This is a genomic window from Dolichospermum sp. UHCC 0406 (assembly GCF_009712025.1).
Taxonomy (GTDB): domain Bacteria; phylum Cyanobacteriota; class Cyanobacteriia; order Cyanobacteriales; family Nostocaceae; genus Dolichospermum; species Dolichospermum lemmermannii.
The window spans coordinates 49839-107509 of record NZ_VILA01000006.1 but is presented as its reverse complement, the minus strand read 5'-3'; the positions used below and the strand labels follow the sequence as shown (position 1 = coordinate 107509).

General features: G+C 39.1%; 53 protein-coding genes, 1 tRNA gene and 2 pseudogenes (1 of these 56 only partly in view). 29 read left to right on the top strand and 27 right to left on the bottom strand.

What is annotated here, in order from left to right:
- A protein-coding gene (locus FJR09_RS06575; protein WP_015081381.1) for a hypothetical protein crosses the window boundary here: on the top strand, positions 1-513 show its 3' portion. It extends 420 nt beyond the left edge of the window; only the last 513 of its 933 coding nucleotides appear in the window; its start codon lies off the left edge, out of view; its stop codon occupies positions 511-513.
- 58 nt (positions 514-571) lie between these two features.
- Here the strand turns inward: FJR09_RS06575 and FJR09_RS06570 are convergent, their stop codons facing one another.
- The 4 genes from FJR09_RS06570 to FJR09_RS06555 all read right to left on the bottom strand — a co-directional run bounded on the left by FJR09_RS06570 (position 572) and on the right by FJR09_RS06555 (position 5185).
- Positions 572-1525: a PhoH family protein gene (locus tag FJR09_RS06570; protein WP_015081382.1), complete on the bottom strand. Its 954-nt coding sequence runs from the start codon at positions 1523-1525 to the stop codon at positions 572-574.
- Between the two features lie 355 nt (positions 1526-1880).
- A complete protein-coding gene (locus FJR09_RS06565) occupies positions 1881-2267 on the bottom strand; it encodes a KH domain-containing protein (protein ID WP_015081383.1) in 387 nt (128 codons plus the stop codon).
- A 7-nt stretch (positions 2268-2274) separates the two neighbouring features.
- Positions 2275-2535, bottom strand: coding sequence for a 30S ribosomal protein S16 (gene rpsP, locus FJR09_RS06560; RefSeq protein WP_015081384.1), 261 nt, complete (start codon positions 2533-2535; stop codon positions 2275-2277).
- Positions 2536-3052: 517 nt separating this feature from the next.
- Positions 3053-5185 (bottom strand): PatA/PatG family cyanobactin maturation protease, encoded by a 2133-nt coding sequence (locus FJR09_RS06555; RefSeq protein ID WP_168653111.1) that lies wholly within the window; start codon positions 5183-5185, stop codon positions 3053-3055.
- Positions 5186-5253: 68 nt separating this feature from the next.
- Between FJR09_RS06555 and FJR09_RS06550 the strand changes: the two are divergent.
- The 3 genes and pseudogenes from FJR09_RS06550 (at position 5254) to FJR09_RS06540 (ending at position 6624) form a co-directional block, all read left to right on the top strand.
- Positions 5254-5653: pseudogene (locus FJR09_RS06550) on the top strand (XisH family protein).
- The gene (locus tag FJR09_RS06545) at positions 5641-5976 is read left to right on the top strand and encodes a XisI protein (protein ID WP_015081386.1); all 336 of its coding nucleotides are present in this window, start codon (positions 5641-5643) and stop codon (positions 5974-5976) included. Before FJR09_RS06550 ends, FJR09_RS06545 begins: the two are co-directional and overlap by 13 nt.
- A gap of 42 nt (positions 5977-6018) precedes the next feature.
- Positions 6019-6624 carry a hypothetical protein gene (locus FJR09_RS06540; RefSeq protein ID WP_148760943.1) on the top strand — a complete coding sequence of 202 codons (606 nt, stop codon included), beginning with the start codon at positions 6019-6021 and terminating at the stop codon, positions 6622-6624.
- 645 nt (positions 6625-7269) lie between these two features.
- On the opposite strand, the gene FJR09_RS06535 is transcribed toward FJR09_RS06540, so the two are convergent.
- The 3 genes from FJR09_RS06535 to FJR09_RS06525 all read right to left on the bottom strand — a co-directional run bounded on the left by FJR09_RS06535 (position 7270) and on the right by FJR09_RS06525 (position 9538).
- Positions 7270-7953, bottom strand: coding sequence for a Uma2 family endonuclease (locus FJR09_RS06535; protein WP_174782891.1), 684 nt, complete (start codon positions 7951-7953; stop codon positions 7270-7272).
- Positions 7954-8046: 93 nt separating this feature from the next.
- A complete protein-coding gene (locus FJR09_RS06530; RefSeq protein ID WP_015081389.1) occupies positions 8047-8442 on the bottom strand; it encodes a hypothetical protein in 396 nt (131 codons plus the stop codon).
- Positions 8443-8647: 205 nt separating this feature from the next.
- Positions 8648-9538, bottom strand: a complete 891-nt coding sequence (locus FJR09_RS06525) for a DUF5838 family protein (protein WP_168653112.1) — start codon at positions 9536-9538, stop codon at positions 8648-8650.
- A 33-nt stretch (positions 9539-9571) separates the two neighbouring features.
- Between FJR09_RS06525 and FJR09_RS06520 the strand changes: the two genes are divergently transcribed.
- Positions 9572-10336, top strand: coding sequence for a transposase (locus tag FJR09_RS06520; RefSeq protein WP_015081391.1), 765 nt, complete (start codon positions 9572-9574; stop codon positions 10334-10336).
- A gap of 33 nt (positions 10337-10369) precedes the next feature.
- On the opposite strand, the gene FJR09_RS06515 is transcribed toward FJR09_RS06520, so the two are convergent.
- Together FJR09_RS06515 and FJR09_RS06510 are read right to left on the bottom strand one after the other, a co-directional pair.
- Entirely contained in the window at positions 10370-10519 is a 150-nt protein-coding gene (locus FJR09_RS06515; RefSeq protein WP_168653113.1) for an anacyclamide/piricyclamide family prenylated cyclic peptide, read from the bottom strand.
- 403 nt (positions 10520-10922) lie between these two features.
- On the bottom strand, positions 10923-11060 hold the full coding sequence (locus tag FJR09_RS06510) for a hypothetical protein (protein ID WP_168653114.1): 138 nt from the start codon (positions 11058-11060) through the stop codon (positions 10923-10925).
- Between the two features lie 163 nt (positions 11061-11223).
- Between FJR09_RS06510 and FJR09_RS06505 the strand changes: the two genes are divergently transcribed.
- The 3 genes from FJR09_RS06505 (at position 11224) to FJR09_RS06495 (ending at position 13964) form a co-directional block, all read left to right on the top strand.
- Positions 11224-13200 carry a PatA/PatG family cyanobactin maturation protease gene (locus tag FJR09_RS06505; RefSeq protein ID WP_168653115.1) on the top strand — a complete coding sequence of 659 codons (1977 nt, stop codon included), beginning with the start codon at positions 11224-11226 and terminating at the stop codon, positions 13198-13200.
- A 357-nt stretch (positions 13201-13557) separates the two neighbouring features.
- A complete protein-coding gene (locus FJR09_RS06500; protein ID WP_015081394.1) occupies positions 13558-13761 on the top strand; it encodes a cyanobactin biosynthesis system PatB/AcyB/McaB family protein in 204 nt (67 codons plus the stop codon).
- 14 nt (positions 13762-13775) lie between these two features.
- Entirely contained in the window at positions 13776-13964 is a 189-nt protein-coding gene (locus FJR09_RS06495; RefSeq protein WP_015081395.1) for a cyanobactin biosynthesis PatC/TenC/TruC family protein, read from the top strand.
- A gap of 49 nt (positions 13965-14013) precedes the next feature.
- Here the strand turns inward: FJR09_RS06495 and ffh are convergent, their stop codons facing one another.
- Complete coding sequence (gene ffh / locus FJR09_RS06490) at positions 14014-15462, bottom strand: signal recognition particle protein (protein ID WP_015081396.1); 1449 nt, start codon at positions 15460-15462, stop codon at positions 14014-14016.
- Between the two features lie 185 nt (positions 15463-15647).
- On the opposite strand from ffh, the gene FJR09_RS06485 reads away from it, so the two are divergent.
- On the top strand, positions 15648-15878 hold the full coding sequence (locus FJR09_RS06485; protein WP_254433049.1) for a hypothetical protein: 231 nt from the start codon (positions 15648-15650) through the stop codon (positions 15876-15878).
- A 7-nt stretch (positions 15879-15885) separates the two neighbouring features.
- Here FJR09_RS06485 and FJR09_RS06480 read toward each other — a convergent pair whose 3' ends face one another.
- Together FJR09_RS06480 and FJR09_RS06475 are read right to left on the bottom strand one after the other, a co-directional pair.
- Positions 15886-17163, bottom strand: coding sequence for a pitrilysin family protein (locus tag FJR09_RS06480; RefSeq protein WP_168653616.1), 1278 nt, complete (start codon positions 17161-17163; stop codon positions 15886-15888).
- A gap of 406 nt (positions 17164-17569) precedes the next feature.
- On the bottom strand, positions 17570-18292 hold the full coding sequence (locus tag FJR09_RS06475) for a hypothetical protein (protein WP_168650822.1): 723 nt from the start codon (positions 18290-18292) through the stop codon (positions 17570-17572).
- Positions 18293-18525: 233 nt separating this feature from the next.
- Between FJR09_RS06475 and crtD the strand changes: the two genes are divergently transcribed.
- Complete coding sequence (crtD, locus tag FJR09_RS06470) at positions 18526-20040, top strand: C-3',4' desaturase CrtD (RefSeq protein ID WP_015081399.1); 1515 nt, start codon at positions 18526-18528, stop codon at positions 20038-20040.
- Positions 20041-20457: 417 nt separating this feature from the next.
- Here the strand turns inward: crtD and FJR09_RS06465 are convergent, their stop codons facing one another.
- Together FJR09_RS06465 and hslO are read right to left on the bottom strand one after the other, a co-directional pair.
- Positions 20458-22533 carry a hypothetical protein gene (locus tag FJR09_RS06465; protein ID WP_015081400.1) on the bottom strand — a complete coding sequence of 692 codons (2076 nt, stop codon included), beginning with the start codon at positions 22531-22533 and terminating at the stop codon, positions 20458-20460.
- Between the two features lie 164 nt (positions 22534-22697).
- Complete coding sequence (gene hslO / locus FJR09_RS06460; protein ID WP_015081401.1) at positions 22698-23603, bottom strand: Hsp33 family molecular chaperone HslO; 906 nt, start codon at positions 23601-23603, stop codon at positions 22698-22700.
- A 44-nt stretch (positions 23604-23647) separates the two neighbouring features.
- On the opposite strand from hslO, the gene FJR09_RS06455 reads away from it, so the two are divergent.
- Both FJR09_RS06455 and FJR09_RS06450 read left to right on the top strand, forming a co-directional pair.
- On the top strand, positions 23648-23872 hold the full coding sequence (locus FJR09_RS06455; RefSeq protein WP_168654045.1) for a hypothetical protein: 225 nt from the start codon (positions 23648-23650) through the stop codon (positions 23870-23872).
- Complete coding sequence (locus FJR09_RS06450; RefSeq protein WP_168652819.1) at positions 23866-24249, top strand: hypothetical protein; 384 nt, start codon at positions 23866-23868, stop codon at positions 24247-24249. Before FJR09_RS06455 ends, FJR09_RS06450 begins: the two co-directional genes overlap by 7 nt.
- Before the next feature lie 50 nt (positions 24250-24299).
- On the opposite strand, the gene FJR09_RS06445 is transcribed toward FJR09_RS06450, so the two are convergent.
- On the bottom strand, positions 24300-25169 hold the full coding sequence (locus tag FJR09_RS06445) for a CPBP family intramembrane glutamic endopeptidase (RefSeq protein ID WP_174782877.1): 870 nt from the start codon (positions 25167-25169) through the stop codon (positions 24300-24302).
- Positions 25170-25366: 197 nt separating this feature from the next.
- A complete protein-coding gene (locus FJR09_RS06440) occupies positions 25367-25792 on the bottom strand; it encodes an AbrB family transcriptional regulator (RefSeq protein ID WP_015081404.1) in 426 nt (141 codons plus the stop codon).
- A 1234-nt stretch (positions 25793-27026) separates the two neighbouring features.
- Here FJR09_RS06440 and FJR09_RS06435 point away from each other — a divergent pair.
- Positions 27027-28022 (top strand): succinate dehydrogenase/fumarate reductase iron-sulfur subunit, encoded by a 996-nt coding sequence (locus FJR09_RS06435; RefSeq protein WP_174782876.1) that lies wholly within the window; start codon positions 27027-27029, stop codon positions 28020-28022.
- Positions 28023-28174: 152 nt separating this feature from the next.
- Here the strand turns inward: FJR09_RS06435 and FJR09_RS06430 are convergent, their stop codons facing one another.
- From FJR09_RS06430 to psbX, 4 genes are all read right to left on the bottom strand, one after another.
- The gene (locus tag FJR09_RS06430) at positions 28175-28699 is read right to left on the bottom strand and encodes a TolB family protein (protein WP_015081407.1); all 525 of its coding nucleotides are present in this window, start codon (positions 28697-28699) and stop codon (positions 28175-28177) included.
- Between the two features lie 109 nt (positions 28700-28808).
- Positions 28809-29366 (bottom strand): TolB family protein, encoded by a 558-nt coding sequence (locus FJR09_RS06425; RefSeq protein WP_015081408.1) that lies wholly within the window; start codon positions 29364-29366, stop codon positions 28809-28811.
- Positions 29367-29398: 32 nt separating this feature from the next.
- Positions 29399-30346, bottom strand: a complete 948-nt coding sequence (locus FJR09_RS06420) for a Ycf66 family protein (protein ID WP_168634360.1) — start codon at positions 30344-30346, stop codon at positions 29399-29401.
- Positions 30347-30497: 151 nt separating this feature from the next.
- Positions 30498-30617, bottom strand: coding sequence for a photosystem II reaction center X protein (gene psbX, locus FJR09_RS06415; RefSeq protein WP_015081410.1), 120 nt, complete (start codon positions 30615-30617; stop codon positions 30498-30500).
- A 252-nt stretch (positions 30618-30869) separates the two neighbouring features.
- Here psbX and FJR09_RS06410 point away from each other — a divergent pair, with 252 nt between their 5' ends.
- The gene (locus FJR09_RS06410; RefSeq protein WP_015081411.1) at positions 30870-31157 is read left to right on the top strand and encodes a YggT family protein; all 288 of its coding nucleotides are present in this window, start codon (positions 30870-30872) and stop codon (positions 31155-31157) included.
- A 165-nt stretch (positions 31158-31322) separates the two neighbouring features.
- Here FJR09_RS06410 and accC read toward each other — a convergent pair whose 3' ends face one another.
- Positions 31323-32669 (bottom strand): acetyl-CoA carboxylase biotin carboxylase subunit, encoded by a 1347-nt coding sequence (gene accC / locus FJR09_RS06405; protein WP_015081412.1) that lies wholly within the window; start codon positions 32667-32669, stop codon positions 31323-31325.
- Positions 32670-32950: 281 nt separating this feature from the next.
- On the opposite strand from accC, the gene FJR09_RS06400 reads away from it, so the two are divergent.
- Together FJR09_RS06400 and FJR09_RS06395 are read left to right on the top strand one after the other, a co-directional pair.
- A tRNA-Leu gene (locus FJR09_RS06400) sits at positions 32951-33033 on the top strand.
- A 201-nt stretch (positions 33034-33234) separates the two neighbouring features.
- On the top strand, positions 33235-33849 hold the full coding sequence (locus FJR09_RS06395; RefSeq protein WP_168652817.1) for a chorismate lyase: 615 nt from the start codon (positions 33235-33237) through the stop codon (positions 33847-33849).
- Positions 33850-34256: 407 nt separating this feature from the next.
- On the opposite strand, the gene FJR09_RS06390 is transcribed toward FJR09_RS06395, so the two are convergent.
- Complete coding sequence (locus FJR09_RS06390) at positions 34257-35306, bottom strand: tetratricopeptide repeat protein (RefSeq protein WP_168654044.1); 1050 nt, start codon at positions 35304-35306, stop codon at positions 34257-34259.
- A 454-nt stretch (positions 35307-35760) separates the two neighbouring features.
- Between FJR09_RS06390 and ccsB the strand changes: the two genes are divergently transcribed.
- Both ccsB and FJR09_RS06380 read left to right on the top strand, forming a co-directional pair.
- Positions 35761-36798: a c-type cytochrome biogenesis protein CcsB gene (gene ccsB / locus FJR09_RS06385; RefSeq protein WP_168634670.1), complete on the top strand. Its 1038-nt coding sequence runs from the start codon at positions 35761-35763 to the stop codon at positions 36796-36798.
- Positions 36799-36992: 194 nt separating this feature from the next.
- On the top strand, positions 36993-37691 hold the full coding sequence (locus FJR09_RS06380; protein ID WP_371416361.1) for a sterol desaturase family protein: 699 nt from the start codon (positions 36993-36995) through the stop codon (positions 37689-37691).
- 287 nt (positions 37692-37978) lie between these two features.
- Here FJR09_RS06380 and FJR09_RS06375 read toward each other — a convergent pair whose 3' ends face one another.
- Positions 37979-38827: an acyloxyacyl hydrolase gene (locus tag FJR09_RS06375; RefSeq protein ID WP_168652429.1), complete on the bottom strand. Its 849-nt coding sequence runs from the start codon at positions 38825-38827 to the stop codon at positions 37979-37981.
- Positions 38828-39174: 347 nt separating this feature from the next.
- Here FJR09_RS06375 and FJR09_RS06370 point away from each other — a divergent pair, with 347 nt between their 5' ends.
- Positions 39175-40209, top strand: coding sequence for a LuxR C-terminal-related transcriptional regulator (locus FJR09_RS06370; protein WP_254433047.1), 1035 nt, complete (start codon positions 39175-39177; stop codon positions 40207-40209).
- A gap of 11 nt (positions 40210-40220) precedes the next feature.
- Here FJR09_RS06370 and FJR09_RS06365 read toward each other — a convergent pair whose 3' ends face one another.
- Positions 40221-40391: a hypothetical protein gene (locus tag FJR09_RS06365; protein WP_158310553.1), complete on the bottom strand. Its 171-nt coding sequence runs from the start codon at positions 40389-40391 to the stop codon at positions 40221-40223.
- A gap of 164 nt (positions 40392-40555) precedes the next feature.
- Here FJR09_RS06365 and FJR09_RS06360 point away from each other — a divergent pair, with 164 nt between their 5' ends.
- The 4 genes from FJR09_RS06360 to tilS are packed head-to-tail and all read left to right on the top strand — an operon-like array spanning position 40556 to position 45402.
- Positions 40556-41875: an NB-ARC domain-containing protein gene (locus tag FJR09_RS06360; protein WP_168652431.1), complete on the top strand. Its 1320-nt coding sequence runs from the start codon at positions 40556-40558 to the stop codon at positions 41873-41875.
- Positions 41868-43337, top strand: coding sequence for an ABC transporter substrate-binding protein (locus tag FJR09_RS06355; RefSeq protein ID WP_168654043.1), 1470 nt, complete (start codon positions 41868-41870; stop codon positions 43335-43337). Before FJR09_RS06360 ends, FJR09_RS06355 begins: the two co-directional genes overlap by 8 nt.
- Positions 43338-43393: 56 nt before the next feature.
- The gene (locus tag FJR09_RS06350; RefSeq protein ID WP_168652433.1) at positions 43394-44404 is read left to right on the top strand and encodes a serine/threonine-protein kinase; all 1011 of its coding nucleotides are present in this window, start codon (positions 43394-43396) and stop codon (positions 44402-44404) included.
- Positions 44401-45402 carry a tRNA lysidine(34) synthetase TilS gene (gene tilS / locus FJR09_RS06345; protein ID WP_168652434.1) on the top strand — a complete coding sequence of 334 codons (1002 nt, stop codon included), beginning with the start codon at positions 44401-44403 and terminating at the stop codon, positions 45400-45402. Before FJR09_RS06350 ends, tilS begins: the two co-directional genes overlap by 4 nt.
- 266 nt (positions 45403-45668) lie before the next feature.
- Here the strand turns inward: tilS and hmpF are convergent, their stop codons facing one another.
- Positions 45669-47417: a pilus motility taxis protein HmpF gene (gene hmpF / locus FJR09_RS06340; RefSeq protein ID WP_168652435.1), complete on the bottom strand. Its 1749-nt coding sequence runs from the start codon at positions 47415-47417 to the stop codon at positions 45669-45671.
- Between the two features lie 122 nt (positions 47418-47539).
- Here hmpF and FJR09_RS06335 point away from each other — a divergent pair.
- From FJR09_RS06335 to FJR09_RS06320, 4 genes and pseudogenes are all read left to right on the top strand, one after another.
- A pseudogene (locus FJR09_RS06335) lies at positions 47540-47763 on the top strand (response regulator); the annotation flags it as partial.
- Between the two features lie 187 nt (positions 47764-47950).
- Positions 47951-48322, top strand: coding sequence for a response regulator transcription factor (locus FJR09_RS06330; RefSeq protein WP_015081426.1), 372 nt, complete (start codon positions 47951-47953; stop codon positions 48320-48322).
- Positions 48323-48329: 7 nt separating this feature from the next.
- Entirely contained in the window at positions 48330-48863 is a 534-nt protein-coding gene (locus FJR09_RS06325; RefSeq protein ID WP_015081427.1) for a chemotaxis protein CheW, read from the top strand.
- Between the two features lie 16 nt (positions 48864-48879).
- Entirely contained in the window at positions 48880-51669 is a 2790-nt protein-coding gene (locus FJR09_RS06320; protein ID WP_015081428.1) for a methyl-accepting chemotaxis protein, read from the top strand.
- Here FJR09_RS06320 and FJR09_RS06315 read toward each other — a convergent pair.
- Positions 51661-51810 (bottom strand): hypothetical protein, encoded by a 150-nt coding sequence (locus FJR09_RS06315; RefSeq protein WP_174783505.1) that lies wholly within the window; start codon positions 51808-51810, stop codon positions 51661-51663. The two genes, FJR09_RS06320 and FJR09_RS06315, sit on opposite strands and share 9 nt — an antisense overlap.
- Before the next feature lie 30 nt (positions 51811-51840).
- On the opposite strand from FJR09_RS06315, the gene FJR09_RS06310 reads away from it, so the two are divergent.
- Together FJR09_RS06310 and FJR09_RS06305 are read left to right on the top strand one after the other, a co-directional pair.
- Positions 51841-55959 (top strand): hybrid sensor histidine kinase/response regulator, encoded by a 4119-nt coding sequence (locus FJR09_RS06310; RefSeq protein ID WP_015081429.1) that lies wholly within the window; start codon positions 51841-51843, stop codon positions 55957-55959.
- Positions 55960-56461: 502 nt separating this feature from the next.
- The gene (locus FJR09_RS06305; RefSeq protein WP_168634658.1) at positions 56462-57331 is read left to right on the top strand and encodes a branched-chain amino acid ABC transporter permease; all 870 of its coding nucleotides are present in this window, start codon (positions 56462-56464) and stop codon (positions 57329-57331) included.
- Positions 57332-57352: 21 nt separating this feature from the next.
- Here the strand turns inward: FJR09_RS06305 and psaX are convergent, their stop codons facing one another.
- Positions 57353-57472, bottom strand: a complete 120-nt coding sequence (psaX, locus tag FJR09_RS06300; protein WP_015081431.1) for a photosystem I protein PsaX — start codon at positions 57470-57472, stop codon at positions 57353-57355.
- Between the last annotated feature and the right edge of the window lie 199 nt (positions 57473-57671).

The window sequence follows — 57671 nt, the reverse complement described above, 5'->3', positions numbered from 1 at the left end:
CATAAAGATTCCCCTGGAGTTGATGTTATCACTAAATGGATAGAAGATGCTGCTAGGATTTTGCAAGATTATCAAGCTGTAAGATGGGCTTTGGGTAATTTATGCCAACTTACCGCTAGTAGAAAACAATTAAAAACGAGATGGATTAAAGGTACAATCCCCAATTCTCTAACCTTATCTGACTGCGAAGAAAGGGCTGAGTCTTTAATTAAAGACTTTACAAATACAGTTCAAGAAGTCACAATAGATAAATTTAAAAACAATCTTCATAAATATTTACAACTCTTTGATCAAGAGGAATTTTGGATACAAAAACAATATTTAATTTGGTTTGATGGCAAAGATATTCAAAAGGCAATGGACAAAGTTAGCAAAGATAAAAAACTCCCATATAGATCATATAATAGATCCTATATTTCTATGGATCATTTTTCTAAATGGGCAATTAATCATATTGATATTAATCAATATGATGATTTAATTGAATTAAAAAATAAAATAGAACAGCTATAGGTGGTCAATAACCATTGACTACTAACTACTGACTACTAACTAGTATATAACTAATTTACTACGTTTCGTATTTCTCATACGCAGCAACAATTCGTTGCACTAAAGGATGACGCACCACATCTTTTTGGGAAAATTCGCAAATCGCAATTCCTTCCACGTTTCTGAGAATTTGCAAAGCTACATCTAAACCTGATTTTTGATAATGTGGTAAATCAGTTTGGGTAACATCACCTGTAATCACCATGCGGGAGTTAAAACCCAATCGGGTTAAAACCATTTTCATTTGCGCCGGTGTGGTATTCTGGGCTTCGTCAACGATGATAAAGGCGTTATTTAATGTCCGTCCTCGCATATAAGCTAATGGTGCGACTTCGATGATTTCCCGTTCGATTAAGTTGGGGACTTTTTCGGGGTCTATGAATTCATTAATGGCATCATAAAGAGGACGTAAATAGGGATTGACTTTTTGCTGTAAGTCTCCTGGTAAAAAGCCGAGTTTTTCCCCTGCTTCCACTGCGGGACGGGTTAAAATCAGCCGTTCAAATTGATTACTGAGTAGGGCTTGAACGGCGATAACTACCGCGAGATAGGTTTTTCCTGTTCCCGCAGGACCAATACAAAAGGTTAAATCCCGTCTGCGAAGTGCGTCTATATATTGGCGCTGGTGAAAGGTTTTAGCGCGAATTTCAAAACCTCGGCGAGTTTTGGCGAGGATATCGCGCTGTAGGTCTTGTAATTGGTCTTCTGTATTTGTATCCAGGGCTTGACGGGCTGTGAGAATATCAGCACTAGAGATATTATTACCTTTACTCCACAAATTTTCTAGCGATCGCACTAATCGCTTTACTAATTCTACCTGTTTAGGTGTTCCCGAAATTAATAATTCTTGTCCCCGCAGAACTAAGTTAGCTCCTGTTTGTTGGCATAATAACTTGATATTTGCCTCACCATATCCAGCTAGAGCGATCGCACTGGACATACTAGGCAGTTGAATTATGGAATCATCTGCCATATTATTGCTGAATTGGGTAAAAAGTAGTTGTTAACAAAATTAATATTTTCCGATTAAATGTAAATTGAAAATTATATAATTTTCTGTTAATTAGTATTTGTATGATTGGGAAATGGGCTGACAACATTTGTTAATTCTTGGCTGGTAAATCCGCCATAAAAACGGAATTATTCGCCAAGATTTGACAATGCTGTTGTCCCTGTCTCCATCTTTCCCAGAATTCAATCTGTCACCAACCATTTAAACTAACTAGGAGAGTGCGGCAAAAATCACTAATTATTAAAAACCACTAAAAAGCTTTTGTAATTTGCTTTTTCAATTTTTAATTTTTAATTTTTAATTCCGCCCTGCGGTACTAGCGTAAACGTGGTTTAACAACAGGTTTGGGAATATTGTTCTCTCGTTCTTTCGACTTGGGTGGTAGTATCCGCTCTTCCTGTTCTTCATCAAAAGACACACTTTCCCGACTTTGGGAACTGTTGCCATAAATATCCAGGTATACTGATTGCCCAGCTAGTTCGGCTGCGGCGGCAATTACAGTGCGAATTGCCTGGATATTTCGTCCCCCTCGACCAAACACTTTTTCTTTATCTGTGCTATTAAAAGCAATGCGAACCCAAGCCCGCTTGAGGGTTTGAGACATTTCACAATCAACGCTTAAAGATTCTGGAGATTCTAAAAACGGCTGCACAAGAAACTCTACCAGCCCAACATAATTGGGACTGGTTGCTAGGGATTTCATCTCAAGACTATGATGCGGCTGTTGCACTGACCTGTTCAAAAACGTTAGCTTTTACGAGGATACTACGAACTGTATCGGTAGGTTGAGCGCCTTGTTGTAGACGCTTAATGATACCAGGAATGTTTAATTTTACTTCATCAGTTCTGGGGTTATAAAATCCTAGTTCTTCTAGGGGGCGACCGTCACGACGGGCCAGGTTGTTAATAGCAACAATCCGGTAACTTGCTTCGCGCTTTTTGCCAAATCTTTTTAAACGCAATTTGATCATGTTGAGAACTGTTTCTCCTGTTCCTAGTGAGTGAGTTTGTAACTGATTGATAAGGAAGTGATGGGGATATTATACCCGCCTTCACAACTTCCAACACTGAAATGCTAATTTTAGCACTTTTTAGCCGTGAATGGCTATTAGTTTAGTTGTCAGTTGTCAGTTGTCAGTAAGAAAGATATTCTTTTTGCCCCCTACTCCCGTGGTTTCGGGATAAAACAGTTGTAGTACCTTAACCTTTCCTCCATTACCTGCACTAATTCATTATAAACAATTTTGATAAATTATTGATCAGAGCATATACTACTAGTTTGTTAAGATAAAAATGATGGACTGTAGTGTGAGCGTCTCGCTCACGCGGGCAAGACTTGTACTGAGCTTGTCGAAGTATGCCCGCACTACCAAAAACCCGTCAAAATAAATTTGACAGCTCACGGGGGCAAGACTTGTACTGAGCTTGTCGAAGTATGCCCGCACTACCAAAAACCCGTCAAAATAAATTTGACAGACTACTACGTGCTTACTTCCGCACAGACCAAGAGCGAACTTGACCCAAAGTTACAGGAATTCTGTCACTAACATCAATGGTAAACAAAAACACCTTTTTAGCTCTGCGGCCATTTTCCGGGTCAAAAAACTTTAATTTCACATCCCAACAATCACTATTAATCCGACAGAAAGGACTTTTTTCCACTTCAATACTATCAAGCTGCATCCCTGTAGAAATAGCTTGAGAAAAACTAGAAGCAGCTTGGAAAGCATTAGTTACAGAAAAATTCAACGCTCGATCTTTTGCCAATTGTCCTAAATTTTGCAAATCATAGTATACTCGATTTAAGAAACTACTCAAAGCCTTTCTCATAGCTATTTCTTGGGCTGGTGCAGTTTCTCCCGTAATTACAGTTTGCAAAGCCGCATCTACCAAACTGTTGACTTTCCAGCCATACATTCCCCTAGTATTAGTTAGAGTAATTACAGGCACAACCTGACCAGAAAATAACTCCACAGTTCTATCTGTTAACCTTGCAGGTATACTTACCCGTTCCACAAAATCATCACTGTTTTCTGGTTGAATTTGTCCCTGTAACATCAAAATCAGGGTTTCATAGATATCTGCGGCAAAACCGCTTACAGGTTCTAAAGCATAAATAGGAGTTAATTCTTGGTTGAGAGTCCAAATTAAAGGTTTAGCTTCGGCGGGATTTTCTGATAGATAATTCACCATTTGCTGGCTATCATAGGGATTAGCGGGAATAATTGCCCCGTCCATATTCACTGCTGGCATTAATTGTTTAAAGGAGTCTCTTCTGGCTTCATTACCAAAATCATAACCAATAGTTCCTAAAGCATATACCAATTTAGAAGCTGCACTAGGGGTAATAGAATCAGTTGAGGAATTAATTCCCTGGCTAATAACTAAAGTTTCTCGTTCCCAGTCTCCGACTGGGAATGCCGTCTCCAAGGCTCTGCCTGACGGTATAGTGAGAGGCAGAGCCTCTAATGTAGCATTCCCAGGTAGAACCTGGGAACGAGAGATTCCTGCTCCTCTCTCCTCGTAGGAGAGGGGTTGGGGGTGAGGTTCTTGCACTCCCTTATAGGAGAGGGGTTGGAGGTGAGGTTCTAACCTTTCTCCCGTCAATAATTGAAACGCACCGGGAATATTCAACTTACCTAATAAACAGCGTTCCGGTTCTTCCACTTCTTCGGGGTTACAGGGAATAGCACTATTTAAAATTGCTTCCCGCACTGCTTCGGCGTTGGGTTGTTCTCCTCGTTGCAATTGCAGACTCATTAATAAGGCAGAAATACCTGTGACAATAGGTGCAGCGCAACTAGTCCCTTTTTCTTTGATAGGTTCTTCTGTTCCCGGTTGCGCGCCTAAAATGTTTTCACCGTTGGCCATTACCCCTTTATTTTGATATTCTCCGCCATAATTACTAAATTTAAACGGTTGGCCATCATCTCGCATTGCACCCACTGTAATCACACCAGGAAGAATAGAGGGAATACACCAACATTCCCCTTTATCATTACCACCAGGGGCAACAATTAACATATTATTATCTTGGCATTGTTTCACAGCACGGGCAAATAAATCTGGTGCTACTCCGGTTTGGGTAGGGTGACAAGCAGCGATATGGATAATATTCGCTCCCCATTGCCAAGCGGTATTAATAGCGTGGGTAAGGTTGATAGGGGAAATAAAATCATCATTAGCGAAGGAAATAGGAATATTTAATGCTGTACATAAAGGGGCAATACCAGGGGCTGGTGTACCGTGTTGTCCTAAGATAGTGCTAGAAATGTGAGTAGCATGACCGGATAATTCAATGCGTTGTCTAATAGCTGGAGGGAAAGGTGCAAAAAATGCCTCTCGTTCTTTTTTTGATTCTTCTTTATCGTGGTCGGGGTCGTCTTTTTTGTCTTTTTGTTGTTGGTTAAAATCTAAATATAAATTGAGATAATAATAGTATTCATCGTTAAGTTCAATATCTTCTGACCAGTAGGGTTTAAATTGACTAAATTTTGCCCCTTGAAAACAACTGCGTTCTAAGTCTGCTGCACCATCAAGGATAGCAATTTTAATGCGGGGGTCGCCTTTTGTGCGTGTCCAAATTTGAGAAATTCCGGGGATGTCGGTAAGGTTAGGCATGGTTTTGATTGTGTTGTTGTAATTGATGTTATAATTGTGGGTGAAAAGTCTAATTTTTTATAAAGTTAATGCCAGCTAAAGATGTTTTTCATGATGCTGTTAGGATAGGGTTAGAAAAAGAAGGTTGGGTGATTACAGATGATCCTTTAAGGATAGAAGTCGGTGATGTGGAAATGTATATTGATCTCGGTGCGGAGCAAGTTTTAGCTGCTGGAGAAAAAATAGCGGTGGAAATTAAGAGTTTTATTGGTACATCTAATATTTCATCAAGCCATTGGACAATTTTTTAATTATCATTTGGCATTAGAATAACAACAACCAGAACGAGTTTTATATTTAGCTATTCCTTCAGGAATTTATTACTCTTTCTTTCAATTGCAGTTTATTAAAACAGTTGTTCAGCGTTCCCAACTTAAAATCATGATTTATGATCCAGTTCAGGAGGTAATTGTAGCATGGAAAAACTAGAACAATATCGCAATTATGTCAAACAAGTGATCACAGAATATGCTCAATTAGGTTCAGCTAAAGATGAAATTGAACAACAATTGATTTTTGATAGTTTTGGTGATCATTATCAATTGATGTATGTGGGTTGGAAAAACAGAAGACGGCAGCATGGTTGTGTTTTGCATTTGGATATTAAAGATCAGAAAATTTGGATACAACATGATGGAACTGAAATTGGTATAGCAGATGAGTTAGTTAAATTAGGAGTGCCAAAATCAGATATTGTTTTAGCATTTCATGAACCTTTAGTGCGACAATATACAGATTTTGCTGTTGGTTGATTTTCACATAGATTTTACATCATTTTTGGAAATATTTACATTATGTCATATAGTGATTTTACTCTCAAAAAAGTTAAGCAAACCTTTGGCATAAATACCGTTGAAAATAAAAAGTTTCTGCCAGAAATCCAACCAATTGCTGCTAGTGCAACCCTGACTGATTTTTTAGCAGAAAGTTTGCCATTAGCTATAGCGACGGGAAGTGAAAAAGCTCGTTCTGAATTAATCATTAGTCCGGTTTTACTAGAGGTTCGTAAGATTTTACAAAGAAAAATTAGTTTATTTTCTGGTACAGATTTTACTGTAGATTCGGCTTTAGGATTGAATGGAGTCTGTGATTTTGTTCTGAGTCGTTCAACGGAACAGTTAGAAGTGGAAGCACCAGCAGTTATGATTGTGGAAGCCAAAAAATCAGACTTAAATCCGGGTATTGGCCAGTGTATTGCGGAAATGATTGCTGCTCAAAAATTTAATGAAATTAATAATCAACCCATTCCTACAATTTATGGTAGCGTCACTAATGGTACTGTTTGGCGATTTCTACAATTAACCGAACAAACTGTAACAATTGATTTTACAGATTATCCACTTCCTCCTGTTGATGTCATTTTAGGAATTTTAGTTTGGATGGTAACTGCTGCTAACTAGATAATTGTCACCAATAGGGGTTTAGCAATGCTCATAGGTGTCAACTTAGGCTAAAAATGTCTTATCTGTTGGCTGACAAACCCGCCCAGGAATGAATTTACGGGCTAATAGCGAAAGTAAACTCAAGTTTACTGAAAATTTTCTGGGTTATTTAGTCATCTTTAGATGACTTTTGCTATGAGACTGGGAATTTATTCCCAGTCGGGCTATTAGGGGTTTAGCAATGCTTATAGGCAACTTAGGCTAAAAATGTCTTATCTGTTGGCTGACAAACCCGCCCAGAAATGAATTTCCGGGCTAATAGCGAAACTAAACTAAAGTTTACTGAAAATTTTCTGGGTTATTTAGTCATCTTTAGATGACTTTTGCTATGAGACTGGGAATTTATTCCCAGTCGGGCTATTAGGGGTTTAGCAATGCTTATAGGCAACTTAGGCTAAAAATGTCTTATCTGTTGGCTGACAAACCCGCCCAGAAATGAATTTCCGGGCTAATAGCGAAACTAAACTAAAGTTTACTGAAAATTTTCTGGGTTATTTAGTCATCTTTAGATGACTTTTGCTATGAGACTGGGAATTCATTCCCAGTCGGGCTATGGGTTTTACGTTAAGTTGACACCAAAAATCCTGGATATCCTGATTCTGACTAACTAGATAATCTACTAATAAAATTCTCATGTTCTGGACTTGCTAAACCCTGCTGCAAAACAGCTAATACTGTACCTAAATCTCCTCCTAATAATGCTATTTTATCTAACCATAAACCGGGGAATACTTGGGAACAAATTATATTATCTGCATTGGGTTGAAGTTGAATATACTCCCCTTGTTGTAATCTAAACCAATCAAATTGATGGTCATAAACTCGCCAGATTAAATATTCTTGGACTTGATTACGACGATAAACTTTGAGTTTTTCATGTAAATCATAGGAAGCACTAGAAGCGGCAATTTCTACTATTAATTCTGGCGCACCTTCTACATAATCATCTTTATTTATTCTTGATTGTCCTCCTGTTTCAATTCTTAATAAAGCATCCGGTTGTGGTTCGTTATCTGTATCTATTAGCACTGTGGCATTATCGGCGAAACCTATGCCCGGTGTAGCTGCTTTATAAACTCCCAGCCAAGTCATAATATAAGCATGGGGTTCTCCATGACTTTTGATTCTTAATGGTGATGCCACGTAAACTACTCCTTCAATTAATTCGGCTTCTTTGAGATTCGGCATGGCATGATAACGCCGTTCAAATTCATGACGGGTTAATTTGTCGCCGTTTTCTAGGGGAGGAATAGTTAAGATGGGAGAAATTGCAGTAGTAGATATCATAAAATTTGCTCGAATTTTGCAGAAAATGAAATTGTCACCAATCAGGATGTCCAGGATTTCAGGATTTACAGGATGTTACATGAGTAATTTTGGTTATGGTAATAAAGGAGTTTTTATTCCCCGTTTGACAGCTTCGGCTAAACCTTCAGATTTTCTTAATTGTCCCATTTGATAAAGGGACATTAAAATTAATAATTCATAACGTTCTCCTGCTGTTAAACCGGTATTTTTTCCTTTAGCTTGTAGTTCTCCCAAGCGTTGATTTTGCACTACATCCATTTTTAAATTAGCTAATTCTAGAACTTCCTCATCGGAAATATCAGGAATGCTTGAATTAATGCTCATTTCTGAGAGATTATCTAAGGTAGGTAATACTATTTCTAGGGTGTCAAGTAAAACATCTGATATCTCTCGCGCTGTTGCTTCTCCAAGACGCTGGATAGAAGCAGCTAAACTTTCGGGTAAGTTAATAGTTATGGGAATTGTCATAGAAAATACGATGGTTGATTACAATTCTAGTTTAGATGATGTTTGGGATGAATTTCTTTGTTATTTTTTTGTCTGAATCAGGATATCCAGGATTTCAGGATTTACAGGATGTTATTTAAATTGTGTCGGTTGGGTTGAGGGATGTTACCCAACATTTCGGTGATTTTGTGATTTAATTTTGTTGGGTTGCGCTGTTGCTGAGAGATTAGTTGAAGGATTTATAATAGTAAAGTCTAACATTTTCGATTCTTGTTTTTTCTAACTCTTTTTGGACAGTACCTACCCACATATGAGGTAAAATATCCTGATTTTGATAAAAACTGTGAACTCGTTGGGCTGCATCGTTGAGTTTGAAATAATTAGCTAAATCTTGCTTATTTTTCAGATTATAATAGAGAACTGGATTAGGATTAGCTTTTGAGAAGCCAACTAGAAATGATCCGGTAACTTCTAGAGGGTCTAAAACGAACTTCGGAAAATGTCTCCATACCAAATTTTGGGTTTCTGATTTGGCAAAATCTTCTGCTTGAATTTCGGGATAAAGCTCAATTTCACTGCGACCGTTGAAATAGAAATCAAAACCAACAAGAGAGAGAAACGGACGTACGGAAATCAAATCCTCAGCGTTGCTGGCTAGGGATAAAGCTTGATCTAACTTTTCGGGATAATCTTTGATTCTAATGTGCATTTTTAAACTAGATTCAGCAATATTGCTTCTTAAATCAATCCCCGCAGAAAGAACGGTAACTTTACGAAAATCAAAGTCAGATCCTAAAAACTGCCGCAATAGAGAGTAGTCAACTTGCACACCAACAAGGTTTTCTACTCGATTGAAAAAAGTGAGGGATTGATGAAGATATTTTTGCCATTGTTGTGCCTTATCTTTGAAAAAGAACATAAATCTTGAGGCAATCAATTTGTCTAATTCTATCTTACAAGAAGCTTCAATGCTACAGTCTCCTTCTACATTCATCACAAAGTCTTCAAACAAGGGGAGTGGATAAATAGGCTCAACATCAAAGGCTTGTTGATGATTGCGAATAAACTGTAGTTTTTGTTCTTGAAATCTGTCTTTCTGGGTTACATTAGCTATCATAAACGGCTGGTTTTTATATTGTTGTTAAAAGATATGCCTAGAAAACCTCGAAATTTAAAGTCTGGATATTCTTACCACATTACCATCCGTTGCAATAACCGTGAATTTAAGCTATCACGGCGTGAATGTCGGGAAGTGTTTCTTTATGCGATAAAAAAGGCTTTGGACAAATACAATTTCCAGCTTTATGCTTTGTGCATTATGTCAAATCATGTTCATTATTTGATTGCACCTAAACAGCCAGAAGAGTTACCCAAAATTATGCACTTCCTGAATTGGTACACGGCGATGTGTTTCAATCGGATGTTAAGAAGAACAGGACATTTTTGGGAGAAACGATATTACTGTGATGGATTTCCTGCTTCAGATAGAGACAGAGCATTAAATACTTTACGCTACATTCACGCTAATCCTAAAGCTGCCAAAATGCGCCAGAGTTTTTTCTATGACTTCAGCAATTATGGCAGTTATGAACGCTTAACTGATGATGGTTTAACTCAATGGCATCCGGCTTTTTTACGACTAGGAAACAGCTTAGAAGAATGTGCCAAAAAGTATAAAGGCTTCTGCCAAAAGTATAAACCCAAGGAGAAGACCCCAACCAGATGCTACTGGGGTAGTAAGCTGTTGGCTGGGGTTCATCTCACAAATCAGGGTTCAACCACCAACCCCAAAAAATCCAAGTCCGGTTTTCCGCCACCCCTGTGCCAGGTATCAGAAACCCCCGAACTGACAAGGGTTGTCCGTCAATTCATCCAGGCGAACCGTGCGCCAAGGGATACAGAAACAGACTTTTGATATTTTTTGAGGTGAGTGGTAGAATGGGGTGAGTTACTCCGCGTCGTCGCCCGCAAAAGGAACCCCAAAATTCTGCCACTGAGCTGACTGGGCTTGAACCTGACCGCTTTGATCCTTAGCGGTAGAGATGGTTTCGCGTTCTACGGGAGCAACTTGTTGGGGGCGGATGTTCTTCTTAGTCATGGTGTGTTTTTCCTTTTTGTTTGTTCGTTTAACTTCTTCATTATGAAGAAGACTGGTTTGGTGAAGGCGTTAAATTGGCGTTGAAGGGTAATTTAACGAGTTGTGATTCACCAGAAGCTTTATATAAAACCTGTTTCCTTGTAGGAAAGAGGCTTTAAACTCTTTAAATTCTCAAGTTTTTTCCTGTTCCCTCTCCTCTTAGGAGAGGGTTAGGGAGAGGTAGAGTTTTAGTATTAACTAATGTGAATTTTTAAGAATAATCAATGCAACTGCCTACCATGAGACGATAAAAAGTGCAATTACTAATCAGTAGGCTAAGTGAAGCTACCCTGATTCTCATCATACGGACAATTATGATTCAAGGCAAGACCTTATCAATAAAAATTACTTATAATAGATCGGGTTATCGACATTCCTGTTTACTTGATATTTCCGTGAAGCGGAAATCACTATCTCCTCCCGTCAAGTATTTGTAAATACTGATTTTCATCCACAGCACAGAAGAAAATAAACACTTACTAAAACCGTTTTTTTTTGACATAAGAAAAAATTATATCAGTTAAAATATGTAAATTGAGTTGACATTTCAGCCGAATAATATGACAATTACTTTTGTGTTTTAGAAGCACAATCGTAATAAAAATGCCATAAAATAGATATTTATGGCGCAAAATAGATATTTAAGCAGATAATTAACAAATTAAATGCCAAAATCCTCAATTAAAACGGAAATCCAGGAATTATGGAACTTGACACAGGGTGATTCACAAATATGTGTAGCTATACTCGACGGATTGGTTGATCAATCTCATGATTGCTTAAATGCAGCAAATTTAACAAGATTGCCAACACTTATTCAGGGAGAAGCGACAGCTAATGGATCTATGTCTGGACATGGAACTCATGTAGCAAGCATCATATTTGGTCAACATAATTCCTCAGAATTACGGGGAATTGCTCCCCAATGTCGAGGGTTAATCGTCCCTATTTTTGGTGATAATAATAAGAAACTTTCTCAACTAGACCTAGCTCGCGCCATAGAACAAGCCGTCAATGCTGGAGCGCATATTATCAATGTCAGTGCTGGACAACTCACTGATAATGGTGAAGCAGAAGGCTGGTTAGATAGGGCTGTGCAACTATGCAAAGATCACAATGTTTTAATTGTGGCTGCTGCTGGTAACGACGGTTGCGAATGTTTGCACGTTCCTGCATCTTTACCCACCGTATTAGCAGTAGGGGCAATGAATGACCAAGGTAAACCCATAGACTTTAGTAACTGGGGGGAAAGCTATCAAAACCAAGGCATTCTTGCACCGGGAGAACACATTTTAGGAGCAAAACCGGGGGGAGGGACACAAAAACTCAGTGGTACTAGCTTTGCTACTCCCATTGTTTCCGGTGTCGCTGCTTTACTCCTAAGTCTGCAAGTTCAGCGTGGTGAAACACCCGACCCCGCTAAGGTGAGAGCGGTTTTATTAGAAACTGCTATACCTTGCACAGATAAGGATACAGACGATATTAGTCGCTGTTTATTAGGTAAATTAAATATTTCTGGTGCATTGGCATATTTTACAGGAGGAACAATGTCCGAAGAATTAGATACAGTAGAAACCGTTGACAGTATTGAAGCTGCTGGTTGCGGTTGTGCAGAGATTACAAAGAGTGCTGAACCCGAACCCAACCCGGAAGAATTTATACCCCCTGAATTTTTCCCAGTAGTTCCTGCTGTGACAACTTCCGCACCTTTAACAAATTCATCCAATTCTCAATCTACTACCATGTCAAATCGTACATCTAATTACATTACTGCTAGTCAAGCACCCAGCGATCTCGCCGAAGTTAACTTAGTGTATGCTTTAGGTACACTGGGTTACGATTTTGGTTCAGAAGCCAGAAGAGACTCTTTTAAACAATTAATGCCGGGAGTACAAATAGACGGAACAGCGATTCCCGCTAATCCCTATGATGCGCGGCAGATGGTAGATTATTTAGGAGATAATCTTTCTGAGGCTAAGTCCTTAATTTGGACATTGAATTTAGAATTAACTCCTGTCTATGCAATTGAACCAGGTGGGGCTTTTGCCAGAGATGTTTATGGTATTTTACAAGAATTATTATCGGGACAAATTCAAGCAGAAGACAGCGAGAATTATGTAGAGAGAGTCAGTATTCCCGGTATTTTATCAGGACGCAGTGTGAAACTATTTTCTGGTCAAGTTGTGCCAGTAATTGAAGTTCCCAACATTCGGGGAATGTATGGTTGGAAGGTTAACACCTTAGTTCAAGCTGCTATTCAGACAGTGCAAGCACAAGCTTCAGAAGCCCAAGAAGAGTCTATTCGTCGGACTTTGGGTAGTTTCCTCAGCCGTATTTATTATGATTTACGGAATTTAGGCACAACTTCCCAAGATAGGGCGTTGAATTTTGCCTCTACGAATGCCTTTCAAGCGGCTTCCACCTTTGCGGAAGCTGTGGCTACAGGTATGGAGTTGGATAGTATTACTGTAGAGAAAAGTCCTTTCTGTCGTTTAGATAGCGATTGTTGGGATGTAAAATTGAAGTTCTTTGACCCTGAAAATAGTCGTCGGGCGAAGAAGCTATTCCGGTTTACAATTGATGTGAGTGATATTATTCCTGTTACTTTGGGCGAAGTCCGTTCTTGGTCTACTCCTTATTAATAGTGGTAGGTTGGGTTAAGCAACAGCGCAACCCAACAAAGTCTTTTATCTCGTTTATCTCGTTCCCAGTCTCTGACTGGGAATGCGGTTACAGAGGCTCTGACTCTGCTTTAGGGACTTCCAATTAAAAAAATACCCAAAAATTTCTTGTGGTGCGGGCATCTTGCCCGCTAATCATCAAGGACGGGCAGGATGCCCATCCCACAAAATTAGGTAATTTATTTTTTGGTGTTCCCTTAATAGAAGGCAGAGCCTTCTAGAATTCATTCCCATACGGAGTATGGGAACGAGAAATCATGTTGAGTTTTTTAATGTTGGGTAACATACGTCAACCCAACCTACAATCTAAAATTGATTATGAGATTACCCAAACTTTCCCCTCCGGTAAAAAGACCAGATATTATTTATCCTCATCGGTCTGTTGATGTCATTCATGGTAGAGTCGAGGACTTAGTTAGCATTCGTATGGATTTATTACATGGTGCTAATTATAATGACCCCGCTGCATTTCAAAATCGTAGTTATCAGCAAATTAAATCTTCTTGCAGTTGTGTAATTTAGGAGTTATCAATATTATGAGTAAACAAAAGAAAACCCCCGCAAATTCTAGCGAACTAGAACCTAACCCACCAGCAGAAATTGAACGTAAATTATTATCTACTGATTTGGAAGATTATGGTTTTTGGTCACAAGAAATGGCTAAACAAAAAGCCCAACAAACTGAACCTGATAAACCTTTTCGTCGTGGTCGTATTTGGTGTTAATTTTCAGATCCCCGACTTCTTAAAGAAGTCGGGGATCTAGTTTTTTAAACTAAAGAGTCCCAAAACCTTTTTTCTTTTTCTCCTTCTTTTTCTTCGCTGGTGGTGCGCCACCGGGGTAGCCACGCCAGCCGGGTGAAGGACGATTACCACCTGCTGCTAAAGGATTTCCACCGCCAAACATTCCTCCCATACCGGGAATGCCACCCTGTCCCATTTGCTGCATGAGCGATCGCATTTTTTGGAAGTCCGCTACCAGTTTGCTTACATCCGCTTCTCTATACCCAGAACCAGAAGCTATGCGGCGGCGACGACTGGGAGAACTTGATAATAAATCTGGATCACGGCGTTCTTTGCCCGTCATGGAATTGATCATAGCTTCACAGCGTTTTAGCTGGGTTTCTCCCTGCTTTAACTGATCCTCAGAAAGCTTGTTCATGCCCGGAATCATCTTCATAATTCCGCCCAAAGAACCCATGTTTTTCAACAACCGCATTTGCTTGAGAAAGTCAGTAAAATCAAATTTTGCTGACAGGATTTTCTCCTGCATTTGCTCTGCATCTGCCAAATCTATCTCTTCTTGGGCTTTTTCTACTAAAGTAAGAACATCCCCCATGCCCAAAATCCGCGAAGCCATGCGGTCAGGATAAAACGGTTGTAGAGCCTCGACTTTTTCCCCCACACCCACAAATTTAATCGGCGCACCGGAAATTTGCCGCACTGACAACGCCGCACCACCTCGGCTATCCCCATCCATTTTGGTCAGTATTGCCCCAGTAATGCCGATTTGGTTATGGAAGGTGCGAGTCAGATTTGCTGCCTCTTGCCCGGTCATTGCATCCACAACTAACAGGGTTTCATCGGGCTGGACTACTTCTTTGATGCGGGCTAATTCCGCCATCATATCTTCATCTATTTGCAAGCGTCCGGCAGTATCAATAATTACTGTATTTATGCCTTCGGCTCTGGCGCGTTCCACACCTTGACGGGCAATTTCTACGGGGTCTGCTGCAATTCCCAGTTCAAATACGGGGACATCAATTTGCTTACCAAGGGTAATTAATTGGTCAATAGCTGCGGGACGATAGATGTCTGTAGCCACTAATAAGCAACTACGGTCTTGTTTGCGTAAATGCAAAGCTAATTTAGCGGTGGCTGTGGTTTTACCGGTTCCTTGCAAACCAGCCATTAACACAACGGTGGTTTTCCCCGCAACTTCTGCGAGGGGAACATTTTCTTCCCCCATCACCTGCACTAATTCATCATAAACAATTTTGATGAATTGTTGGTCAGGACGTACACCAGCGATAACTTCAGCCCCCTGGGCTTTGGTTTCGACTTCGCTAATAAAATCTTTGACTACCTGGAGGTTAACATCTGCTTCCAATAAAGCCCGACGCACTTCCCGCAAAGCGTCTTGTATATTGGATTGGGAGATTTTATCCTGTCCTCGCAGTTTTTTCCAGGCGGATTCTAAACGGTCAGATAGTGCATCAAACATAATTCAGTTACAACGTAGTTAGTCAGTTGTCAGTTGTCAGTAGGGGCGAAGCATTTGGAAGATAAATTATCGGTCATTGCCAAAAATAGTCCTCCAAATGCTTCGCCCGTACAGTGGTTAGTTGTTAGTAGGGGCGAAGCATTTGGAAGATAAATTATCGGTCATTGCCAAAAATAGTTCTCCAAATGCTTCGCCCGTACAGTTGTCAGTTGTCAGTAGGGGCGAAGCATTTGGAAGATAAATTATCGGTCATTGCCAAAAATAGTTCTCCAAATGCTTCGCCCGTACAGTTGTCAGTAGGGGCGAAGCATTTGGAAGATAAATTATCGGTCATTGCCAAAAATAGTTCTCCAAATGCTTCGCCCGTACAGTTGTCAGTTGTTAAGAACAGATTACCAATGACTAATGACAAATGACAAATCATTAAATAGGTTTAATGACAACAACACCATAAGCATCTGGGGAAAGATAATCTTTTGCAGCTTGGATTAAATCAGTTGCTGCCTGTGCTTGAATATATTGGGGATAATTAAAAGCTGGTTCTAAATCACCAATTAATGACTGATAATAACCATACAACCCAGCGCGATCACTTGGTGTTTCATTCCCAAATATAAACCGATTGGCTACACGTTGTTGAACACGGGCAATTTCTGATTCTTTGACAAATTCTGTTTGTAATGTGCGAAGATGTTGAATAATACCTGCTTCCACAACCGCTAAATTTTCGACATCACATTTAGCAGAAATCGAAAACACACCTTGCAATAAATTACTCATATTACTCACAGAAATTGAAGATACTAATCCCCGTTCTTCCCGTAAATCTCGCACTAATCTAGATGTTCTCCCATGTCCTAAAATTCCTGCTAAAACATCAAGTGCATAAGTTTCATCTAATTCCATCAATCCAGGTACTCGCCACATCATTACTAGTCTGGCTTGTTGAAGAGTTTCATCAACAACTTCCCTGCGGACTATTTCTGTAAATGCAGGTTCAGTAATTGCTGCTATTGATGTTAGTTTGTTGGTTGTTTGTTGATAATTTTTACTAAATTCTTCGGCGATAATTTCTACTAATTCTTCTACTGGTAAATTACCCACAGCGACTGCTGTAATTGACTGAGGTTGATACCAATGAGCATGAAAATCTCGCATTTGTTGCGGTTGAATTTGAGCAACAACTGCTTCTGGTCCAAGTACGGGACGACGATAGGGTAAGGTATCAAAAGCGGTTTCCATGACATGACGAGAAATTCGCCGTCGGGGGTTATCCTCAGAACGTCTAATTTCTTCCAAAACTACTAAACGTTCTCGTTCAAAAGCATCATCAGGAATACTAGGATTACAAACAACATCTATTTGTAAAGGTGCTAATTCGGCAAAATCTTTAGGGGCAGTTGTGGTATAATAGTGGGTATAATCTTGGCTGGTGGCAGCATTAGTGACAGCACCGCGCTCTTCAATCCGGCGCTCAAATTCACCACTAATTAACTTCTGTGTACCCTTAAAAATCATGTGTTCTAAAAAGTGAGCCATGCCATTAATCGCATCTGACTCCATTGCTGAACCGGTTTTGACCCATAAATTGAGATTAACCGCGTCTATTGGCATTTGTTCGGCGATAATGGTTAAACCATTTGGCAGATGGTGCAGAGTAGGTGCGTTAAGACACGGAAAATTTAGCAGAGTTGATGTCATTGCTTGTGGTGAGCGAAGAGCTTTGTTACTGCTTCTATCTTACAACTTTCTTGATGGTGTAAACATTGTCAAGACTTTTGAAAGAAGTTAAGAATCTTATTGATTAGTTTTTTCCTTAGTCTCAAACCTCATTTATTTTCTCTATAAATTGTTGTATATAGTAAGTATTATTCCCTGGATTATCCGAAACTAACTTATCATTTATCAAGCCTAATTAATAATTAATTTTAGGACTTACACAAGACTCATGGAATAACGAACCACAGAGGCACAGAGGTCACGGAGAAATGAGGATTTGAGAGATGTTTTGCGTAAGTCCTGAATTTATTCAAGAATAATTAGGTTGGGACAAATGCCCAACCCACACAATAGAAAAATAAGAAATGTCTCTACACTACTTATTTACTCATTTTGAAAATACTGAAGCACTGATTTGTTGTGCTGGGGAAGGGGAAGGGGAAGATGATAAGAATTTCTCTACCAACAATTGCTGGAAAATGTTGACATCATTTTGCCAATTAGCAATTATTTGTTGTAAGTCTTGTATTCTTTCCGCAACGGTATTTCCGGTGAGAGGATAATTCAAGTTACCAGAGAATAAAATAGCTGGTGTTACCTGTTCCCCAGACTGGACATTTACTTGATTAATAGCTAAATTCAGAACTCCCCGTTTTAAGGGATAACTTAACTCTAATCCAGCATTGACTTTACTTCCTCCAAATTCCTGCCAAGAACCTGGGGCTAGAAGTTTACCGCATATATACTGATAAGCATCTGCTTCTGATGTAAAACCGACAACTGCTTTGGGGTTAATTCCTACTGCTTGATACTCTACTTGGGATAATTTTTCAACCAATTGTAGTGCAACTGTGGCGAGTTGAATTTCTGCCGGTGTTTTTCCTCCTATCATCTCTAACACATTCAGTCGGTTAGGTTGAACAATGATTCCCACACCGTTTTTATAAACCAACTGAACTAAATTATTATTGTAAACTGGTTGATTTGCTAGTTCCCAGTCTGAAGGAATAATCCCTGTATATTTGACGAAATCTGGGTTGAGAACTGCGGGATTGAGATTTTTCGCTACGAGAGAAATTGCTATTTCTGTGAGTTGTAAACTATTACTCATACACTTCTGGTTATGGCTGAATTGATTAACAGTATAAACACTGTCTAACCTAGTATAAGTGAAAAGTAACGTATTTGTAATTATTTATCTAAATAATCAGTAATCAACCTGAGTATACAGTGCTTATACTTAACAATTGTCCAGATTCTCTACTTCTTGGAGAAGTAGGGAATCTAACTTTTAGCTTTAGAGATTGATTTATTGTAAACTGATAATTAGTAATATTAAGAATTATGACAAATCCTACTCACACAAAAAATCAATCCCGCGTCATCGTCATCGGTGCGGGTATAGGTGGACTTACAGCCGGGGCATTATTAGCCCATAGAGGTTATAACGTCCTTATCCTCGACCAAGCCATAGTTCCCGGTGGTTGCGCTTCCACATTCAAACGTCAGGGATTTACCTTTGATGTTGGTGCGACGCAAGTAGCAGGTTTAGAACCTGGGGGAATTCATCACCGCATTTTCTCAGAATTAAATATAGAATTACCCGCAGCTACACCTTGCGACCCAGCCTGTGCTGTATATCTTCCCGGAGAGTCCACACCCATTAATGTCTGGCGTGATTCGCAAAAATGGCAAGCAGAACGCCAAAAACAGTTTCCCGGAAGTGAACCTTTTTGGCAATTATTAACCACTTTATTTAATGCTAGTTGGGAATTTCAAGGACGTGATCCTGTTTTACCACCCCGGAATTTATGGGATTTAGGACAATTAATCAAAGCAGTGCGTCCGAGTACATTTATTACCGCACCTTTCACTTTATTTACTGTTGGTGATGCTTTGCGATTATGTGGTTTAGGAAATGATCAAAGACTGCGGACATTTTTAGATTTACAACTTAAATTATATTCTCAAGTAAGTGCGGAAGAAACCGCTTTACTTTATGCAGCTACAGCCTTGAGTGTATCCCAATTACCCCAAGGGTTATTTCATCTCCAAGGAAGTATGCAAGTATTGAGCGATCGCTTGGTAGAATCCTTAGAACGAGATAGTGGTAAACTATTGATGCGCCACACGGTCGAAAAAATCGAAGTTGAAAATAACCAAGCTAAAGCGGTAGTTATTAAAAATCAGAAAACAGGGGAAACTTGGACAGAATCAGCAGATCATATCATTGGTAATGTCACCGTTCAGAACTTAGTCCAATTATTAGGAGAAAATGCGCCATCTGGATATAAACAAAGAGTAGAAAAACTCCCACCAGCTTCCGGTGCATTTGTGATTTATTTAGGTGTAGATAAAAGTGCAATTCCTCCTAATTGTCCACCGCATTTACAATTTTTATATGATGTAAATAAACCCATTGGGGAAAATAATTCCTTATTTGTATCTGTAAGTCATGAAGGAGACGGCCGCGCACCATTAGGAAAAGCCACAATTATCGCTTCTTCCTTTGTTGATTTTACGACCTGGTGGGAAACTCAAAATTATGAAGAGTTAAAACAAAAATTCACTCAAGATGCAATTTCTAAACTTTCTGAATATTTCTATTTAAAACCAGAAACTATCATTTATGTAGAAGCAGCCACACCTCGCACTTTTGCTCATTATACAGGCAGAGAAAAGGGAATTGTGGGCGGTATTGGTCAAAGAATTCCTACCTTTGGACCCTTTGGTTTTGCTAATCGGACTCCCATTAATAATTTGTGGTTAGTTGGTGATTCTACACATCCTGGAGAAGGTACAGCAGGTGTAAGTTATTCGGCTTTGACGGTAGTTAGACAAATTCAAGCTCAAGGGTAGAATTATTTTTTTCACGCAGAGGCGCGGAGAACACAGAGAATTATTTTTCAGCTAGTTTAGCAGTAATGAATTTACCAATACTATGGTAGTATTAGATATATTACCCGTAGAAAAATAAACTATGGTAACGACAGCAATATAAGGATTCCTCACTTTGCGCCTTTGCGTGAGGCTATACTCAAAACGGCTTGATTGTTTGATTCTAACCGTAGGGGTTTAGCACTGCTAAACCCCTACACATCTGGGTTCTTTGTCATTTGGCAAAAGTTTAAATCTCACCCGTGTTTAGTATAATTCATACTTAAAATTAGCAAAATTATAAGTGAAATTCCGAAAACCCTTGAAGATGTAGCTGACTTAGTCAGCTACATCTGTGCTTTAGACAAGGGATGAAGGCTAGAGGCTTTCCTTTATCAATTAATTAGGACTTCCTGAAGGCTGAGATTCTGGAACTGCTGGTGTTAGTTCAGGTATAGATTCCACAGACGGACTAGGAGGGGATTTGGGAATCATAAGTTGCCGCCAAGTTCTAATTTGTTCTCGAGAGTCAGTGTAAGCACTACTACCACGAGGAATTAACTTGGCTGTATCAATTGCTTTAGCCACATCTACCTCACTTTGAGAACGTGCCATTTCTAACAACTGTTGACTCCACTGGTCAATAGCAATATTCACATCTAAACGTAAACTGTTACGACTAGATACCCGATTTGCCAACTGGATAGCTTCACTTAAAGCCTCTGGTGTGCCAGTAACTGCGACTTGCTTGGCTTTTTGCCAACTGTCTTTAGCGCGAATTTGGTCTTGCCAAGTATCTATAGATGATTGGGCTTCACTTGATAAAGCGCGTCCTGAAGAGGCGATTTTTTGGGCTTCACTAATAGCCGTTGTTAAATTACCACTGTCGGCTAATGCCTTGGCTTGATCTAAATATGGTTGATCTTGAATGCGCTCAATTTTAGCCGTCCATAGCCTCATCTTTTTTCTGGCTTCTGGATATAATGCTCGTCCAGAACGAATTTGATTAAGTTCAGCGATCGCTGTTTGCAATGAGTTAACATCCTCACCGATGGCTATTTGTTCTGCCCGATCTAAATATGGTCTATCTTCAATCGTTTCCACTTGTCCACGCCAACGGCCAATTTCTTGACGGGCTTCTGTCCCACGGGGATTATTCCCAGGAATTAGCTGTACTTCCGAAATAGCTGCTGTTAAATCATTAACCGTGCCTTGACTGGCTAGATTTCGGGCTTTCTCTAACCGAGAAACATCTTCAATTTCTAATTGCCAACGCGCAATTAATTGTTGTGCCTCATTATAAACATCCCTAGAAGCATCTATTTGTTGAGCTTGAGAAATAGCAGTTTCTAACCCAGCCGCAGTCCCAATAAAAGCACTTCTTTGGGCTTCACCCAAAACCATAAAATCATCAACTTCCGCTTGTAATTCAGGAATAGGCGGAATTTGTCGGGCAATTTCCAATGCTGCATCCGCATTTCGCTCTTTCATCTTTGCTTGTGCGAGTGTGAGCATTTTTCGAGCAAATCCTGATATTAACTCTTTGGCTTTTTGATACAGATAACTATCCGGTTTAATCGCCTCAGCTAGTTTAATAGCTTTGAGTAAATTATCTAAATTGCGACTCTTTGCTAAATCTTCTGCTTTGTAAAGTTTATCCCCATCTTCCCGCGCTGTAACAATAATGTTATTTAATTGATCATATTTAGTGCTTGCCCAGTATTTATTATCTACCCGCAGTAATCTAGCTGTGAGCATAAAAGCCGATTGCCAATGTCGTTGACGCAATTCCTTTTCGGCTTCTTGGTAAATTCCTTCAGCCTTTGACCAAATCGTTTGCCATTTTTGAATTTGTTCTTCAACCAGTTCACTAACCTTGACATCAGGAGGAATTTTTCGGGCTGTAGCGATCGCTTCCTCCAAATTCCCTCCTTGGAAACTCTGATCAGCTAATTTTAAAATATCCCGTGACCATTCCTCCAAAAGACGATTAATTTCGCCTCGTAGTGGGTGATTTTCTGGTAATTGCTTGACGAGAGTAATCGCTTGCAGCAAATCATTAATAGTTTGCTTAGAAGCCGCCAACTGAGCGCAGTGTACTCTCACTGACGCACTAGCCAAAGGCCAGAAAATCTGTGGACAATTAGGGGCAGATGGTAACTTAAACAGGATGGATAGAGCGAGAAAACCCATACTTCCAGGAATTAAAGTTAATACTGCTGCCCAAACTACCCAATTTTTAGTCCAACGGGGCAATTTCTCAATTAAAACACTGAGATTAAAAGTAGATTCTGAATTATCATTTATCGCCAAACCTGTGCCATCTGGCTTTTTGCTTTTCTTCATGGACTGAGAATTAGCACCAATTGCAGCAGTATCAGCAGTTTGATTATTTGATATATAGTTGGGTTCAAACCCAATTGGTTCTCCTGCTTGGTCCGAAGACCAATTATCTGGAATATCCCGCTCTGTCATTGCTCACACCACACTAATTGAATAGCGATATGAAAGTAGGTAGATCAATATAGATAATTTTATGTTTGCTATCCTAACTTTCCCATCTAGAAAAACCCATCCAAAAAATTCATCACCCTCATCAATAACATTACTGTTTTTTGGTTTGAGTGTGACTAGTTACATTAACCAGAAATTGCAGATTCTCTTTGCAAATCTCCAATTAACTGGGTTAAATCATCACTACTTGCTTGATAAATATTACCGCAAAACTCACAAGTTGCTTCTGCACCATTATCTTTCACAATCATGTCTTGTAGTTCCGCTTCTCCCAATATTTTCAGCGCCCCTAGCACCCGATCAAAAGAGCAGCCACAATGAAAGCGTAACATCTGAGTTTCCGGAAATATGTTCAATCCCATATCTCCTAACAAATCGTTAAAAATTTCTATCAGTGTTTTACCTGCTTGCAGTAATGGCGTAAACCCGGATAAAGCCGAAACCCGTGATTCTAATGTAGCCACTAACTCCTCATCCCTCGCAGCTTTCGGTAACACCTGTATCAATATTCCTCCGGCAGCCGTCACACCCTGTTCTCCCACAAACACACCCAAAACTAAAGCGGAAGGAGTTTGTTCAGAATTTGCTAAATAGTGAGCAACATCGTCACCTATTTCCCCAGAAACAAGTTCTACCGTACTAGAGTAAGGAAAGCCATGGCCAATATCGCGGACTACATAAAGAAAACCTGTACCCACTGCCCCCCCAACATCTAGTTTACCCTGATCATTGGGAGGCAATTCCACAGAGGGATTACCAACATAGCCCCTCACAGTGCCATCTAAGCCCGCATCTGCCAATATACCACCTAAAAGACCATCGCCCTTAACTCGCACATTTACCCTAGAACCGACCCGTTTCATACTGGAAGCCATCAACAAACCAGCCGCCATACTTCTTCCCAAAGCTGCTGTAGCCACATAAGATAATTTATGGCGTTGTCTAGCCTCTTCTGTTAACCGGGTGGTAATCACGCCTACAGCCTTAATACCACCATCCGCCGCAGTCGCACGAATCAATTGATCTGCCATGAAAAACCTTACAATTCTTTACAAGATGACTTTTATATTCTAAGTTGTTTCGAGTCAGGAGAAGGAAGAAGGAGTCAGGAGTCAGGAGTCAGGAGTCAGGAGTCAGGAGTCAGGAGTCAGGAGAGGAGGAAGAAAGAAGAAAGAAGAAAGAAGAAGGAGGAAGAAAGAAGGAAGAAGGAAGGAAGGAAGAAGGAAGGAAGAAAGAAATTACCCAATTACCAATTACCAATTACCAATTACCAATTACCAATTACCAATTACTATGCTAGGTACATTTCAACAAAGCCAAATCCGTATTGAAATCGCAGCATCAGCCAATGCCATTCATGACAGTATTTTGCATCCTGCACAACTAAAAAAATGGCTATTGGGGCAAAGTTTCCCCCCAGAAATGCCCACAGAATTACCGTCAGGATTTGAATTTACTACTCACACAGGGCCCATATCCATTCATCATCGAGTAGACGTAGTAAAACCCAATTGTCTGCGCTTACTACTGAGTGGAGGCATTGACGGCTTTCACGAATGGTACTGGGGAGAAGGCTGGATACAATCCCGTTTAGAAGGCATATCCATCCTACCCCTAAACTTAGGACAAACCCTGAGCTTAGTCAGCTTACGCCAATTCTTAACCACAACAAAGTAATTTTTCCATTCTTTGCGCCTTTGCTCCTTTGCGTCTTTGCGCGAAAAACACTAATTAAAAATTTCAGATACCCATAAAAGCACTCCCCCCGTCGCCGAAACACACATAATTCCTGTTAACCCCGCGAGGGGTTTTTTATTGATACCTGTCACCCATGCAGAAACTTTATCTGTATAGGTGATTAATCCTGCTGTATCTATAGTAGCGATCGCCCATACCCAACCAGCATGAAGTCCCCAAGCTATCCCTAAATTATGCCCATCAGCTAATCTGGCTAATACCAATACCATACCCATGAGCCATAATCCAGGCAGTTGAGGAAGAGTTTCTGTTTGTTCCCAGACCAAATGTAAGACAGCAAAAATCAAGCTAGAAATAATTGCAGCTAACCAAATTGAATAATTCTGTTCTAATTGAGTGAATATAAAGCCCCGAAATACCAGTTCTTCGATTCCCCCCACAAACAAAGCCACTAGGGAAATTGTCAATAAACTAGATGGTATTAACTTGAGATGAGATTTTTCTAAATAGCACCAACCGGCGCAAATTTGCCCAAAAAATACGGTAGCTAGACTGAAAACACCCAAGCCAAAACCTAGCAATAAAGAAGCGAAAATAGAAACTTCCCCTACTAATCCATAATCAGGGAAAGAACCTAATTTCAACCATTGAAATCCCCAGAGAATTAGGGGTACTAATAAATAGAGAGATACTAATAAAGGAATTTTTTGCTCAGGTTGTAAAGATTTATGTATTTGCCAATTTAAGGTAATGGCTAAAATTGCTACTAATGGCAACCAGCAACCTATCCAAACCATAAAAAAAGCCATGACCAAAAATACTGGTGTATCTTTGATAAACTCCAGCAAAGGATTGGCCGATAACTCTAAAAATGACAGCGCAATAGACATAAAAAACATGACTAACTTCCTGCAACAACAGATTTCTTGATTATTCATCAAGACTCTACTAGAATTTGTGACTAATGGAAGAGGCCAAAACGTTTTTTATGTCTTATGCCACTGAAATTATTTAACTACAGCTACTAATTAGCGGTAGCTTTAGGGATAGATTTTTCAGCATTAAGGGAAAAACCAGCCCTGATAGGTGAAAAAATTTATTCTTCTGCGTCTGATTCATCAGCACCATCATCTGACTGGGTTAATTGTTTGTCACCTTCACCAAGTTGAATTAAGTGAATATGTTTGTAACCTAGTCTAATTTCAAATTCATCACCGGGCTTTAGGTTCATCGCTTTGGTGTAAGTTGCACCAATCACAATTTGACCATTTTGATGAACACTAACCCGGTATGTCGGTTCGCGGCCACGTCCATCTTTTGGTGCTTCTGGGCTGAGGGGAATGCCTCTAGCTGACAATAAAGCATCATAAAAATCTGTTAAATTAACCCGAACTTGGCTATTTTTAGTAACGGTGTAATAACCACATTGCTTTGCTCTTTCCCGACGTGGTAAAGTGGAAAGTTCTTTAACTTTCGCTAGTAATGTTTTTCCAGTTAATGGGGCAGTTGCGGTTTCAGCCATTATGTTCTAATTTTCCTTAATCTCTTCAAATTGATAGCGTAGCATGGCGTTAGCCATTTAAAAATTTTCTTGTGAGTCCAGTATTGAGCAATCAGCGCAACTGGACTTCAGAAATAAACAAAACATGAGGGTGATGGGTGAATTCCTGCTGATATGGAAGCAACGAATGACTCTATCATAGTTATCTATAATAGGTTTCTAAGTCATAGTTACCACAAACATTTATTTCAGTAATTTTACTGCGCTTTTAACCATCATTGGCCATCAGAAATTAAATTATTTTCTCTTTGGGCGCTGTTGTATCGGTGTAACTTCAAGCCACCTTTACAAATCAGGTTAGTTCTACTCCAAAAAAGTCGTAGAGCCAATAAATTACAGGTTTTTCACATTCACCGCCAATCTTACTTGCTTTTGAGTTATCGGCTTGCACCTAATTCTCTTCTTTAGCTGAAGATAGCATAGTATTTGTATGTGGTCTAACGAACATACACCCTTTTATTCTGCCAGTAGAGACATGAATTTTCCAGTCTCTACATTACGAGTAAACTTAGAAGTGTTAGCCGCGCTTATGCGGTTATTGTCTCTAATTTTGTTAGTTCGTAATTTTCTATTAAATACTAGCATGAAATAATAATAGCAAAATATTTTTTGAATTTAAAATTCATATTTCGGTTAAATTTTGATCTCACGCGCTGGAGTTGAGGAGGTAAAATGCAGTAGAGATTTTCCCAAGGCTTCATACTGTCATGAGGAGAATGTCAAGACTTTTATGAAAGTTAATCTAATTCCGACTAGCTTTCTTGGAGTGAATCAGTTAAATTCTAGAGTTTCTATGGCTTCGCTACGCCAGCTATCAGTGACTAGAAACAAAAACCGGGGTGGAAAATCCCCATTATTGATCACCGTCAGATTCAAAGCTCTCGTCAGATTATCTACGTCTGTCTAGGGGAAGAATAAATTTACCACATCTATGGGGTATTTGATAGCCATGAGGAAAGATGTTCACTTGCTTTAACACTTCTATATATTTAAAGATGTAGAATTTTGATAACTAGGGCTTGACGAAAGAAGTATTAAGTGTAAAGGATTAAGGGTGAAGCCTGCGGTCAAGTCAAGCATAAGAGAAAATGTCTGTTTATACTTCATGCTTTGGACTTCATCCCTCCCTAGCTTCATGATTTTGAGGTGGGTAAGGCATAGAAAAGATTTGAACCCAAGATTTGGATTGATAATAATGGAAGTTATTTTTAAGATTACTCGACAACAAGAAAATTCTCATCCTGTTTTCAAATCCTACGTTTTGGAGGTAGAACCAGGGAATACTATCCTGGATTGTCTCAATCAGATTAAGTGGGAACAAGATGGAACTTTAGCATTTCGCAAAAATTGCCGCAATACAATTTGTGGTAGTTGTGCTGTGCGGATTAATGGGCGTTCTGCTTTGGCTTGTAAGGAAAATGTGGGGAGTGAACTGGCTAGACTGGAGAAAATATCATCATTGGCAAATCAGTCTCAGGCTACTCCAGAAATTACAGTTGCACCTTTGGGGAATATGCCTGTAATTAAAGATTTGGTTGTGGATATGAATGGTTTTTGGAATAATTTGCAGAAAGTTGCCCCTTATGTAAGTACAGCAAGTAGACAAGTTCCCGAAAGAGAGTTCTTACAAACGCCTCAAGAGCGATCGCTTCTTGATCAAACAGGCAATTGTATTATGTGTGGGGCTTGTTATTCTGAATGTAATGCTCTGGAAGTCAATCCTGACTTTGTTGGTCCCCATGCCTTAGCTAAAGCCTATCGCATGGTGGCAGATTCCCGCGATAGTAATACAGAAGAACGATTAGAAAACTATAGCGCAGGAACTCAAGGAGTTTGGGGTTGTACTCGTTGTCTTTATTGTGATTCAGTTTGTCCTATGGAAGTTGCCCCATTAGAGCAAATCACCAAAATTAAACAGGAAATTCTGGAACGCAAAGAAGCGAGTGATAGTCGAGCAATTCGTCACCGTAAAGTTTTAGTAGATTTAGTCAAACAAGGTGGTTGGATTGATGAACGTCAATTTGGGATGCAAGTAGTTGGTAATTATTTGCGCGATTTACAAGGATTACTTAGTCTTGCACCTTTAGGTTTAAGAATGCTAGTCAAAGGCAAATTTCCCCTTTCCTTTGAACCATCCCAGGGTACTGAGGAAGTGCGATCGCTCATCGAATCTGTACAAAATACTGATTAATTGATTCTATATTCTGGGCGCACGCCTTGCGCCCCTACTTGACTCTTCATTCTTCCTTTTATCTTTCTTACTTCCTTCTTCTTCTTTCTTTTCTCCTGACTCCTGACTCGGTGACTCCTGACTCCTGACTCGGTGACTCCTGACTCCTCTGACTAACTGGGATCTTGAGGAATATTCAATTTTCGCCCAAAACGGTCATAAACTAAAATATCCCATTGTCCATTATTGCTATATTCAAACGCAATTCTACTACCATCAGCACTAATAGTAGGATTGCGGACTTCTCCTTGGATATCACCAGCTAAATTTCGTAATTGACGCACATCTCGATCATAAAAAACAATTTGTGTTCGTCCTTGACGACTAGCAGCAAAAACAATGAATTTACCATTATCAGATGATGCAGGATGGGAAGCAATCGTATCAAAAGAATTTAAACCTGGTAAATCCACCAAATTCCGAGTCACCGTATCAAACATATATACATCTTGACTGCCTCGGCGATCGCTCGTAAACACCATATATCTCCCCGAAATTTGCGGATTTAACTCCGATGAAAAACTATTAAGACTCCTACCCCCAGAATCAAATGGGTAACTGAGTAAACGCGGATAGCCAAAACACCCAGTTAATAGAGTTGAGCATAAAATTAAAATAATTGATAATTTATAATTCATTTAGAGAACAAGGAACAGAGAACAAAAGCAGAAAGGGTTAATAAACAAACCAATTACCAATCCTGAAAATCCTTAAATCCTGGACATCCTGATTCAGACAAAATAAATTTTAATTGGTATTCACCGTTGCACCATTAGGAATATCTAACTCAATAGTTGGACCCCTATCGAGAACTTCAATATCCCATTGTCCACGACCAGCAGATTCAAACGCAACATAACGCCCGTCAGGACTAATAGTAGGATTTCTCACCCAACCACGAAAGGTGGGAGTCAGAATTTGTGAATTTTGCGAAGCCCGATCATAGAGTGCTACAACTGGTCTACCTTGATCACTGGTAATATAACAAATGTAGCGTCCTGTATAACTCAAACTAGGACTTTCCGCAATTACAGATTGTCGGTTTAAGCCCGGTGTGGGCATAAAACTTTGATTTTCTAAATCGTATACTAACAACTGCTGACGACGAGAACGATTGGAAATAAAAGCCAAAAAACGGCCATTACCACTCATTGCCGGTTGTTCTTCAGTATATCGGCTATTCAGAGAAGTTACTCCCATCGGGATATTATCAGCAGCACAAGATATTAGTAAACTTGTCAGTCCAAAAATTAGGCTCCAATAAATAGACTGTTGGAGCCAGAAGCTAGGTGTAAATGTTTTCACATTACTGTTTTCCGTCGTCCACCCCAAATGTTTTAAATATCGTCATCAAAATCGGAATTATCCGGCTCATTATTGGGCTTATTAATGGGATTGTATGGTACATAATCCGTTGGTATAGCCTCATCATCATCCTGTCTTCTAGGCGGAACTGAGTCTCTGGGAGGACGACGTTTTCTGGGTCTAGGAGTAGGAGCAACATCATCCTCTCGGCTTTCTGGGCGTTGGGGGCGATTATTACCGCTATTACTGTTATTACCGCTATTATTGCGACGTGGTGGTTTTCTTACTTCATCTTGAGAATTTGCACCTTCCCAATCATCAACTTGTCTGGGAGCAGAACCCCAATTTTCATCTGTATTACTCTCGCTGGGACGACCGACTGAACGCCCAGAATTAGGACGACGCTTTCTTTCTCCTGAATCTGGTCTTTCCCTGTTCCGTGGGTTTGGTGAACTGCGTGGAGCTTGATCTTCGTAATAGTCATCACGGGGAGAACGTTCATCTCGACTACCCCGAATTCTCGGACGTTGAGGAGCTTCTTCCTCTTCTTCATAAGGTAGCGGTTCTAAATCTGCATCCATCTCAGCTTGATAATTGCGCCGCTCAGAATAAGAATATTTCCTGCTAACCTCGCGTTCATCGTCCACAATGGGAGTATTGCGTTTAGCTTGTTGAGTAGCGATACTCCGCAGACGAATACTTTCAACCGCAAAAAATACCGTAGAACCTACCAAAAGCAACTGACCAAATTGTAAAATTGGATCAAGTCGCCATCCTTGGAAGACAAGAATAAAGCCGCATAATAAGCCAACCGCTGCAAAAAAGATGTCTTGATCTCTTGACAGTTCTGGCCGGACAGTCCTAAGAAAGTACAGTGCTGCTCCAGCTACAGCCAGGAAAATTCCCAGAATACTGGCTGAGTTCGCTCCAAAATTTACCTGAGCTAAAACACTGGCTGAGTTCAGCCCAAAATTAACCATTGGCGTTTTCCTAATATCAAATCTATATTAACGAGTTACACTTACCATCACTATTTTAACCAGTCATAATATTGTAGAAGAAGAATACTGGAGTTCAGAAGTCCAGGAGAAAGGAGAAGACAATTCTTCCCCAGTCCCCAGTCCCTAAAAATTAAAAACGTTGGATTTTATCTTTTTGGCTAATGAAAATTAGACCAATGGTAGCAGGGATAACGACAATCGCAGTCCCAAAAACCAAACTCCAAAGAAAATTTGCTAAAGAGGGTGTCATAGTTCTCAACCTTTTTTTACACAGTTTATTCTCATTTTAATCCTGGATTACTTTCTTGAAAAGTAGAACAGGATTATCTATCCAACTTGGTATCTACTTGATTGATGATCCCAAGTCAATAACTTTGTTTTTCCATTCTCACAATAAAATGACACCATTTAGTTAAAATTAAAAAAGAATGCGTTACAAAACTTAAAATTTCTCAACTTAGGTCTAAGTTGAGGATGTTCTCACAAATATTAGCTAAACAAAATGACTGGTGTTAACTTGACTACTTGGATTCTTGGCCCCTTTTTGGGAGTGATGACGTTTTTATTTATTTTCCGCATTATTCTGACCTGGTATCCCCAATTCCATCTCAACCGTTTACCTTTTAGTCTGATCGCTTGGCCGACTGAACCCTTCTTAATCCCGTTGCGGAAGTTAGTACAACCTATTGGTGGTGTAGATATTACCCCGATTATCTTAGTAGCGATTTTTAGTTTTATTCGGGAAATTTTACTAGGTCAGCAAGGGTTACTGACCATGTTATATAGGTAATAGGAGTCAGGAGTCAGAAGGAAGGAGTCAGGAGTCAGGAGTCAGGAGTCAGGAGTCAGGAGGAAGAAGGAAGAAGGAAGAAAAAATTTTTCCCCAAACAACTGACAACTAACAACTGACAACTAACAACTGACAACTGACAACTGACAACTGACAACTGACCAATTATTGCATTTTCATATCCTGAACAAAGCTGGTGTAAATATTACCCTGCAAAAATTGGGAGTTTTCCATAATTTTTTGATGAAAGGGAATGGTTGTCGGGACTCCAGTAATGGCACATTCTCTCAATGCGCGTTTCATGCGGGTAATTGCTGTAGCTCGATCTGGTCCCCAGACAATTAATTTACCAATCAGGGAGTCGTAATAAGGGGGAATGTTGTAATCCGTGTATACGTGGGAATCAATCCGCACTCCTGGTCCTCCAGGTGGTAGATAACCAGTAATTTTACCGGGGGCTGGGCGAAAATCATGATCTGGATCTTCGGCGTTAATGCGACATTCAATAGAATGTCCTCGAAGAACCACTTCTTTTTGTGTCAGCTTTAGTCTTTCCCCTTGAGCAATGCGAATTTGTTCAACTACTAAATCTATACCAGTAATCATCTCTGTAACTGGATGCTCAACTTGTATCCGGGTGTTCATTTCCATGAAATAGAATTTACCGAATTTGTCTAGAAGAAATTCGATAGTTCCAGCACCGCTGTAGTTAATAGACTGGGCAGCTTTAACGGCAGCTTTTCCCATTTTTTGCCGTAAATCTGGATCAAGAGCCGGACTAGGGGCTTCTTCTAGGAGTTTTTGGTTACGACGCTGAATTGAACAATCTCTTTCACCTAAATGGATCACGTTGCCGTAGTTATCCGCTAAAATCTGAAATTCAATGTGCCGGGGACGTTCAATAAATTTTTCTATATAAACGCCTGAATTACCAAAAGCTGCTCCTGCTTCCCCTTGAGCCGCGAGGAATAGTCTCACAAACTCATCTTCGGAGCGGACAAGCCGCATTCCTCTACCACCACCACCGGCGGTAGCTTTAACCATTACAGGATAACCAATTTTTTGAGCGATCGCTAATCCTTCTGCTTCTGATTCTACTAACCCTTCACTACCGGGAACTGTAGGAACACCGGCTTTTTGCATAGTTTCTTTAGCGGTGGACTTATCCCCCATCAGCCTGATAGATTCGGGTGTAGGTCCAATGAAAGCGATATGATGATCCGCACAAATTTCGGCAAATCTGGCATTCTCTGATAAAAAACCATACCCAGGATGAATGGCACCGGCATTGCGCGTTAATGCAGCAGCAATAATATTGGGAATATTCAAATAACTTTTACTGCTGGCAGGTTCACCAATGCAAACGGCTTCATCTGCAAGTTGGACGTGCAGCGCGTTTCTGTCAACAGTGGAGTGAACAGCAACTGTGGCAATTCCCATTTCTTCACAGGCACGGAGAATGCGAAGGGCTATTTCTCCTCGATTGGCAATTAATATTTTATCAAATTTCATTTTCGAGTTGCGATATCAGTACCAGTAGATTGACATTTTCTCCTATCCTGTTGACATAAAGCGGTTGCATTACTGCAAATCGTGACAGGAGATTCCCAAACCTCATTCTTAGCAGACTATTGGATTATCTGGCATCTTTGCTAGACCTCTTAATATGACTTGTGCTGTAACTATATTTCTGTTAGTCTCATACCCATTCAAAAAATATTTGGGAAATATTGGAAAAATATTGTATTTGAGAGATTTTTTTATGTTATACTCTAATCTGTGTTCAAAACCGCGCGGATGTGGCGGAATTGGTATACGCGCACGCTTGAGGTGCGTGTGGGCATAGCCCTTGCGAGTTCGAGTCTCGCCATCCGCATTTTTGAATGTAAATAACCCGCTGTTATGTCAGAAAAATGATTATAGCAGCGGGTTTACATTTTTTAGGGAACAGGGAACAGGGAACAGGGAACAAGAGATGGAAAGAATTTTCCCAATAACCAATGATTGACCAGCTTCTTCTAGTGATGCTGGTTTTTGTGCTATTCATAGAAATATATATAAACTTTTGTAAAGAACATTGACTACTACTTTTAATCCCACAAATGATTTAATCTTACCCAGCGCTTGGCATTGTCTAACTCCCATTTGGCAAGGTGGGGAGGAAGCTATTAAACGCGGGTTACCTCACAGTCAGTTAGCTCCTACTTGGCAATTATTGCTTTTGGGTGATGGTTCTCCGACTCGACACGTCCAACTACTGACGGGTGAACCAACGGAGGTAGATGTAATTGATATGTCAGCAATTGGCATGAATGCCGATAATGCACCAACTATGATGCAGATGCTACCGGGTCCAAGAGTGCGCCGACAGGTTTGGGTGCGAACTGCTTCCGGTCAGCGGTTATATTATGCTGCTTCTTGGTGGGAAGCAAGTCATGTAGATGAGTATTTACAAAACAAGTCTTTACCAATTTGGGCAAGTTTAGCACGGTTACGAACTGAGTTATATAGAGACGTTCAAGGCATTTATTATGGTAACTCAGAAGCGTTAGAGTTGGGTTTTCAGGAAAAGGGGCCTTTTTGGGGTCGCCATTATTTGTTTTGGCATCATGGACAACCGCTAACTTTGATTTATGAGGTTTTTTCGCCTTTTTTAACTAAATATTTGGGTGCGATGAATTATGAAAGTTAATCCTCTCAATTACTAATCCCCAAAACCAGAGAAAGGTTACATCTACAGCAGTTGCGGAAACTAATAGACTTTTAATGTCAAATTTGTGTCATAATCAACCCTAACTGGGGGGAAAATGACTTTTTGACTAAAGGGTGAGTCTTAAAAATAATATTCTCTTGGTGTATCCGTGTATGTTAATTGTCAGAATCAGGATATCCAGGATTTAAGGATTTTCAGGATGAAATTAACATTCTTTTCGTGTGTTTCGGTGTGCTATGTTTCGCGCAAAGTGGCAAAGGAGCAAAGACGCAAAGAAGAAATTAACTGTGAGAATAATAGAAAATTATCAAAATTTTATTATTCAATTACAATTAAACATCCTGTTAATCCTTAAATCGGTGGATATCCTGATTCTGACAAAAATACTATTGTTGTAATTTTCTAATTCTATTCAAAGCATCCTGATAAGTTTCATTATTGCCCTGTTGTTGATATATTTTTGCTGCTTGTTGAAAATCAGATATCGCTTGAAATTTGTCTCCTAAAGTAGCGTATGCGTTTCCCCGGTTGTAGTAGGCATCAGCATTGTTAGGATTAATCTTGAGAGCTTGGTTGTAATCTTGTATGGCTGCTTGTTTATCTCCTAAATCATAACGGGCATTTCCCCGGTTGAGGTAGGACACGGCATCGTTAGGATTAATCTTGAGAGCTTGGTTGTAATCTTGTATGGCTGCTTGTTTATCTCCTAAAGCAGAACGGGTATTTCCCCGGTTGTAGTAGGCATTGGCATTGTTAGGATTAATCTTGAGAGCTTGGTTGTAATCTTGTATGGCTGCTTGTTTATCTCCTAAATCATTACGGGTAAGTCCCCGGTTGTAGTAGGCATCGGCATCGTTAGGATTAATTTTGAGAGCTTGGTTATAATCTTGTATCGCTGCTTGTTTATCTCCTAAAGCATCACGAAGATTTCCTCGATTGATGTAGGCATTGGCATCGTTAGGATTAATTTTGAGAACTTGGTTGTAATCTTGTATCGCTGCTTGATTATCTCCTAAATTATAATAAGCCATACCGCGATAGAATAAAGCTTCAGAATTATTAGGAGTAAGGCGAATTACTTCGTCATAAGCTAATATTGCCCCGCGATAATCTCCTATTTCATACTTATCCGCAGCCTGAACTAAGAAATCATCAGCTTTTTGTTTTGTCGTCTTTGGTGGTTCAGATAAACCTTGAGACAGTTGAATTAAAATATTAATAGGAATACCGGAATTTCTTCCAGATTTTACAGTCGCACTAGAGGTATTGATCTTATCAAAATCAATATCAATTTTAAAATTTTGGTTCTCAACCAGAGTTCCTTCAGCGTGGCTGGGTTGGTTGATAGTCGCAATTGTCGTTAATGCTGTCAGGGAAGCCAGAGTGACAATTTGCGTCAACCCTATCCACCCTTGACTAAATAACCTTTGTTTCATAACTTTAGGTAATTTTTGTGATATTAATTTGATACTGTTCTTATAATAAATTATATCTAAACGTGAGTAAGTTTGGGCAACTCACGGACTAATTTATATTCAAAACGTCTTAATCGTGTGATTACATAGTAGGGCTTTAGCAGCCCGCCTGGGAATGAATTCCCAGTCTAATAGCAAAAGTCATCTGAAGATGACTAAGAATTGTCTAAATCCTCAGTTTACTTTAGTAAACTTTAGCTATTAGCCCGGAAATTCATTTCTGGGCGGGTGTGGAAGCCAAACAAATAACGCATCCGTAGCTTAAGTTGACACCAATAAGCACTGCTAAACCCCTACACATCTCGGTTTTTAACTAAATATCTGGGCGCTATGAATTATGAAGGTTAATCTTGCCAATGACTAATCTCCAAAACCAGTTAGGATCAAGGAAATCGGAATTTGGAGAGAAGTGTTTATGAATCTGGTTGTACTCCAGAACTGGCTAGATAATGCCTCTTTTGCTGTCTTATTCTGTACGATGTTGGTTTATTGGGTGGGGGCGGCTTTTCCGAGTTTATCGGTGACAGCGGCTTTGGGAACAGCCGGTATGGCGATCGCTAATTTGTGTATGGCGACTTTATTAGGGGCAAGATGGATCGAAGCGGGTTATTTTCCCCTGAGTAATCTCTACGAGTCTTTATTTTTCCTGACTTGGGGAATTACTGCTGTCCATTTAATTGCCGAAAATAGCAGTCGTAGTCGTTTGGTGGGAGTTGTGACTGCACCTGTAGCGATGTGCATTGCTGCTTTTGCTACTCTAACTTTACCATCAAATATGCAGGTATCAGAGCCTTTAGTTCCGGCTTTGAAATCTAATTGGCTGATGATGCACGTCAGTGTCATGATGTTGAGTTATTCCGCTTTGATGGTAGGCGCATTGTTAGCGATCGCATTTTTAATTGTTACTCGCGGCCAAAATATCCAATTACAAGGTAGTTCCTTTGGTAATGGCGGTTATCGGAGTAATGGCTATAAACTACTTAAAGCTGGTGAGTTAGTTACATCTACACCCGCTGCGGAAACTAATGGCTTTTCTCGCGTTGAAATTAATAACAACGGGAATGGAACTGCGGTTTTGGATTTAGTCACAACCACTCCTATTCAAACCACTGAAATTCTTTCACCTCAACGCCTCAACTTGGCTGAAACCCTCGATAATATCAGCTATCGCATCATTGGTTTGGGATTTCCTCTCCTCACAATTGGGATTATTGCCGGTGGTGTTTGGGCTAATGAAGCCTGGGGTTCTTACTGGAGTTGGGACCCTAAGGAAACTTGGGCGTTAATTACTTGGTTAGTTTTTGCCGCTTATCTGCATTCTAGAATAACTCGCGGTTGGCAAGGTAGAAAACCTGCAATTTTAGCTGCTGCTGGTTTTGTTGTAGTTTGGATTTGTTATCTTGGTGTGAATCTTTTGGGTAAGGGTTTACATTCCTACGGTTGGTTTTTGTAAGTTCATTTTCCCCCTTTTCTTTTGAGAGGGGGGGGTTCGCGCAAAGACGCTAAGGAGCAAAGGCGCAAAGAAAGAACTATAATAATTCATGTTGTTTTATAAATACATAACCAGCCTTTATGCTCCCTAATTTGACGCAATTTGGTATCTCCAGTTTGTTTATGTTTTTCGTTCTTTCGACACGATACCTGATTGTGTCTTCGCTGCTTTATTGGTTACTTTGGGTTCGTCGTCCCCAGTCTTGGGAAGTTCGTCGTCTTCATGATCTGGATAGACGGAAGAGTAAAATGAAAAGCGAAATCAAATGGTCTCTCTTTTCCTGTCTTATTTTTGCTTTACCCAGTGCTTTTATCATGGAAATGATCGCATTAGGACAAACAAAAGTTTATATAAATCCTATCCAATATGGCTGGGTTTATTTGCCAGTAAGTCTGTTTATATATTTGTTTATCCACGATACTTATTTTTATTGGACTCATCGCTGGTTACATATTCCTAGCATATATCACCGCTTTCATAAGGTGCATCACGAATCTATTAACCCTACTCCCTGGACTTCTTTTTCTTTTGATCCAGTTGAGAGTATGATGACGGCAATTATTATTCCTATTTTGGTTTTTATTATTCCTATTCACATTAGTATGATCATTTTATTGCTAACATTAATGACGATATTTGGCGTTGTCAATCATACAGGTTATGAGGTTTATCCCCGTTCCTGGATGCGTGGTTTTTGGGGGAAAAATTGGATTACTCCAACTCACCATACTCTTCATCATCACAAGTTTAATTGTAATTATGGTCTTTATTTTCGGTTTTGGGATCAGTTGATGAATACAGATGTGATGGTGAAAACGCCATTTATTCTGAAGAAAAATAGAAGTAATAACTAATGTGGTATTGTGGTTGAATTTTTATTCAATAAATTCTACATCAACAGATGAACACTGTTCTAAATAATCACAAGTAACAGCTACTAATGAACCAAACAGAAATAGTCTGCTTTAAATTCATATCTTTGATACCTCATTTTTTTAGCAAACATGGAATCAACCGATCTGTACGTGTAGTTTATTATTTCTTTGTTGTGTAATATAAAAATATTTATGCAAAGAATTCGATTAATGAAAGCAAGTTTGTAGGGTGAATCTGAATCCACCCCACAATATGCAATTAACGATTAAAAACCTTGCCGATAACCAACGCTCACAGCAGGGGAATTAATGGAACCAATTTCGGTTTCTGTATTATTCTTCTTTGATGTATAGCCAGTCAAACCTACGTATCTAAATTCAACGAAGGCATTACCCTTTTTGACGACTTCATACTGAACACCTACTTTTCCTTGATAAGCAAAAGATGTGCCATAATCAAACCCGTTGAGTCCATTATCTTGATCACTAATAAAACCCAAGCCTATACCAGCGCCAAGGTAGGGACGAAATTTAGACCTAGTAGCAATATCGTAATAACCATTCACAAAGGCGGTAGTTAAATTGATTTTGCCAACTCCTGAAGTGGGTGGATTCTGATTCTGATCATTAGGTACTCCCCCAGCGCTAACGCTTTTTAACTCATCATTGCCAAAAGCACCACTACCAATTTCTAGTTCAGCACGAGCATTTTTCCACTGATAACCACTAGCTATATTCCAATAAGAGCCAGGATATAAGCTCAACTCATTTTCAATCTCATTGGGGATGTTGGCATTCTGCAAAAGTTGGATTCTAGCAGCATCTGTGAATTTTCCTTTTAGCTTTACATCACTTGGAAAACCCCGACCCACACTTGCACCTAAATAAAAGTAATTACTTGCAGGCAGCTTAGAATCGGTATCACCACTGTTATATGTGGATGCTAGGGTATTGACTGGTTGAGTATTATTAGTGTTTTGATCTACTGAATCAGTCGAGTTAGAATTTTGGGACATTAAGTCGGCCGCTTTCCTAGAAACTTCCTCCGCTTGAGCAGGAGTCGTGACTAAAGTAGCTAATATAGCTAACCCTAAAAAGCACTTGTGTTTATTCATGATGTAGGTAAACCTTAATTTTCAACCTGAAAAACGAAATTATTTTGAGTTAGAGACTGTGTAAAAGTGACCTTAGCTGCGATACCAGTAAAGTCTGTTAAAAGCATTTCTTCCCCCCCAGCTATGTCACAAAATTTGATATTTCTATTCGGTGACATATCTATTAAGCACAAGTATGACATATTTACTTACAGGTGTCAACCCCATAACAGAGATTTAAATTTTCAGATCACGTACTTAACTATCACCTTTGCCTAAGTGATAATAATCACATAGCATAATTGATGTTAAATTACTGTAAAATAGCCACAATCGTGAATATATAACTGATGCAATTAAAATCAAGAATGAATCAACAAGAGTTTGAACGCGTATTCTATAACCTCACAGAAAACCGCAAAAACGTATTGCAGAAAATACTTTCAGGCCATACAGATATGGATATAGCCGAAGCGATGAACATTACAGAAGCATCCGTGAGAAAGTATGTGGAAAGAATATGTTACGAATTTGGACTGAATAATGAACCTGCTGATAATCGTCGTTACAAACGCTCAGACTTGGTTGGATTGTTTGCTAAATATAAACCAGAGTTATTAACTGATAGTCAATCTAAATGGACAAAAGAACTAGCAAAAACAGAAGATGAAGATCATGAAGATATTACTAAATCTATCTTGTATTTACTATCAGTTCATAAACCCGTTCCAGAAGAACTAAAAAAGGTGCTAAGACGCATGAATTTCAGTGAAAAAGAAAAAAAAGAAATTGCTAAATCTCTAAATCAATTAGGACATGAAAGCTACCTGAGTAATGATTTTATAATTGCTGCATCTTATCTAGAATTAGCAGTGGAATTAAATAAAAATCATGGTTCTGCTCACTATAATCTAGGGGCAACTTACGAAAAGTTAGATAATTTAGATGATGCTTGTCATCATTATCAGATTGCAATTAAATATCAAAACCGCGCTGCTGATGCTGCTATTAATAATTTAGCTCGGTTGCAAATTCTCCAAGGAAATAGTGCAGATGCTGTGAAAATTATTGAACCAATTTTGTCAAAGGTGAAAGATGACACAGTTAAAGTTTCATTACACAAAAATCTTGCTTGGGCATATTTTCAGCAAAATTCTTATGAACAAGCACACCAACATTTACTTATTTGTCTGGAATTAGAAAACAATTATTCTCCAGCTTATTGCTTATTGGCACAAGTCCAAGCAGCACAAGGAAATCGGCAAGCTTCTAGAGAATCATGGCGAAATTTTATAGAATTTTATACCCATGATCAAGAACTTAAAAAAGCCCATTGTAAATTACCAGAATTAGAAATTTGTAAGTTGGAAGCGATGAGAATTATTAATTCTCCAGACAAATAATATCCGCTCCATTAATTAGGAGGAACTAGAGGATCATCATCCTCATCTCCTTGATGACTCTGTGTAAACCAAATATTTTGCCCTTGCAGTGATTGTATTGATATTACCTGCAAAATATTATACTGTCTGTTGACGTTAGCAACTTCTGCTAGTGAAATTACTGAATTATCTTGATAAGCCATAACAACCTCTTTTTTGTCCTTACACAATCAAGTATCTCAATATTAGATGTAACTGTAAATACAATTAACTAATCAGTATTTAGCTAATAAAGACTAATAAAACTAATAAAGTTATGGCAAATTAAGATACAATCCAGAACAGGATATCAGGAGAGAACTAGACCATGGATACAAAACAGATAATTAGAGGATTAAAGGATTGGGTAAAGCGTGAAAAAGGCATAGATTTTCATTTAAATGCTTGTCAAGAAGCGATTTTAGAATATTCTTTGCAAAATATCGCCTATGCCAATATGGATAATCTCGGTTATGCTGTTGACACTATCAAAAATAATACGGGTCCTGATTTATTCAAATACCTCAGTCAAGTTACAGATAGAAAAGTTAGCAAAAAGAATTGCTTCTTAACTCTCCCACGACTTTTAGAACATCCTGGTACTGAGGAAGACACAGAAAACAATTTATTACGGATAGATTTACGGGAAGCACCAGTTCCTAAAGATTTCTATGGCCGTGTAGAAGAATTATCTAAGTTAGAAACATGGATAGTTAAAGAACACTGTCCTTTGGTGGGGGTTTTTGGTATGGGTGGGATTGGGAAAACACCACTATTAAGAAAGTTTGTGGATAAAGTTAAAGATAAATTTGATTATATTATCTGGAAGAAGCTTGAATATTCCCCTTTTTTAGAAGATTTTTTAACTCATATAGAATCATATTTTTCAGCTAATAATTTAGAAGAAAATCCCCATAAAAAAAATATATCTCAGAGAATTCTTAGCCTAATTTCTTTCTTAAATCAACATCGGTGCTTACTGATTTTTGATAATTGGGAAAAACTAATGGCAACTGATGAAATATCAGAAGATCAGCAAAAAATAAACTATTCTAACTATGGAAAACTTTTAAAATCTGTTGCAACATTAGAACATCAAAGTTGCGTAGTATTTGTCAGTTTACAAACACATCAACAAATGGATATTGTGGACAGATCCAGAGTTAGAGAATTAACATTAACTGGTTTAAATAATCAAGATTCTCAATACATATTGAAGAATTTTAAATTGTCAGAAAAGGGACGAGAAAGACTTATTAAACAATATCAAGGACATCCATCAGCTTTAGAATTTGCTGCTCAACATATTCAAAATAATTATAATGGTGAAATTGATGACTTTCTCAAAGGAACATTTTTTATTCATGATGTCATAACTGATTTATTTGATAAACATATTTCTGGTTTATCAAATATAGAACTCAATATCGTGCGAAAATTAGTTTATGAAACAGAACCAATGTCACTTCCTGAAATTTATCAATTATTTCCCTCTATTTCTCAAGCAAAAATTGGTCAAGCCATAGATAAATTATGTACAGATGGGTTAATTGCAAGGGATGATAGCCAAAGATTACCAACTTTTTGTATTGTGCATCCTTTACTTATTAAATATATTAAAAGACGTTTCCCTGAAAAAGATGACTAAAATGACAAATTTTTCCAGAAAAATCCGTAAATATCCAATTTTAGCTAAATGGTTATTTTTAATAATCTTGATACTTAGTTTTTCTTCCTGGATATATTTGATTTTTAATCCGCAATTATTGATAAATATTTTTTCTCAAAATTGGTGTAAAGATTTTGAGTTAAATGACAATTTATCTTGTGGAGAAGAAAGTCTCTTTACAAAAAATAAATTTCCATTGTTTCAACAAGGTAACTTTAAAAAAGCTGTTGATTTTTTTACTAAACAGAGACTTAATAATCAAAATAATCCAGAAATTTTAATCTACCTCAACAATGCCAAATTGATGCAACAAGGCAAAAAAAGTTACACTATTGCTATTGTTATTCCTATTAATCAGGATGCTAGAGGTATAGCAGAAGCCTTGTTAAGAGGTGCAGCACAATTTCAAGAAGATTTCAACAAAGATCCTAAAAATCCAGGTTTAAAAATTCTGGTTGTTAACGATGAAAATAAACCTGACACAGTTGATAAATTAGCTGAACATCTGCTTTCTAAAAATGATGTAATCGCAGTCATTGGACATTATACATCTGAAGTAACTAAAGCAGCTTTACCTGTTTATCAAAAGAACAAAGTTGTTGTTATTGCTCCTGCTACGGCTGCTAGAAAAAGTCTTTTTTCCGGTAAGAAAGTTTTACCAAACTTCTTATTTCGGACTATCCCCAGTGTGAAACTTCAGATTCCTAAATTAATTGAGCAATTGCAATTATCACAATTAGCTATTAAAGAAAAAGTAGCTGTTTTTTACAATCCAAACAGCACTTTTAGTCAATCTGCTTTTGAAGAATTTCGTAACCAATTAGGTGCAAGTAAGATAATTGAACAAGATATATCTATATCTAAATTTATGCCCCGTAAAATCTTAAATGAAGTTAAGCAGCAAGGGGCAAAAGCACTGATTCTCATTCCTGATGGTAAAGTTAATCATTATAGTTTTAAAAATACTTTAAACCTGATAGATGTCAATGAAGATCAACTGCCAATGGCAGGATACTCGACTCTATATGATGAGACTATACTCTATAAACAGAATGTCAAAAAACTTTTAATAGTCGTTCCTTGGCATCCTTTATCTAGTCCTAATAAAGAGATGATTCAAAGAGCTAAACAACTTTGGGGAACTGCTAACATAGGTGTTCAAACCGGAATATCTTATGATGCTACTTTGGTTTTGACAAAAGCTCTAGAAAAAGTATCTATATCTCATAGTTTGCCAAACCAAAGATTGGCTATACAGCAGCAATTAAACAATATAAAACAGGTAACAGGAGGAGCTTCAGGAACTATCTCTTTTGATAATGATGGAGATATGATAGAAAACACTTCTCAAATAGTTCGTGTTATCCCTACTAAATGTGCCATATCTGGGGCAATATTTGTCCCAATGAACTATGATTTGACAAAATTAGATTGTCAATAAATGATCAAGAATTCTAAAATAAATAAGTAGTTGATTAACCCAAAAGAGAGAAAGCTATGATTGAACCTGGAGATATTATCCATAATCGTTATCATGTTCTGCAAGAATTAGGAGATGGTGGTTTTGGTAAGACTTTTGAAGTAGAAGATACGTTCATGAATGATCATAAAGTCATTAAAATTTTAACCCAATCAAGTGATAAAGTCTTGGGACTTTTTAAACAAGAGTTTAATGTATTACAACAATTAAATAATCCGGGAATTCCCCGCGTAGAAGTGGATGCTTACATTAAATTTAAATGTCCTCACACCCCGGAAGCTTTACATGGTTTAGTCATGGAGAAAATTGCTGGACAGGATTTGGGTAAATGGTTGGAACAAAATTACAAAATTCCTAATAGCCAACAAGCTATCGAATGGCTAGAACAATTGACCCTGATTCTATCTCATGTTCATAGTCAGAACTATTTACATCGGGATATTAAGCCAAATAACATAATGTTAAAACCTGATGGTCAATTAGTATTAATTGATTTTGGTATTGTTAAAGAATTTATCCAAAAAATTCAAAAGCAAACTATTCCGGCTACAATAGTGGGATCATTAGGCTATTGTTCACCAGAGCAAGAAGCCGGTAAAGAGGTAGATTATACATCTGATTTTTTCTCCTTAGGGCGGACATTTCTGCACTTACTCACAGGAACTTATCCTGGATACGATAACTTTCAAAGAGATAGACAAACCGGAAAGTTATTATGGCAAGATAAAGCCCCAGAAATTTCTGAAGAATTTAAAGATTTAATTGATTATTTAATGGAGCATGATCCAAAAAATAGACCACAAAATACACAAAAAATTTTGCGGTTCATCCAAAAAATTAAAGCTGGTCAAAAACAAGTTATCCTCCCTATCCCAATTGTTTTCTTCAGCTTTGCTCTCAATTTCGTTTTTCTGACTTTACTAGCTATGGAAGTTACATTAGGTATAGGCTTGAAAGTTCTCTTCGTCGTTGTTCTATGTGTGATTGGCGGGTTTCTCTTTTTACCTTTGATTAAATATCTATTATGACATGGACACCCCTCCACGCCCAAATACATCGGACTATCCGCGCCCGTAATCTATTTGAGCGCAATCAAAAGCTATTAGTCGCAGTATCGGGTGGACAAGATTCCCTATGCTTAATTAAATTACTATTAGATCTACAACCCAAATGGGAGTGGAACATAGCCATAGCCCATTGTGATCATTGTTGGCGCGAAGACTCCCAAGCTAATGCTCACCATGTTAAAAATTTAGCGAAAACTTGGCACACACCCTTCTATTTAGAAACAGCTAATCAACCTGTTAACAGTGAAGCCACAGCCAGAAATTGGCGATATCAGGCCTTAACAAAAATCGCCCAGTCTTATAACTATCAATATATTATTACCGGACATACTGCCAGCGATCGCGCGGAAACTTTACTATACAATTTAATGCGTGGTACTGGTGCTGATGGTTTACAAGCTTTAACTTGGCAACGTCCCCTAACTGACAATATCATGTTAGTGCGTCCATTATTAGAAGTTAACCGTTCCCAAACAGAGCAATTTTGTCAAGAGTTTAATTTACCAATTTGGGAAGATTCCACCAATCAAAATTTACAATATGCGCGAAACCGCATTCGTCAAGAATTAATCCCCTATTTAAAAGCGAATTTCAATCCCCAAGTAGAAGCAAATTTAGCGCAAACAGCCGAACTTCTACAAGCAGAGGTAGAGTATTTGGAACAAACAGCCCATCAGTTGCGGCTAGAAGCCTCAGTACAGGGCGAGAAAGGTAATTTAAAGGTAAACCGCTGTTTATTAAAAAAAGTACCCCTAGCTTTACAACGTCGGGTCATGCGTCAGCTACTTCAAGAAATACTTCCTGATGCCCCTAATTTTGAACACATTGAAAAAATCACAGCCTTAATCACAGCCCCCAATCGTTTCCGAACAGATCCTTTTCCTGGAGATTGGACAGCAATAGTCCAAGGTGACTGGATTTATATATACTCAAAACGGTTGGGACATGGACTTTTGTAAAATCACGAAAAACCTAGATTTGTAGGGGTTTAGCAATGCTAAACCCCTACCCGCTTAAATCAAATAATTAAGCCGTGTTGAGTATAACTTAATCAAAAAAAGAAGGATCTGTATCCGTAGCATCCATTAAGAAAAATGAGCAAATAAGCAACTAGTACAACACGGCATAAATAAACCAACCATTCTAAATCGTTAAAAAGCCTATACTGTCTTCGTTTTGACTTTTGACTTTTGACTTTTGACTTCCGCCCTGCGGTACTAGTTACTTACCCCTGGGAGAGAGTTAGACTCATAAAACTCTGGAGAGTTTGACGCATCTGGGTAACAATCAGAAATTGAGAATTACCACTTGCTTGGACTTGAGTTAAAGATTCAGAAATATTTTGTAATTGATCCCGTAAACCATCAAGAGCATCCTGAATAGGTTGCAGAGCTTCTTGATAAAGATTAACTCTTCCCCAGCATTCAGCAGTTGCTGTTCGTAAATTTAGTAATTGCTCCTCTAGGGAGTTGACTTCCTGACGCTTTGCTTCTACTTCCTGGGTTTGATGATCAATTGTCTCTTGATCTGCGGCGATAGTAGTCAGCATCTGCACCATGTCACCCTCTAGCTTCTGGATTTGGGTAGATTTTTGCTGTTTTTGGGCTTCAAGTTGCAAAACCATTGATTCTAAATTACTAGATTCACCTTCTCTGACAACCGCAATCCCTTGTCTTTGCCACAATACAACTTGTTTTTGCTGGAGAGTTTTTTGCTGTCCGATCAAATTGCGTCTTTGCCCAACTAGACTTTCGTTTAGCATCTGGCAAAGATCCCGTTCATCAGCTAATTCTAATTCTAAATTTACCCGTTCTCCCCCAGCGGAATGGACAATTTTTTCCTGAAGTTCTTCTATAAATTTTTGCTTGTATTGAAGTTCCTGTTCTTGTTCTTGCACAAAATCAGAATCCCTGTCTAACTTCTCCTGCCAATTTTGCACCATTTGCTCCAATTCCTTCAGAGGCATTTTCTGCAAGGCTGCTACATCAATTCCCCATTTAGGAACTTCAGTTTCAGTGTTAGCTGCCAAATGATGTAGCTTTTGGTAAAACTCCTCCTCCGTTCCTAGCTGCTGTTTGAGTATCGTAGTTAATTCCTGTTTACTATTAACTATTGTTGTTTTCAATTGCACCTGAGTAATTTGTTGTGCTAAGGAATTTTGTACCTTTTGCAATTCATTTTGGCAACCAAACAGCTTTTGCATCAGTTCCTCTCCCTCCTTTTGCTGCTGATTAGCTGAATGACGTTGGATTTCCAACTTTTGCCAATGTAGATTTAAAGCATCCTGTTGCTGATCTGCAAATTCAAAAGCATAATTAAGACTTTCCTTAACTGTGTCAATGGGAGTAGTTTGACTAGATAAGCGATCAAGTAAATCACTCAGGACTCGATTGCGCTCTTGATCTACAGATTTAGACTTTTGATAATTTAAACTTATCTCCTCCAAGCGACTCTGTTCAAATCGCAAATGCTCCCAAGCCCCTTCTAAATCCCGGTGATTACTTTCAACCTCTGTCCGTAATCGATCAATCTCTGTACCAGATGTATCAAATAAATGTTTATGTGTATCTATCCGTTTAGAGTCATGCTCCAATCTTTGTACTTGCTCCCAACGGAATTCCATCTCGGTTTCTCGACGATTCAGTTCCTGAGCCTGGATCATCAGCGACTGTTTCCACTGATCAATTTCCTCTTCTTTGAGTTTAAATTTTTGCACTTGTTGGGAAAAATTCTGCAAAATATTTACCAATGGACGACCTGCATCCTGAATCCGCTGTACTAGACGATTCGGACTCAATTCCACCAGTACCAATGCACGATCATTTAATTTACTTGCTTGATCAGCAATAATTATTTCGTTCGGTATTGGACTCCAATTTTGGTCATTACGTTGACAGGCGATTAGTTTTAGTGCGCTTTTGCCACTACCAAGTAACCCACTCTTCGGTTTTTGTACTTCTGCTAAATACAGCACACCGTCAATCCTTTTGATCTACTTTGTCTCTGTATTGTATAATATAAGAGGGTGTTTGAAAAGTCGGACAAGTTGTCTATTGCCAACTAGTGATTTGTGAGACGATAGCATCAATCCTAAAATTACAAGGTTATGAGATTTGTGCCATGCTGCGGCATTCCACAGTCTTTCGGGTTGTACCAATTATTATTATGCTGACTGGCAAAGATGGACTTATTGATCGTGTTCGTGCCAGGATGGTAGGGGCAACTGATTATCTGACTAAACCTTTACAGATCAAGAATTGCTAATGCTGATAGAGCAATATCTCAATTTAGATTATTGTTCAGGTGTACAAATAGGATAGAAGACTTGCTGATTGGGTGCAAGATGGGCTAAAAGATGTTATCACAAGAATAAAATAGTTGTCTAACCAACTTCCATCTACGGTAAAGTAGTGAAACAATAAACTTAATTTATACAGTTCATCTTTGTCATGAGAGCAAATTATTTTCCTCAAGGGAAAGTCTAAATCAGGAGGTAAATAGACATTTATGAGCACAATTCTAATTGTTGAGGACAGTATCGTCCAAAGAGAGATGATGACAGACCTTCTGAAAGCTAGTGGCTTAGAAGTTACTCATGCAAGCGATGGCGCAGAAGCTTTAGAAGCCATTCACAAAGCACCTCCCGATTTGGTGGTTTTGGATATTGTCATGCCCCGCATGAATGGCTATGAACTCTGTCGGCGCTTAAAATCTGATCCTAAAACCCAAAATGTTCCTGTAGTCATGTGTTCTTCTAAAGGTGAAGAATTCGATCGCTATTGGGGGATGAAACAAGGGGCAGATGCCTATATAGCTAAACCCTTTCAACCAATCGAGTTGGTAGGAACAGTCAAACAACTGCTGCGAGGACAAGGATGAAAATAATATGGTTAACAAACCAGATTTTTTAAATGGAAGTGAGCAAGATCAATTCCGTCCCGAATTACAACTAGAAAGTCCCCAAGGTGAGTTGCATTTGCGGTTTTATCTGCCCTCACGTCAGGAATTTGCATTACAAGCTATGGGAATTCGGGAAGTAATTGAACTTAGTCCTGATCGGATTACACCAATTCCTAATACATCTCCCTTACTTTTAGGAACGCTAAATTTACGGGGACGCTTGATTTGGGTGGCTGATTTGGGGCAATTTCTCGGTGAAACAACCCCATTAAACACGGATTGCTCAGAAATCCCTGTCATTGCCATTGAAGATCAAGATACGATAGTAGGCTTAGGAGTAGAAGAAATTTGTGGGATGGACTGGCTTGATGTACAGTATCTAAAGCCACAAAATAACGTACCAGATGCTATGGCTCCGTTTTTGCGGGGAGAGTGGTTATTTGATACAGAAAAAGAAAAAAAATATTTACGACTACTGGATCAAATAGCAATTTTGCGAAGTGCGCGGTGGGCAGAATGAACTAGGGAGGGAGGATATGGAAGCACGTATAGACAATCAAGAGCTAACTTATGATCGGGCAAGAATAGCTTATGAGCAACAAGACTATGAATTAGCCGCGGTATTAATTGATAAGTTGGTGCAAAATTCACCAACTGACCCTAACTTACATTTGTTAAAGGGACATACATACTATATGTTGCAACAATACGATGTGGCTAAAGATAGCTACCAAAGCGTATTGTATTTAACAAGCGAAGAAGAAGTTATTCGTCTTGTTAATAATTGTATTGCAACTATAGATCAGTATACAGAGCCTTTTAGTGATTATAAATCTCCATTTCATGGTCTGGTGACAACTGGAGAATCTTTGGATTTAGGGATGATGGGGAATTTGCATAGCCGCAGTGTGGAAATGAACTCCTTTGCAGAATATGAACCACCCCTAGATCCTCTAGAACATAATCCGTTCGCAAGTCATCCAGATAGTATGGAATTTGACAGCAATGCCTTAGATGGTGTCATGAGTGATGATCCCTTTGGTGTACCTACCGAATATCTCACCAGTGATCCAATATCAGGTCAATTAGAGTTACCACCTTTTTGGCAAGAAGATATTTCTGGCGGTGATAATCAGGCTGTTATTAATCACAATTTAGCTAATGAAACTTCAGCAATTAGTGATGATTCCAGCAGCTATTCACCTTTTGCAGCAACTAAATTATCCCTTGATTATGACTCTGAAAATCAGACTGAGATATTGATGGGGGAAGATATAGACGACTTAATGGATGATAACTTTGAAGATTTAACCCTCAGCCAAAACGATACATATTTAGAGATTAACGAACAGGCAATCAACAACAATCAAGATCAACCAATATCGGCATCATTTACCAACAATTCTGCGCCACCACAACGGCAGTTTAATTTCAACTCTTCATCAGCAAAAAATAACTTTGATGATGATAGTTTTGACTTAGATGCGTTTGAATCTGCTTTTGGGGCAGAGAATGAAGGAGATTTAGGGGCTGAAACCTTTATTTCCACTAAAGATACTAGTAATATCTCCAGTGGAGGCAGTAATAAGAATAATATAGAGTTTTTAAACGACTTTGATGAATTCGATGATCTCGGTGATAGACCAGGATTTGATCTCACTGAAGATAGCAGTTTTGGCGATGGGGGAATGCTGTCAGAATCTCCAGATAGTCGGGGAAATTCGCTAAATCAATTTGTTGATGACTCATTCAATGATCAAGAAAGCGATGCTTATCAAGATCGCAGTCATCGTGATCAAGAACTATTCACAATTACTGGCGCTCAAGAAGCAGTTCCTGTTTTTACCCAATCAGAGGTGGCGAAGACAGAACCCAATGTAGCCTTTGACCAAGGCCTATTTGGACCCTTTGAAAACGCCTCCCTCGATAAAAAACAATGGTGGATAGCCGGAACTGTCGGCTTAGTATCACTAGTGGGTGTAGCTATTGTGAGCGCGGTGACAATTTCAATTTCACCGGCTCAACAACGGGAATCCGTGAGAAATACAGGTTGGTTAATGGCCTTAGCCGCAGGAGCTACAGGTGCAGCTACCGCTGGGTTTATGAGTAATCTCACTCTCAAACAAATTCGCCGGACTACTAAGGATCTGCAAAGTCAGTTTGATTCTGTCCGTCAAGGCAATATGAATGTGGAAGCAACAGTCTATTCACAAGATGAATTAGGCTATTTAGCCACTGGCTTTAATGATATGGCTAGGGTAATTTTCACAACTACGAATGAAGCCCAACGCAAAGCCATGGAGATGGAAGAAGCTAAAGAAAACCTGCAACGTCAGGTAATTCGCCTTCTGGATGACGTAGAAGGAGCAGCCAGAGGAGATTTGACAGTTCAAGCCGAAGTCACAGCCGACGTACTGGGAGCGGTTGCTGATGCCTTTAACCTGACAATTCAAAATCTCCGGGATATTGTCCAACAGGTAAAAGTGGCGGCACGGGATGTGACCAAAGGTTCAACCAATTCCGAAACTTTTGCTAGAGCCTTATCTGGGGATGCTTTACGACAAGCAGAAGAGTTAGCTGTGACGTTGAATTCCGTCCAGGTCATGACTGATTCCATCCAACGGGTAGCAGAAGCAGCCAAGGAAGCGGAAACTGTAGCCCGTGAAGCCAGTAAAATCGCTCAGAAAGGGGGAGAAGCGGTAGAAAATACGGTGGTAGGGATTTTGGAAATTCGGGAAACAGTCGCAGAAACTAGCCGAAAAGTGAAACGATTGGCGGAATCTTCCCAAGAAATTAACTCTATTGTTGCCATAGTTTCACAAATTGCTTCCCGTACCAATTTGTTAGCTCTTAATGCCAGTATTGAAGCGGCAAGAGCGGGAGAAGCAGGTAGAGGATTCGCTATTGTAGCTGATGAAGTGCGACAGTTGGCAGATCGATCTGCTAAGTCCTTAAAAGAAATTGAGCAAATCGTGATGCAAATTCAAAGCGAAACTAGCTCCGTTATGACAGCTATGGAAGAAGGGACACAACAGGTAATTCATCAAACTAGATTAGCAGAAGAAGCCAAGCGATCGCTAGACAATATTATCCAAGTAGCCGATCATATTGATATTTTGGTAAGATCAATTACCAGTGATACCGTAGAACAAACGGAAACTTCTCGTGCTGTGGCACAAGTAATGCAATCTGTGGAACTAACGGCTCAAGAAACCTCTCAAGAAGCACAGCGGGTTTCTGGAGCATTGCAACATTTAGTGGGAGTATCCCGCGACTTGATTGCCTCCGTGGAACGCTTCCGAGTAGAAACCACTGAATCAAGGTGAAAGGGAATAGGGAACAGGGAATAGGTAATAGGGAACAGGGAATAGGTAATTGGTAATTGGTAATTGGTAATACAGAATCTTACCTCTGGCAACCGACAACTGACAACTGACAACTGACAACTGACAACCGACAACTGACAACTGACAACTAACAACCCTATTTAACTCACTATGCAGCCGGAACAACAACAACGGATTTTAGGTTACTTTCTCGAAGAAGCCAGGGAACACCTAAACACTATTGAACAAGGATTACTGAATCTCCAAAGTACCCTGGAAGATTCAGAAATGATTAATGAAGTCTTCCGTGCAGCCCACTCCATCAAAGGTGGTGCGGCCATGTTGGGTCTGAGTAGTATTCAGCAAACATCCCACCGACTTGAGGATTGCTTCAAGATTCTGAAGGAGCATCCTATTCAAGTAGACCAAAGGTTAGAATCTTTACTACTGAATGTCTGTGATACATTAAAAGCGCTGATAGACAGTCTTGGCAATCCCTTTGGTTTATCAGCAGAAAAAGCTCAAGCTTTGATGCTTAAAACTGAACCAGTCATGCAATGGCTGAATGAGCATATAGAAACACTGTTAAAGCAAGGAAATAATGGAGTAGACAACCTTAATCACAATCATCTCCAACCACCAATATCTGTGATTCCCCAGATCCAGAAATCACCTATAACAACCAGACAAAATCAGGATTGGACAGAGTTTCAAGGGCAGGTATTAGAAATTCTGCGGGAAATGCTGCAACAGTTTAAACAAACTAACTTAGGGCGTTCCCGCGAAAATTTGCAAGAATGCTGCCATCAATTAGTAAAAATTGGTAGAGACTTAAATTTATCAAATTGGTGTAGTTTGTGTGAATCGGCAGCCCTTGCCATATCTAATCCTGATCATAGTTATCTGACTTTAGCCAAAATTATTATTACTGAAATTAAACAGGCTCAAGAATTAGTTCTTCAAAATCAAGATGCAAAAATTGCGATTAGTCAACAGCTAGAAACTCTGTTTCCTCTCCCACAACTCGAGTTATTGGAATTTGAGGAAACTTTATTTACAGACACAACAGAACTAAATTTAGAACCATTAGAATTTGGTAATCTGTTGGACAATAGTCCAGATTTACAATTCCCCTCAGATAATGTTATCACAGAATTAATCTCAGTTTCTAGAGAATCTCACCAGCTTGATCCTGAAAATGAGGCAACTAACACTAATAAGTTAGAAGAATTATTGACATTCACTGAAGACGATGAATTGTCGGTTATAGTTGAAATAACTGAAGCAGAAAATATTGCCCTCTCAGAAATAGCCAGCACCTCTGAAATCAGTTTTGATAATTTGTTATTAGAGGAGGATAAATACGCAAAAGATCAGGCAGATGAAAATGCTAATTCTTCCGCAAAAATTATTCCTACAACCATAAAAACATCAAAAATAAAACCATCAGCACCAGAAAGTTTATCATTAGATAATCTGTTTGTAGAAGTAGCAAAGAATCCACCACCGCTAACAAATGAAATTGATGACTTATTTGGAACATCAGAAATTACAACTAATCTTGCTAATTCAATAGATAATTTAGATAACTTCTGGGATGATCTGGACACAACAGACTCAGAAATTACTACTTCAGTTAATCAAGATATAGCTAAAGAATTAGAGCAAAGTTTATTTAGTGCATCAGTTGAGATTGTTCCCAAAAATCAGCTTTCAGCTACAAATAATAGTTTAGATACAAAAGAGTTTGATCTGATTTCCCAAGCACAAGAACAATCTTTTGATTTATTTTTCACATCAGATACTGATAGCCAGACGCAAACTGAAGATAATTTATTTGGTGATTTTGGAGATGTAACCACAGAACCAGAAACAGATATTTCTGTAGTGGGTGAAACTTCTCCACAATTAGAGTTGGCAAATGGAGAAGAATTTTCATTAGATGAATTTGCGGCAATAGAAGCATTTTTAGATGAACCTGCCAGCGCAACTCTGGTAGAACTATCTTTACTAGATGAATTTGCGGCAATAGAAGCATTTTTGTCCGCATTCCCAGAAGAAAGTACCCGTCAGGAATCTATTCAAGATGAAGATTTTGCAGCATTAGAAGCATTGCTGAGTGAGAATGAAGATAATGGACTAAAGATTAGTTCACAGCCACCAATAATTATTCAACCTACTGTAGTTAAGTCTCAAAATACTTTTTTGCCCCTTCGACAAGCTCAGGACAACCTCTTAGGACTAGAAGATGAATTTAGTGAATTAGAAAACTTGTTAGAACAGGCTGATAAAAAAATATCTAACTCATCAGCAACATCAAGAAAAACTTCTACAAGTAAAATCCCCCGTCCCATGACTCGACGGACGATAAAAGAAGAAAGCATCAAAATTCCAGTTAAACAACTGGATGATATGAGTAACTTGGTTGGGGAGTTGGTGGTAAATCGCAACACCTTAGAGCAGGATCATGAACGTCTACGACAGGCACTAGATAGCCTATTGCTTCAGGTGCAGCACCTCTCCGATGTGGGAATGAGGATGCAGGAATACTACGAGCGATCGCTCGTAGAATCCTCTCTTCTCTCCACTCGCCGCTCTAGAGAATATGATGATTCATCGGACAATTCCCATAATCGTGGGTTCAGCGAAATCGAAATGGATCGATTTACGCCTTTTCATATCCTGGCGCAAGAAATGATTCAGTTCATCGTGCGAGTCCGGGAGTCAGCCAGTGATATTGACTTTATTACCGAAGAAACAGAACAGGTAGCCCGACAGTTACGCCAAGCAACTAACCAGCTACAAGCAGGACTAACAAAAGCCAGAATGGTGACATTTGCCCAAGCTGTTGATCGATTAAGGCGAGGAGTGCGGGATAATGCCATTAGATATGGCAAACAGGTAGAGTTAGTCACAGAAGGTGTTGATACCCTGGTTGACAAGATGATTTTAGATCATCTGACAGATCCTTTGACTCACATGGTCAATAATGCGATCGCCCACGGCATTGAAACCCCAGAAATCCGGCAAGCAGCGGGTAAATCACCCACAGGTATCATTAATATTCGCGCCTTACAACAAGGAAACCAAACCATTATTTCTGTCAGTGACGATGGCGCTGGTATTGATCATCAAAAAGTTAAAAACAAGGCGGTTAAAAAAGGTATCCTGACCCCTGAACAGGCACAAACCATGTCTCGGATAGATGCCTATGAACTTTTATTCCTCCCTAGCTTCAGTACCGCCGATGAAGTAGACGATATCAAAGGCAGGGGTATGGGCATGAACGTCGTCCAAAACGATATCAGCGAAATTCGCGGGACAGTTGGGACTGACTCCACACTAGGTCAAGGAACTAGCTTTACAATTCGTCTGCCACTGACTCTGAGTATTTGTAAAGCCCTATTCTGCATCTGTGATCGCACCAGAATCGCTTTTCCCATGGATGGTGTAGAGGATACTCTAAGTATCACAGCCAAAAACATTCAGCAAGATGCTGAGGGACAATCATTTATTGTCTGGAGAGATATTAACCTCCCCTTCCAACCTTTAAAAGACATCTTAGTTTTTAATCGTCAGCTTACCCGTGGGAACTTCTATGGGACTAAAAAAGATGATGATCTGATTTCTGTAATCATTGTCCGCTCAGGGAATACAATGATTGCTTTACAAATTGATCAAATTCTGAGTCAACAGGAAATTGTAATTAAGCAATTTGAAGGTCCAGCACCTAAACCCAGTGGTATAGCTGGTGCTACAGTTCTTGGCGATGGTATGATTATGCCTATCGCTGACGTATTGGAAATTATTGATATCTTCCAAGGTAAGATTTCTAAACATATCGGTGGAAATTGGCAGCACTCAGGTTTATCCTCAATAGACATCCCACTCGCTGATAAGGTAGAAATAACAGTATTAATTGTTGATGACTCGATCACAGTTAGACAACTTTTATCTCTGACCTTTGCAAAAGCTGGATATCGTGTAGAACAAGCCCGTGATGGACAAGAAGCCTGGGATAAACTTCGTTCCGGTTTACCTTGCGATATCGTTTTCTGTGACATCGAAATGCCTCGTTGTGATGGACTAGAATTTCTCTCACGGATTCAAAAAGATAGTTCTTTTGACCAGCTACCTATTGCTATGCTTACCTCTCGTGGTGCTGATAAACATAGACAAATGGCGCTACAGCTTGGGGCTAGTGGCTACTTTACTAAACCCTATTTAGAAGAAGCACTTTTAGAAGCAGCTTCGCGGATGCTCAAAGGAGAAAAACTCGTAATTGCTTAACCCTTTTTCCTGGATTTCTCGCAAGAGGTAAGTAAGTCAACACAATAAAACCAAACTGTGTAAAGAAATGTAAAATCGCTGAAAACTTCTTCACCCTTGCCTCTTGCATGAGTGCCTTTTGCCTTGCTATAACGAGAATTTTTAACGCCAACCTACTTAATAACTGCTGAAATGTTTTGCACCCGCAGGGACGGGGTTTCCCCAGGGAAAGCGCATCTTATCAATAAGGGCGATTCAATCTCAATAATGACCAAAATATTCGCATTAACGACCACTTATTGACAATATTTTAGTCCATCACTATGATCCTGAAAAAATCAATCAAACGATAAATAGGGATTTCTTGGTTTATACATTAAAACGGTATTTTGTCAATAAGATTTAGATGCGTTTCCCCTGCATATATAGCGGGCAAGATGCCCGCACTACATAAGTTTTCTGTTCCCTCTGACTGAATAGCAACTTCAAAAATTCACAATAATTTCACCGTAACTTCATATTTATGGATATACAACAATTTGCTCAATTAATTATCAACGGTATTGCTGTAGGTAGCATTATCGCCCTAGCAGCAGTTGGACTGACCTTAACCTATGGGATTTTGCGGTTGTCTAATTTTGCCCACGGTGATTTTCTCACTTTGGGAGCTTATTTAACCCTTATAGTCAATGGTATGGGTCTAAATATTTGGCTGTCAATGATTGTGGCTACCTTGGGAACTGTGGGAGGAATGTTACTAGCAGAAAAGTTGCTGTGGTCAAAAATGCGGTCTATCCGTGCTAGTGCGACAACTCTGATTATTATCTCTATCGGTCTAGCTTTATTTCTCCGCAATGGGATTATTTTTCTCTGGGGAGGTAAAAACCAAAATTATAATTTGCCTGTGATTCCGGCTTTAGAATTTGGGACATTAAAAGTACCGCAAAATCAATTATTGGTGCTGGGATTAGCGATTATGGCGATTTTATCGCTTCACTACTTGCTGCAAAATACCAAAATTGGTAAGGCAATGCGGGCAGTAGCTGATGATTTAGATTTAGCTAGAGTTTCTGGTATTAATGTTGATCGAGTAATTTTGTGGACTTGGGTAATTGCTGGGACATTTACTTCTTTAGGTGGCAGTATGTACGGGCTAATTACCGCCGTGCGTCCAAATATGGGTTGGTTTTTGATTTTACCTTTGTTTGCTTCAGTGATTTTGGGCGGAATTGGCAATCCTTACGGAGCGATCGCCGCAGCGTTTATTATTGGTATTGCCCAAGAAGTTAGCACCCCCTGGCTAGGTTCACAGTATAAGCAAGGTGTAGCCCTATTAATCATGATTTTGGTGCTGCTTATTCGCCCCAAGGGTTTATTCAAAGGCACGATTTAAGCAGCACCAGCCTACTTCTAACTAGTCAATGATGTGGAAGTAGTAAGCTGCTACTAAAAAGTTAATAGCCAAAAGTAGCAATGCCCAACCAGTACGGAAAACGTAGGAAGGTTTAGCAGCAGGTTTGCTCTTAGCAGTCATAAGCGGTTCTCCTAATTTAGTGACTTTTTAAGAAATAGCAAACTCACGCGCCAATTTTGCAAATTCTTTAAAAATGTTTTTGTAAGGAATCAGGAGTCAGGAGTCACCGAGTCACCGAGTCACCGAGTCAGGAGTCAGGAGGAAGAAAGAAGTAAATAAAGAAATTTATATCCATGCTCCCCTACTCCCCCTACTCCCC

Coding starts and splice junctions, on each gene's coding strand:
- FJR09_RS06350 (WP_168652433.1), top strand. CDS start 43,394: ATGATTGAACCTGGAGATATTATCCATAATCGTTATCATGTTCTGCAA.
- FJR09_RS06355 (WP_168654043.1), top strand. CDS start 41,868: ATGACTAAAATGACAAATTTTTCCAGAAAAATCCGTAAATATCCAATT.
- FJR09_RS06310 (WP_015081429.1), top strand. CDS start 51,841: ATGCAGCCGGAACAACAACAACGGATTTTAGGTTACTTTCTCGAAGAA.
- accC (WP_015081412.1), bottom strand. CDS start 32,669: ATGAAATTTGATAAAATATTAATTGCCAATCGAGGAGAAATAGCCCTT.
- FJR09_RS06500 (WP_015081394.1), top strand. CDS start 13,558: ATGAGATTACCCAAACTTTCCCCTCCGGTAAAAAGACCAGATATTATT.
- FJR09_RS06305 (WP_168634658.1), top strand. CDS start 56,462: ATGGATATACAACAATTTGCTCAATTAATTATCAACGGTATTGCTGTA.
- FJR09_RS06525 (WP_168653112.1), bottom strand. CDS start 9,538: ATGATAGCTAATGTAACCCAGAAAGACAGATTTCAAGAACAAAAACTA.
- FJR09_RS06555 (WP_168653111.1), bottom strand. CDS start 5,185: ATGCCTAACCTTACCGACATCCCCGGAATTTCTCAAATTTGGACACGC.
- FJR09_RS06445 (WP_174782877.1), bottom strand. CDS start 25,169: ATGTTTTTTATGTCTATTGCGCTGTCATTTTTAGAGTTATCGGCCAAT.
- FJR09_RS06375 (WP_168652429.1), bottom strand. CDS start 38,827: ATGAATAAACACAAGTGCTTTTTAGGGTTAGCTATATTAGCTACTTTA.
- FJR09_RS06465 (WP_015081400.1), bottom strand. CDS start 22,533: ATGACAGAGCGGGATATTCCAGATAATTGGTCTTCGGACCAAGCAGGA.
- FJR09_RS06450 (WP_168652819.1), top strand. CDS start 23,866: ATGCTAGGTACATTTCAACAAAGCCAAATCCGTATTGAAATCGCAGCA.
- crtD (WP_015081399.1), top strand. CDS start 18,526: ATGACAAATCCTACTCACACAAAAAATCAATCCCGCGTCATCGTCATC.
- FJR09_RS06430 (WP_015081407.1), bottom strand. CDS start 28,699: ATGAATTATAAATTATCAATTATTTTAATTTTATGCTCAACTCTATTA.
- FJR09_RS06410 (WP_015081411.1), top strand. CDS start 30,870: ATGACTGGTGTTAACTTGACTACTTGGATTCTTGGCCCCTTTTTGGGA.
- FJR09_RS06530 (WP_015081389.1), bottom strand. CDS start 8,442: ATGACAATTCCCATAACTATTAACTTACCCGAAAGTTTAGCTGCTTCT.
- FJR09_RS06475 (WP_168650822.1), bottom strand. CDS start 18,292: ATGAGTAATAGTTTACAACTCACAGAAATAGCAATTTCTCTCGTAGCG.
- rpsP (WP_015081384.1), bottom strand. CDS start 2,535: ATGATCAAATTGCGTTTAAAAAGATTTGGCAAAAAGCGCGAAGCAAGT.
- FJR09_RS06390 (WP_168654044.1), bottom strand. CDS start 35,306: ATGAAACAAAGGTTATTTAGTCAAGGGTGGATAGGGTTGACGCAAATT.
- FJR09_RS06485 (WP_254433049.1), top strand. CDS start 15,648: ATGCTTCGCCCGTACAGTTGTCAGTTGTCAGTAGGGGCGAAGCATTTG.
- FJR09_RS06565 (WP_015081383.1), bottom strand. CDS start 2,267: ATGAAATCCCTAGCAACCAGTCCCAATTATGTTGGGCTGGTAGAGTTT.
- psbX (WP_015081410.1), bottom strand. CDS start 30,617: ATGACACCCTCTTTAGCAAATTTTCTTTGGAGTTTGGTTTTTGGGACT.
- FJR09_RS06540 (WP_148760943.1), top strand. CDS start 6,019: ATGTCATATAGTGATTTTACTCTCAAAAAAGTTAAGCAAACCTTTGGC.
- FJR09_RS06505 (WP_168653115.1), top strand. CDS start 11,224: ATGCCAAAATCCTCAATTAAAACGGAAATCCAGGAATTATGGAACTTG.
- FJR09_RS06325 (WP_015081427.1), top strand. CDS start 48,330: ATGGTTAACAAACCAGATTTTTTAAATGGAAGTGAGCAAGATCAATTC.
- FJR09_RS06360 (WP_168652431.1), top strand. CDS start 40,556: ATGGATACAAAACAGATAATTAGAGGATTAAAGGATTGGGTAAAGCGT.
- FJR09_RS06330 (WP_015081426.1), top strand. CDS start 47,951: ATGAGCACAATTCTAATTGTTGAGGACAGTATCGTCCAAAGAGAGATG.
- FJR09_RS06520 (WP_015081391.1), top strand. CDS start 9,572: ATGCCTAGAAAACCTCGAAATTTAAAGTCTGGATATTCTTACCACATT.
- tilS (WP_168652434.1), top strand. CDS start 44,401: ATGACATGGACACCCCTCCACGCCCAAATACATCGGACTATCCGCGCC.
- FJR09_RS06515 (WP_168653113.1), bottom strand. CDS start 10,519: ATGACTAAGAAGAACATCCGCCCCCAACAAGTTGCTCCCGTAGAACGC.
- FJR09_RS06365 (WP_158310553.1), bottom strand. CDS start 40,391: ATGGCTTATCAAGATAATTCAGTAATTTCACTAGCAGAAGTTGCTAAC.
- FJR09_RS06480 (WP_168653616.1), bottom strand. CDS start 17,163: ATGACATCAACTCTGCTAAATTTTCCGTGTCTTAACGCACCTACTCTG.
- FJR09_RS06420 (WP_168634360.1), bottom strand. CDS start 30,346: ATGGTTAATTTTGGGCTGAACTCAGCCAGTGTTTTAGCTCAGGTAAAT.
- FJR09_RS06570 (WP_015081382.1), bottom strand. CDS start 1,525: ATGGCAGATGATTCCATAATTCAACTGCCTAGTATGTCCAGTGCGATC.
- FJR09_RS06535 (WP_174782891.1), bottom strand. CDS start 7,953: ATGATATCTACTACTGCAATTTCTCCCATCTTAACTATTCCTCCCCTA.
- hslO (WP_015081401.1), bottom strand. CDS start 23,603: ATGGCAGATCAATTGATTCGTGCGACTGCGGCGGATGGTGGTATTAAG.
- FJR09_RS06440 (WP_015081404.1), bottom strand. CDS start 25,792: ATGGCTGAAACCGCAACTGCCCCATTAACTGGAAAAACATTACTAGCG.
- ccsB (WP_168634670.1), top strand. CDS start 35,761: ATGAATCTGGTTGTACTCCAGAACTGGCTAGATAATGCCTCTTTTGCT.
- FJR09_RS06370 (WP_254433047.1), top strand. CDS start 39,175: ATGAATCAACAAGAGTTTGAACGCGTATTCTATAACCTCACAGAAAAC.
- FJR09_RS06320 (WP_015081428.1), top strand. CDS start 48,880: ATGGAAGCACGTATAGACAATCAAGAGCTAACTTATGATCGGGCAAGA.
- FJR09_RS06545 (WP_015081386.1), top strand. CDS start 5,641: ATGGAAAAACTAGAACAATATCGCAATTATGTCAAACAAGTGATCACA.
- ffh (WP_015081396.1), bottom strand. CDS start 15,462: ATGTTTGATGCACTATCTGACCGTTTAGAATCCGCCTGGAAAAAACTG.
- FJR09_RS06435 (WP_174782876.1), top strand. CDS start 27,027: ATGGAAGTTATTTTTAAGATTACTCGACAACAAGAAAATTCTCATCCT.
- FJR09_RS06495 (WP_015081395.1), top strand. CDS start 13,776: ATGAGTAAACAAAAGAAAACCCCCGCAAATTCTAGCGAACTAGAACCT.
- FJR09_RS06510 (WP_168653114.1), bottom strand. CDS start 11,060: ATGTCAAAAAAAAACGGTTTTAGTAAGTGTTTATTTTCTTCTGTGCTG.
- psaX (WP_015081431.1), bottom strand. CDS start 57,472: ATGACTGCTAAGAGCAAACCTGCTGCTAAACCTTCCTACGTTTTCCGT.